The 57,316-nt window shown below is 61.5% G+C and carries 52 protein-coding genes and 1 tRNA gene (2 of these 53 cut by a window edge); 30 read left to right on the forward strand and 23 right to left on the reverse strand.

Annotated elements, in window-relative coordinates:
* Together mltB and hrcA are read right to left on the reverse strand one after the other, a co-directional pair.
* A protein-coding gene (gene mltB / locus DFP86_RS02765) for a lytic murein transglycosylase B (protein WP_133678481.1) crosses the window boundary here: on the reverse strand, positions 1-194 show its start. It extends 814 nt beyond the left edge of the window; the window shows 194 of its 1,008 coding nt (coding positions 1-194); the start codon lies at positions 192-194; its stop codon lies off the left edge, out of view.
* 68 nt (positions 195-262) lie between these two features.
* On the reverse strand, positions 263-1,285 hold the full coding sequence (hrcA, locus tag DFP86_RS02770) for a heat-inducible transcriptional repressor HrcA (RefSeq protein WP_133678482.1): 1,023 nt from the start codon (positions 1,283-1,285) through the stop codon (positions 263-265).
* A 301-nt stretch (positions 1,286-1,586) separates the two neighbouring features.
* On the opposite strand from hrcA, the gene recA reads away from it, so the two are divergent.
* The 5 genes from recA to DFP86_RS02795 all read left to right on the forward strand — a co-directional run bounded on the left by recA (position 1,587) and on the right by DFP86_RS02795 (position 8,603).
* Positions 1,587-2,642, forward strand: a complete 1,056-nt coding sequence (gene recA, locus DFP86_RS02775) for a recombinase RecA (RefSeq protein WP_133678483.1) — start codon at positions 1,587-1,589, stop codon at positions 2,640-2,642.
* An 18-nt stretch (positions 2,643-2,660) separates the two neighbouring features.
* Entirely contained in the window at positions 2,661-3,086 is a 426-nt protein-coding gene (recX, locus tag DFP86_RS02780; RefSeq protein ID WP_243729287.1) for a recombination regulator RecX, read from the forward strand.
* Between the two features lie 113 nt (positions 3,087-3,199).
* Positions 3,200-5,833, forward strand: coding sequence for an alanine--tRNA ligase (gene alaS / locus DFP86_RS02785; RefSeq protein ID WP_133678485.1), 2,634 nt, complete (start codon positions 3,200-3,202; stop codon positions 5,831-5,833).
* Positions 5,834-5,983: 150 nt separating this feature from the next.
* Entirely contained in the window at positions 5,984-6,763 is a 780-nt protein-coding gene (locus DFP86_RS02790) for a substrate-binding periplasmic protein (RefSeq protein WP_166642124.1), read from the forward strand.
* A gap of 175 nt (positions 6,764-6,938) precedes the next feature.
* Positions 6,939-8,603, forward strand: coding sequence for a hybrid sensor histidine kinase/response regulator (locus DFP86_RS02795; RefSeq protein WP_166642125.1), 1,665 nt, complete (start codon positions 6,939-6,941; stop codon positions 8,601-8,603).
* Here the strand turns inward: DFP86_RS02795 and DFP86_RS02800 are convergent.
* Positions 8,585-9,343: a sulfite exporter TauE/SafE family protein gene (locus DFP86_RS02800; RefSeq protein WP_133678488.1), complete on the reverse strand. Its 759-nt coding sequence runs from the start codon at positions 9,341-9,343 to the stop codon at positions 8,585-8,587. The genes DFP86_RS02795 and DFP86_RS02800 overlap by 19 nt on opposite strands.
* 110 nt (positions 9,344-9,453) lie before the next feature.
* Between DFP86_RS02800 and DFP86_RS02805 the strand changes: the two genes are divergently transcribed.
* The gene (locus tag DFP86_RS02805) at positions 9,454-10,359 is read left to right on the forward strand and encodes a LysR family transcriptional regulator (protein WP_133678489.1); all 906 of its coding nucleotides are present in this window, start codon (positions 9,454-9,456) and stop codon (positions 10,357-10,359) included.
* On the opposite strand, the gene DFP86_RS02810 is transcribed toward DFP86_RS02805, so the two are convergent.
* Positions 10,360-12,042 (reverse strand): winged helix-turn-helix domain-containing protein, encoded by a 1,683-nt coding sequence (locus tag DFP86_RS02810; protein WP_133678490.1) that lies wholly within the window; start codon positions 12,040-12,042, stop codon positions 10,360-10,362.
* Between the two features lie 396 nt (positions 12,043-12,438).
* On the opposite strand from DFP86_RS02810, the gene DFP86_RS02815 reads away from it, so the two are divergent.
* A complete protein-coding gene (locus DFP86_RS02815) occupies positions 12,439-12,891 on the forward strand; it encodes an RrF2 family transcriptional regulator (RefSeq protein ID WP_133678491.1) in 453 nt (150 codons plus the stop codon).
* 70 nt (positions 12,892-12,961) lie between these two features.
* On the opposite strand, the gene DFP86_RS02820 is transcribed toward DFP86_RS02815, so the two are convergent.
* Both DFP86_RS02820 and DFP86_RS02825 read right to left on the reverse strand, forming a co-directional pair.
* A tRNA-Asn gene (locus DFP86_RS02820) sits at positions 12,962-13,037 on the reverse strand.
* Between the two features lie 73 nt (positions 13,038-13,110).
* On the reverse strand, positions 13,111-16,128 hold the full coding sequence (locus DFP86_RS02825; protein WP_133678492.1) for an Rne/Rng family ribonuclease: 3,018 nt from the start codon (positions 16,126-16,128) through the stop codon (positions 13,111-13,113).
* A gap of 496 nt (positions 16,129-16,624) precedes the next feature.
* Here DFP86_RS02825 and DFP86_RS02830 point away from each other — a divergent pair, with 496 nt between their 5' ends.
* The 8 genes from DFP86_RS02830 (at position 16,625) to DFP86_RS02865 (ending at position 22,597) form a co-directional block, all read left to right on the forward strand.
* Entirely contained in the window at positions 16,625-17,569 is a 945-nt protein-coding gene (locus tag DFP86_RS02830; protein ID WP_133678493.1) for an RluA family pseudouridine synthase, read from the forward strand.
* A complete protein-coding gene (locus tag DFP86_RS02835) occupies positions 17,553-18,212 on the forward strand; it encodes an HAD-IA family hydrolase (RefSeq protein ID WP_133678494.1) in 660 nt (219 codons plus the stop codon). The genes DFP86_RS02830 and DFP86_RS02835 overlap by 17 nt, the downstream gene beginning before the upstream one ends.
* A complete protein-coding gene (locus DFP86_RS02840) occupies positions 18,188-18,577 on the forward strand; it encodes a Rieske (2Fe-2S) protein (RefSeq protein WP_133678495.1) in 390 nt (129 codons plus the stop codon). The genes DFP86_RS02835 and DFP86_RS02840 overlap by 25 nt, the downstream gene beginning before the upstream one ends.
* The gene (locus DFP86_RS02845; protein ID WP_133678496.1) at positions 18,574-19,509 is read left to right on the forward strand and encodes a S49 family peptidase; all 936 of its coding nucleotides are present in this window, start codon (positions 18,574-18,576) and stop codon (positions 19,507-19,509) included. Before DFP86_RS02840 ends, DFP86_RS02845 begins: the two co-directional genes overlap by 4 nt.
* 27 nt (positions 19,510-19,536) lie before the next feature.
* The gene (gene motD, locus DFP86_RS02850) at positions 19,537-20,379 is read left to right on the forward strand and encodes a flagellar motor protein MotD (protein WP_133678497.1); all 843 of its coding nucleotides are present in this window, start codon (positions 19,537-19,539) and stop codon (positions 20,377-20,379) included.
* Positions 20,380-20,409: 30 nt separating this feature from the next.
* Positions 20,410-21,000 (forward strand): malonic semialdehyde reductase, encoded by a 591-nt coding sequence (locus tag DFP86_RS02855; RefSeq protein ID WP_133678498.1) that lies wholly within the window; start codon positions 20,410-20,412, stop codon positions 20,998-21,000.
* Positions 21,001-21,065: 65 nt separating this feature from the next.
* On the forward strand, positions 21,066-22,094 hold the full coding sequence (locus DFP86_RS02860; RefSeq protein ID WP_133678499.1) for a quinone-dependent dihydroorotate dehydrogenase: 1,029 nt from the start codon (positions 21,066-21,068) through the stop codon (positions 22,092-22,094).
* Positions 22,095-22,126: 32 nt separating this feature from the next.
* Positions 22,127-22,597, forward strand: coding sequence for an outer membrane lipoprotein (locus DFP86_RS02865; protein ID WP_133678500.1), 471 nt, complete (start codon positions 22,127-22,129; stop codon positions 22,595-22,597).
* Positions 22,598-22,661: 64 nt separating this feature from the next.
* Here DFP86_RS02865 and DFP86_RS02870 read toward each other — a convergent pair whose 3' ends face one another.
* From DFP86_RS02870 to fur, 3 genes are read right to left on the reverse strand one after another with little or no spacing between them, the layout of a single operon-like run.
* Positions 22,662-23,396 carry an arginyltransferase gene (locus DFP86_RS02870; protein WP_133678501.1) on the reverse strand — a complete coding sequence of 245 codons (735 nt, stop codon included), beginning with the start codon at positions 23,394-23,396 and terminating at the stop codon, positions 22,662-22,664.
* On the reverse strand, positions 23,383-24,084 hold the full coding sequence (aat, locus tag DFP86_RS02875) for a leucyl/phenylalanyl-tRNA--protein transferase (protein WP_133678502.1): 702 nt from the start codon (positions 24,082-24,084) through the stop codon (positions 23,383-23,385). The genes DFP86_RS02870 and aat overlap by 14 nt, the downstream gene beginning before the upstream one ends.
* The gene (gene fur / locus DFP86_RS02880; protein ID WP_133678503.1) at positions 24,084-24,521 is read right to left on the reverse strand and encodes a ferric iron uptake transcriptional regulator; all 438 of its coding nucleotides are present in this window, start codon (positions 24,519-24,521) and stop codon (positions 24,084-24,086) included. Before fur ends, aat begins: the two co-directional genes overlap by 1 nt.
* Before the next feature lie 97 nt (positions 24,522-24,618).
* Between fur and DFP86_RS02885 the strand changes: the two genes are divergently transcribed.
* From DFP86_RS02885 to DFP86_RS02910, 6 genes are all read left to right on the forward strand, one after another.
* Complete coding sequence (locus DFP86_RS02885; RefSeq protein WP_133678504.1) at positions 24,619-24,999, forward strand: outer membrane protein assembly factor BamE; 381 nt, start codon at positions 24,619-24,621, stop codon at positions 24,997-24,999.
* Positions 24,996-25,805 carry a 4-hydroxy-tetrahydrodipicolinate reductase gene (gene dapB / locus DFP86_RS02890; RefSeq protein WP_133678505.1) on the forward strand — a complete coding sequence of 270 codons (810 nt, stop codon included), beginning with the start codon at positions 24,996-24,998 and terminating at the stop codon, positions 25,803-25,805. Before DFP86_RS02885 ends, dapB begins: the two co-directional genes overlap by 4 nt.
* A gap of 13 nt (positions 25,806-25,818) precedes the next feature.
* Positions 25,819-26,796 (forward strand): FecCD family ABC transporter permease, encoded by a 978-nt coding sequence (locus tag DFP86_RS02895; protein WP_133678506.1) that lies wholly within the window; start codon positions 25,819-25,821, stop codon positions 26,794-26,796.
* Positions 26,789-27,571, forward strand: coding sequence for an ABC transporter ATP-binding protein (locus DFP86_RS02900; RefSeq protein ID WP_133678507.1), 783 nt, complete (start codon positions 26,789-26,791; stop codon positions 27,569-27,571). The genes DFP86_RS02895 and DFP86_RS02900 overlap by 8 nt, the downstream gene beginning before the upstream one ends.
* Positions 27,572-27,595: 24 nt before the next feature.
* Positions 27,596-28,714, forward strand: a complete 1,119-nt coding sequence (gene ampH / locus DFP86_RS02905; protein WP_208108199.1) for a D-alanyl-D-alanine-carboxypeptidase/endopeptidase AmpH — start codon at positions 27,596-27,598, stop codon at positions 28,712-28,714.
* A 203-nt stretch (positions 28,715-28,917) separates the two neighbouring features.
* Positions 28,918-29,505 carry a hypothetical protein gene (locus DFP86_RS02910; protein WP_133678509.1) on the forward strand — a complete coding sequence of 196 codons (588 nt, stop codon included), beginning with the start codon at positions 28,918-28,920 and terminating at the stop codon, positions 29,503-29,505.
* 9 nt (positions 29,506-29,514) lie between these two features.
* Here DFP86_RS02910 and DFP86_RS02915 read toward each other — a convergent pair whose 3' ends face one another.
* The 5 genes from DFP86_RS02915 to DFP86_RS02935 all read right to left on the reverse strand — a co-directional run bounded on the left by DFP86_RS02915 (position 29,515) and on the right by DFP86_RS02935 (position 35,401).
* Positions 29,515-31,032 (reverse strand): SpoVR family protein, encoded by a 1,518-nt coding sequence (locus DFP86_RS02915; protein WP_133678510.1) that lies wholly within the window; start codon positions 31,030-31,032, stop codon positions 29,515-29,517.
* 12 nt (positions 31,033-31,044) lie between these two features.
* The gene (locus DFP86_RS02920) at positions 31,045-32,316 is read right to left on the reverse strand and encodes a YeaH/YhbH family protein (protein ID WP_133678511.1); all 1,272 of its coding nucleotides are present in this window, start codon (positions 32,314-32,316) and stop codon (positions 31,045-31,047) included.
* 65 nt (positions 32,317-32,381) lie between these two features.
* Positions 32,382-34,310: a PrkA family serine protein kinase gene (locus DFP86_RS02925; protein WP_133678512.1), complete on the reverse strand. Its 1,929-nt coding sequence runs from the start codon at positions 34,308-34,310 to the stop codon at positions 32,382-32,384.
* Between the two features lie 235 nt (positions 34,311-34,545).
* A complete protein-coding gene (locus DFP86_RS02930; protein ID WP_243729288.1) occupies positions 34,546-34,857 on the reverse strand; it encodes a PilZ domain-containing protein in 312 nt (103 codons plus the stop codon).
* Complete coding sequence (locus DFP86_RS02935) at positions 34,847-35,401, reverse strand: NUDIX domain-containing protein (RefSeq protein WP_133678513.1); 555 nt, start codon at positions 35,399-35,401, stop codon at positions 34,847-34,849. Before DFP86_RS02935 ends, DFP86_RS02930 begins: the two co-directional genes overlap by 11 nt.
* A gap of 315 nt (positions 35,402-35,716) precedes the next feature.
* Between DFP86_RS02935 and DFP86_RS02940 the strand changes: the two genes are divergently transcribed.
* Positions 35,717-37,486: an acyl-CoA dehydrogenase C-terminal domain-containing protein gene (locus tag DFP86_RS02940; RefSeq protein WP_133678514.1), complete on the forward strand. Its 1,770-nt coding sequence runs from the start codon at positions 35,717-35,719 to the stop codon at positions 37,484-37,486.
* Positions 37,487-37,574: 88 nt separating this feature from the next.
* Here DFP86_RS02940 and DFP86_RS02945 read toward each other — a convergent pair whose 3' ends face one another.
* On the reverse strand, positions 37,575-38,243 hold the full coding sequence (locus tag DFP86_RS02945) for a YecA family protein (RefSeq protein ID WP_133678515.1): 669 nt from the start codon (positions 38,241-38,243) through the stop codon (positions 37,575-37,577).
* Positions 38,244-38,429: 186 nt separating this feature from the next.
* On the opposite strand from DFP86_RS02945, the gene DFP86_RS02950 reads away from it, so the two are divergent.
* The 7 genes from DFP86_RS02950 to DFP86_RS02980 all read left to right on the forward strand — a co-directional run bounded on the left by DFP86_RS02950 (position 38,430) and on the right by DFP86_RS02980 (position 47,330).
* Positions 38,430-38,807 (forward strand): MerR family transcriptional regulator, encoded by a 378-nt coding sequence (locus DFP86_RS02950; protein WP_243729289.1) that lies wholly within the window; start codon positions 38,430-38,432, stop codon positions 38,805-38,807.
* A 92-nt stretch (positions 38,808-38,899) separates the two neighbouring features.
* The gene (locus DFP86_RS02955) at positions 38,900-40,036 is read left to right on the forward strand and encodes an isovaleryl-CoA dehydrogenase (RefSeq protein ID WP_133678517.1); all 1,137 of its coding nucleotides are present in this window, start codon (positions 38,900-38,902) and stop codon (positions 40,034-40,036) included.
* An 11-nt stretch (positions 40,037-40,047) separates the two neighbouring features.
* Positions 40,048-41,646, forward strand: coding sequence for a carboxyl transferase domain-containing protein (locus DFP86_RS02960; protein ID WP_133678518.1), 1,599 nt, complete (start codon positions 40,048-40,050; stop codon positions 41,644-41,646).
* 8 nt (positions 41,647-41,654) lie between these two features.
* The gene (locus tag DFP86_RS02965) at positions 41,655-42,461 is read left to right on the forward strand and encodes an enoyl-CoA hydratase/isomerase family protein (RefSeq protein ID WP_133678519.1); all 807 of its coding nucleotides are present in this window, start codon (positions 41,655-41,657) and stop codon (positions 42,459-42,461) included.
* Positions 42,443-44,410 (forward strand): ATP-binding protein, encoded by a 1,968-nt coding sequence (locus DFP86_RS02970; protein WP_133678520.1) that lies wholly within the window; start codon positions 42,443-42,445, stop codon positions 44,408-44,410. The genes DFP86_RS02965 and DFP86_RS02970 overlap by 19 nt, the downstream gene beginning before the upstream one ends.
* A gap of 5 nt (positions 44,411-44,415) precedes the next feature.
* The gene (locus tag DFP86_RS02975; protein ID WP_133678521.1) at positions 44,416-45,327 is read left to right on the forward strand and encodes a hydroxymethylglutaryl-CoA lyase; all 912 of its coding nucleotides are present in this window, start codon (positions 44,416-44,418) and stop codon (positions 45,325-45,327) included.
* A gap of 38 nt (positions 45,328-45,365) precedes the next feature.
* Positions 45,366-47,330 carry an acetoacetate--CoA ligase gene (locus DFP86_RS02980; RefSeq protein WP_133678522.1) on the forward strand — a complete coding sequence of 655 codons (1,965 nt, stop codon included), beginning with the start codon at positions 45,366-45,368 and terminating at the stop codon, positions 47,328-47,330.
* Between the two features lie 48 nt (positions 47,331-47,378).
* Here DFP86_RS02980 and DFP86_RS02985 read toward each other — a convergent pair whose 3' ends face one another.
* From DFP86_RS02985 to DFP86_RS03000, 4 genes are all read right to left on the reverse strand, one after another.
* Complete coding sequence (locus DFP86_RS02985) at positions 47,379-49,016, reverse strand: ArnT family glycosyltransferase (protein WP_133678523.1); 1,638 nt, start codon at positions 49,014-49,016, stop codon at positions 47,379-47,381.
* 104 nt (positions 49,017-49,120) lie between these two features.
* Complete coding sequence (gene rpmE, locus DFP86_RS02990; RefSeq protein ID WP_133678524.1) at positions 49,121-49,339, reverse strand: 50S ribosomal protein L31; 219 nt, start codon at positions 49,337-49,339, stop codon at positions 49,121-49,123.
* Between the two features lie 106 nt (positions 49,340-49,445).
* Positions 49,446-50,819, reverse strand: a complete 1,374-nt coding sequence (gene cysS / locus DFP86_RS02995) for a cysteine--tRNA ligase (RefSeq protein WP_133678525.1) — start codon at positions 50,817-50,819, stop codon at positions 49,446-49,448.
* A gap of 3 nt (positions 50,820-50,822) precedes the next feature.
* A complete protein-coding gene (locus DFP86_RS03000; protein ID WP_133678526.1) occupies positions 50,823-52,508 on the reverse strand; it encodes a glutamine--tRNA ligase/YqeY domain fusion protein in 1,686 nt (561 codons plus the stop codon).
* A 359-nt stretch (positions 52,509-52,867) separates the two neighbouring features.
* Between DFP86_RS03000 and ppk2 the strand changes: the two genes are divergently transcribed.
* Entirely contained in the window at positions 52,868-53,728 is an 861-nt protein-coding gene (gene ppk2, locus DFP86_RS03005; RefSeq protein WP_208108213.1) for a polyphosphate kinase 2, read from the forward strand.
* A gap of 85 nt (positions 53,729-53,813) precedes the next feature.
* On the opposite strand, the gene accD is transcribed toward ppk2, so the two are convergent.
* The 4 genes from accD to DFP86_RS03025 form a co-directional block, all read right to left on the reverse strand.
* A complete protein-coding gene (gene accD / locus DFP86_RS03010) occupies positions 53,814-54,683 on the reverse strand; it encodes an acetyl-CoA carboxylase, carboxyltransferase subunit beta (protein WP_133678528.1) in 870 nt (289 codons plus the stop codon).
* Positions 54,684-54,758: 75 nt separating this feature from the next.
* Positions 54,759-55,547, reverse strand: a complete 789-nt coding sequence (gene trpA / locus DFP86_RS03015) for a tryptophan synthase subunit alpha (protein ID WP_133678529.1) — start codon at positions 55,545-55,547, stop codon at positions 54,759-54,761.
* A gap of 13 nt (positions 55,548-55,560) precedes the next feature.
* On the reverse strand, positions 55,561-56,760 hold the full coding sequence (trpB, locus tag DFP86_RS03020) for a tryptophan synthase subunit beta (protein ID WP_133678530.1): 1,200 nt from the start codon (positions 56,758-56,760) through the stop codon (positions 55,561-55,563).
* A protein-coding gene (locus tag DFP86_RS03025; RefSeq protein WP_133678531.1) for a phosphoribosylanthranilate isomerase crosses the window boundary here: on the reverse strand, positions 56,747-57,316 show its 3' portion. It continues 48 nt past the right edge of the window; only the last 570 of its 618 coding nucleotides appear in the window; the start codon falls outside the window, past its right edge; it ends in the stop codon at positions 56,747-56,749. Before DFP86_RS03025 ends, trpB begins: the two co-directional genes overlap by 14 nt.

Consider the following 57,316-nt stretch of genomic DNA (forward strand, 5'->3'; position numbering starts at 1 on the left):
TCCATGATTTCGATAATGCGCGGCTTAACGTCGACATTGGCGAACACGGCCTCGAGCTCGGGGCGCGAAAACTGGCCGGTCGCCACCTTCTCGTCGATATACCGTTGCACGTCAGGTCGGGCGAGGAAGGCGGCGTCGGCCTGGGCCAACAGCGGCGTGGCGGCGAACAGCGCCGCCAATATCGTTTTTTTCATGACATCCATTCTTTTAAAGCCTGTTTACGATCTTTTGTGGACTGCGCCGGCCTGGCAGCGCATCGCGGTTATTCGCCGTATGACAGCGCATTCGACACCAGTCGGGCGGTGATGTCGACAATCGGAATCACACGTTCGTAGGCCATGCGCGTCGGGCCGATCACGCCAAGCGTGCCGACCACCTGACCGTTGATGCGGTAAGGGGCGGTGACAACGCTGCATTCGTCGAGCGTGATGACGCCGGATTCGTCGCCAATGTATAGGCTGACGCCCTGCGCCCCACGACTTTGATTGAGCAGACCGAGCAACTCCGTCTTGTGCTCGAAGACATCGAACAGCTCGCGCAACCGAGTCATGTTCTCCGACAGATCGCGCACATGCAGCAGATTATTGCCGCCACTGATCATCACCGACTCGGCAGATGACCGTATCGATTGCCGGCCAAAATCGATGGCGGCCGACATCAGCTCGGTGATATCGCGCTTAATGCCGGCCAACTCGGTCTCCAGACGATGGGCAATGCCTATCATCCCCTGCCCGGCGTAGTGCTGGTTGAGGAAATTGCCGGCTTCGACCAGTTCGCCCGGCGCGTAGTCGCGCGCGGTCTGCAACAAGTGGTTCTGCACATCGCCATCGAGCGTGACCAGAATCAACAGTACGCGCCGCTCGGACAGGCGCAGGAACTCCACTTGGCGAAATGCGACGTCCGAGCGTTGCGGCGTCAGCACCACACCGGCGAAATGGGTCAGTTCGGATAACAGGGACGAAGCGGCATGCACCAAGCGCTGCGGACTGTCCGGCTGCAAGCCGGACTCCAGCTCGCGAACCGCGTCGCTCTCCAGCGGCGACACCGTGAGCAGCCGATCGACGAACAGCCGATAGCCGCGCGAGGTCGGGATACGGCCAGCCGAAGTGTGCGGCGCAGCGACCAGCCCCATGGCTTCGAGGTCGGACAGCATATTGCGGATGGACGCCGAGGACAGGTCGAGGCCGCTGGCCATGGCCAGCGTGCGCGAGCCGACCGGCTGGCCGTCCGCGATGTAAAGCTCGACCAGGGTCTTGAGCAGACGTTCCGAACGTTGATTGAGCATGCTTTGCATTCTGGCACAACCCTCCGCGCAACAACAGTACCGCCCTCGCCAAGCCGGCGCCGCAGTGATTTTGTACAATATCAAGTGACAACGCCGTTTTGATTATGTACACTATCAATTGTGCCGGACAAGTCAGTTGCCGAAAGGGAAAAAAGCTTACCGGTTGAATAGTTATGTGGAGACGACACTGAAATTGGCAAGTCCTCGCCAGATTCATTTGTCTACCCTCCTCATTATGCGATAATCCGGCCCTTAAGAGCCTGTACAGGCTCGAACGACATTCACACATATTGGAGATAGCATGGCGGAGCGTACCGAAGACAAGAGCCGCGCCCTGGCGGCCGCCCTTGCGCAGATCGAAAAGCAGTTCGGCAAAGGGTCGATCATGCGCATGAGCGACAACCAGATCACGGAGAATCTGCAGGTGATCTCCACCGGTTCGCTGGGCTTGGATCTGGCGCTTGGCGTCGGCGGCCTGCCGCGCGGCCGGGTCGTCGAGATTTACGGGCCGGAGTCCTCCGGTAAGACAACGCTGTGCTTGCAGGTGGTGGCCGAGGCACAGAAGCTCGGCGGCACATGCGCCTATATCGATGCCGAAAACGCGCTCGATCCGGTCTATGCCCAGAAGCTCGGCGTCAAGGTCGAAGATCTGCTGATCTCTCAGCCGGACACCGGCGAACAGGCGCTGGAAATCTGCGACATGCTGGTGCGTTCCAGCGGCGTCGACGTCATCGTGGTCGACTCGGTGGCCGCGCTGGTGCCGAAGGCGGAAATCGAAGGCGAAATGGGCGACTCGCACGTCGGCCTGCAGGCCCGGCTGATGTCGCAGGCGCTGCGCAAGCTGACCGGTAACATCAAGCGCACCAACACCCTGGTGATCTTCATCAACCAGATCCGCATGAAGATCGGCGTGATGTTCGGCAATCCAGAAACCACCACCGGCGGTAACGCGCTCAAATTCTACGCCTCGGTGCGCCTGGACATTCGCCGGATCGGCAGCATCAAGAAAGGCGAGGAAGTCGTCGGTAACGAGACCCGCGTCAAAGTCGTCAAGAACAAGGTGTCCCCGCCGTTCAGGCAAGCCGAGTTCGACATCCTTTACGGCGAGGGCATCTCGCGCGAAGGGGAAATCATCGAGATGGGCGTGCAGCACGGCTTCATCGAGAAGTCCGGCGCCTGGTACAGCCATAACGGCCAGAAGATCGGTCAGGGCAAGGACAATGTGCGCGAATTCCTCAAGGAAAATTCGGCCATTGCCAAGGAAGTGGAGCGCAAGGTGCGTGAAACCGTCGGCGTAAACGTCGCCATCACGGAAGACGGCGGCGATCCGGAAACGCTGGAAGACAGCGTTCTCTAAGGCATGGAAAAAAGCTTGATGGCGCGAGCCATCGACTTGTTGTCGCGGCGCGAATATTCGCGCCGCGAACTCACTCAACGACTACGCCCGCACGCCCAGTCGCCCGAAGAGCTTGCTCAGGTGCTCGACCAGTTGGCCGAGCGCACCTGGCAATCAGATCAGCGATTCGCCGAGCAGTTCTCCCGCAGCCGGGCCGGCAAATACGGCAGCCTGCGTCTACGCCAACACCTGCGCGAAAAAGGGGTCAGCGGCGAATTGATCGACGAAGCGCTGTCGAGCCAGGACGATCTGGCCACCGCCCGCGCCGTCTGGCAGCGCAAGTTCGGCACCCTCCCCGACTCCCCGCAAGATAAGGCGCGCCAAGCGCGCTTTCTCGCCGCGCGAGGTTTTCCGCCGGAAATCATCCGTAAAATTCTCGCCGGTCGCCTCGACGACAACGAATAAACCGACGCGCGGCTTGCCAGCAAGCCCCGGCCTTGCGAAACTATGGCCATTACATTCAAGGCAAATATGGCGGACAAATACCGCACTAGCCCAAGCCTAATACAGACAGATCTATGAAAACAGCTGAAATTCGCCAGAAATTTCTGGACTTCTTTGCTTCCAAAGGTCACCAGGTGGTGTCCTCCAGCTCGCTGGTGCCGGGCAACGACCCGACGCTGCTTTTCACCAATGCCGGCATGAATCAGTTCAAGGACGTGTTCCTCGGCTTCGAAAAACGTCCATACAACCGGGCGACTTCTTCGCAAAAGTGCGTGCGGGCAGGCGGCAAGCACAACGATTTGGAAAACGTCGGCTACACCGCCCGCCACCACACTTTCTTCGAAATGCTGGGCAACTTCAGCTTCGGCGACTATTTCAAGCGCGATGCGATCCACTTCGCCTGGGAGTTCCTGACCAGCCCGCAATGGCTGGCCATCCCCAAGGACAAGCTGATGGTCACCGTCTACGCCAGCGATGACGAAGCGTTCGAAATCTGGGCACGCGAAATCGGCGTACCGGAACAAAAGATCGTCCGCATCGGCGACAACAAAGGCGCGCCCTACGCTTCCGACAACTTCTGGCAGATGGGCGACACCGGCCCGTGCGGCCCGTGTACCGAGATTTTCTACGACCACGGCGATCATATCTGGGGCGGCCCTCCGGGAAGCCCGGAAGAAGATGGCGACCGCTTTATCGAAATCTGGAATTGCGTGTTCATGCAATTCAACCGCGATGAAAGCGGCACCATGCACCCGCTGCCGAAACCCTCCGTCGACACCGGTATGGGGCTGGAGCGTATTTCCGCCGTGATGCAGCATGTGCACGCCAACTACGAAATCGACCTGTTCCAGAATTTGATTGCCGCCGCCGCGCGCGAAACCGGCGTGCCGTTCAGTCAAGAGACGCCCTCGCTCAAGGTCATCGCCGACCACATCCGCGCGGTATCTTTTCTGATCGCCGACGGCGTACTGCCGTCCAACGACGGTCGTGGCTACGTACTGCGCCGTATCATCAGACGCGCCATTCGCCACGGTTACAAACTGGGTCAAAAAGGCCTGTTCCTGCATCGACTGGTCGCCGACCTGGTCGAACAGATGGGCGCCGCCTTCCCGGAACTCGCCGTGCACCAGGCCGAGATCGAGGATGCGCTGCGCCAGGAGGAGCAACGCTTCGCCGAAACCCTGGATAACGGCATGGCCTTGCTGGAAGAAGCGTTGTCCGGCGGCAAACAGCGCCTGGAAGGCAACACGCTGTTCAAGTTGTATGACACATTCGGCTTCCCGGTCGACCTAACCGCCGACATCTGCCGCGAGCGCGGCATCGAGGCCGACCTCGACGGCTTCGAGCGCGAGATGGAAGCCCAGCGTGCTCGTGCCCGCGCCGCATCCAGCTTCAAGATGGCCGGCAACGTCGACTACAGCGGCGAAGACACACTATTCAACGGCTACGAAAAAGCCAGCGTCGATGCCACGGTACTGGCGCTTTACAAGGGCCAGGAACAGGTCGAGACGCTTGACGCCGGCGACGAAGGTATCGTCGTTCTCGACAAGACGCCGTTCTATGCCGAAGGCGGTGGCCAGATCGGCGACCGGGGAGAGCTCTCGATTGCCGGCGGCGTCGGCGCCTTGTTCGATGTCGTCGACACGCAAAAGATTCAGGCGGCTGTATTCGGCCACAAAGGCCGGCTGGTCAAGGGCTCGCTGAAAGTGGGCGACCAAGTGGCCGCCACCATCGATCTGCACCAGCGGCAGGCCACGGCGCGTAACCACTCGGCGACCCACTTGCTGCACGCCGCGCTGCGCCACGTTCTGGGCAACCATGTCGCCCAGAAGGGCTCGCTGGTCAACGCCGAGCGCACCCGTTTCGACTTCGCCCACACTGAAGCGGTCAGTACCGAACAGATGGTAGAGATCGAGCGCGTGGTTAACCATGTGATTGCCGCCAACTATCCGATCAGCGCGACCACCATGTCCTACGACGACGCCATCCGCGCCGGCGCCATGGCGCTGTTCGGCGAGAAGTACGGCGACGAAGTTCGCGTACTGAAGATGGGCGAGTTCTCCACCGAACTGTGCGGCGGCACCCACGTCGCCCGCACCGGCGATATCGGCCTGTTCAAACTCGTTGCCGAAAGCGGGGTCGCAGCCGGCGTACGCCGCATCGAAGCCCTGACCGGCGAAGGCGCCCTGGCCCATATCCAGGCTCAGGACGCCCTGCTGCGGGATCTGGCGTTGCGGTTGAAGGCCCAGCAAAGCGATGAGATCGTTCAGCGCGTGACGACACTGCAAGACCAGATGAAATCGCTCGACAAGGAACTGGCCCAACTGAAGCAGAAGCTGGCGGCCAATGCCGGTGAAGCGCTGGTCGAACAGGCGCAGGACATCAAGGGCGTCAAAGTTCTGGCAGCGGAACTGCCGGGGGCCGACAGCAACGCGCTGCGCGAAACCCTGGACAAGCTGAAGGACAAGCTGCGCTCGGCTGCCATCGTGCTGGCATCCGTCCAGGACGGCAAGGTGTCGCTGGTGGCCGGCGTTACCGCCGATCTGACCAGCCGACTCAAGGCCGGCGAATTGGTCAACAGCGTCGCACAGCAAGTCGGCGGCAAGGGCGGGGGCCGTCCGGACATGGCCCAGGCAGGCGGTACCGACCCGACACAGCTGCCGCAAGCGCTCGCAGGCGTCGCCAACTGGGTCGCTGCCAAGCTCTGACCGTAGACCGCCCGTACACCAGTACGGGCTTCTTTCACCCCGCGCAGCTGCGAAATGGCCATAGCCGTTTCAGCAGCTGCGGGTAAGAAAACATATAATGTTCTTACGGCCTCGATCGATGATTCACTACCCAGCCGGAAAGAAATGATCATGCGCTTGTTCTGGCGATGTCTGTTGCCGATGCTTCTGCTGCTCAGCCTACCCGTTTGGGCGGATCGCGTGGCAACCAACGAGCTGATGGTGGTCACCGAGGAGTGGGCCCCGTACCAATACACCACCGCCGACGGCGCGGTATCAGGCCCTAACGTCGCAATGGTTCAAGCCATCCTGGCCGAAGCCAAATTTCAAACGCCGATCAAGATCGTCCCCTGGGCCCGCGCCTTCTTCATGGGCAAAAACCGGCCGAATACGCTGATCTTCAGCCTGTCGCGCAGCAAGGAACGCGAGAACCAATTTATCTGGATCGGCGAACTGATGCGACGCGACGACTGGTTCTATCGCGCCACCGGGCACGATAGCATCGCGCCGACCAAGCTTAGCGCTATCAAGTCTTGCTGCACTGTCTGCGTCGTACGCAAGGACATCGTCGAAGACGACCTGCAAAAACTCGGCTTCCAACCAGATCGGCATTACATCACCGCCGACAGTTTCGCCGACTGCATGCGACTGGTACAAACAGGCACCGTGCCCTTGCTGGTCAACTCGCCGGCGGGCCTGGCTCAGGAATTGAAACAGCAGCGCGACAACCGGGCCGGCTTCCAAAAGGTGATGCCCTTGCCTGGCGCGGGCCAGGAACCACTCTACCTGGCGGCCAGCATCGGCACATCGGCGACCACGGTTGCCCGCCTGCAAGCGGCAATCAAAACCCTGCAGCAAAACGGCACACTGGAACAAACCCGGCGCCTCTTCTTGGAACACAGCAAGCCGTAATTCGCCATCCGCCTCTCCCCCTAGCGGCCTTGTATGACACGGCCGCTACGTCTTTTTCCCCCTCCCCAGTGCAAACTTGCCATTTTAAACCTATTATGTGCATCATTTTAAATATTTTCTTATTGGCAGTTATGCCGAATGCGGCTCAATCGGTTCGAACGGAACAGGAATGCTCATGGGAAACACCAGTGACTATCAATCCGCACAACTCACCGTGCTGCAGGAAATCGTCTCTCCGGCCCCGCTGGTGGCGCTGTTACTTTTATTACTCGCCTCGGTAGGCGGTGTCGGCCTACGACTATGGCGCACACAACGGCGACGCCAAGCACAAGCCGAACGAGAGGCGTCGGCTTCGAAATCCAGCCTGCAGGCATTGATCAGTCACGAGGTACGCACGCCGCTCACCGCCATTGCCCGGCTAATCGAACTGTCGCTCGAAGACAAGGCGGACGAAAGCAGTCGCCGCGCGCTACAGCGCGCGGCATGGCATGCAACGACCTCGTTGCAGGTATTGTTGGACGACTTGATCACGCAAAGTCGGCTAGACCACAACCAGCTCAATCTGCACCCGGTGCCCTGCGAGCTGGCGGGCTTTCTCGAGGAAATCCGCCAGATCTACCGCCCCATCGTCGAGAGCCGACAACTGGCATTGCAGTTCGAGACCCATCTACAAGTGCCGGTGGTCATCATCGATCCGCTGCGTTTTCGTCAGATTTTGCAGAACCTGCTGGCCAATGCGGTCAAGTATACCCACGAGGGTGGTATTTCCCTTTACGTGGCAACCGAAGCGGCCCAAGCCGGCCAATGCCGGATACACGTCGAGTTGCGCGATAGCGGCATCGGTATGCCCCCCGCTTTGCGCGCGGAATTGGATCAGCCGTTCCAACCCGCTGGGGAAAGCCGGCGCCAGCAATATGGCGGACACGGGCTGGGGCTTTTTCTCTGCCGCCAACTGATCCGGAAGATGCGGGGTGAAATGCGGGTAGACAGCCAGCCGGGCGATGGCACCACCATCCAACTGAATTTCACCGTGGCGGTCGGCAAGCTGGATGAGCGAGTCCCCTGCACCGTGCCGACCGAATGCCTAACCGGGTTGAACATTCTGCTGGTCGAGGACGAGTTGGCAAACCGCACGCTGCTAGAACGCGACCTGGCCCAACTGGGCATTAGCGTCACCTCGTGCGCGGATGGCGTGGAAGCTTTACGCTTATGGATCAAACAGCCGTTCGACGTCGTATTGGTCGACTGGCATCTTCCGGGCATGAACGGCCCGGCGATGGCACGGATCATCCGCCGCATCGAACGCCGCCGCGCCAGCGCGCATCAAACCATCATCGGCATGACCACCGGCAGCGCACAGATCCGCACCGGCGTACTGTTCGATGCAGGACTAGAAAAGCCCGTACTGCCGCAAGTACTGACACAGACTTTACGACGCTGCCTGCCCGATCCTTCCAACCGGGAACCGCTGAATCTGCAGGTGCTGCGGAAATTGATCCGCGGCGATGCAGTGTTCGGCCGGCAATTCCTGGGCGCCGCCCGCGAGAGCGTGCAAGCCGATCTGCTTGTGCTATGCAAAGGCTATGCCGCACCGGACACCACCCTGCTGGCGGAAACGCTGCACCACCTGCAAGGTGTCACCCGGCTGATGTGCAACGACCTGATCACGGCTCGCTGCATTGCACTGGAAAAAGCGGTACTGGAACAGGACAGCGCTCGTATCAAGGCGCTACTCCCGCACGTCAAACAGGACCTGCGCACTGTCTGCCTAGCCCTGCAGACCTGCCCGCATGCCTTGTCGGAAACATCCCCTGCCGAACCTCAGACCAACAAATCGTAACCCAGCTTGAGGATCAGCCCCCCCGTCAAGCAGAGGAATAATTTGCGCACGAAGACGGTGCCTTGCCGAATGGCCAACCAGCTTCCCGCCACGGCGCCTAGAATATTGCAAACCCCCATCGGGAGTGCATAGCGATATAACACATGCTGCGCCGGAATGAAAAATACCAAGGCGGCGATATTGGTCGCCAGGTTGACCAGCTTGGCCGATGCCGAGGCATGAATGAAATCGAAGCCGTAATAGCGGATAAACAGAAAAATCAGGAAGCTACCCGTGCCAGGCCCAAACAACCCATCGTAAAATCCGATCCCGGCGCCGAACAACAGCGCCATGGCTTTTTCGCGCGTACCAATGTCGCGCGGCACATGCAAGGCGCCAAAGTCCTTCTTCTGCAGGGTATACCATCCGATGAGCAGCATCAGCACCAGCACCAGGGGGCGAAGCAGGTTTTTCGGTACCAGCGAAACGGCAGCGGCGCCGACAAAGGCCATGGCGAAAGCGGCGCAAGCCGCGGGCAAGATCACCGCCCAAGGCAAACGTACGCGCTTTAGATAACTTCGGGCGGCAAACGAGGTTCCCAGCGCCGACACCAGTTTGTTGCTGCCAAGCAAATTGACCGGTAACTCGCGCGGCAGCAAAGTAAAGATCGCGGGAATCTGCACCAGCCCCCCGCCGCCAACGGCGGAATCGATCAGGCCGGCACTAAAGGCAAACAAGCACAACAAAGACAACGTCAACATGGCGCACTCCAAAGCAATGCCGACAGCTTAGCGTGTTCCACCCCCTTCATGTTGCAACTTCATATTGCAAAAAATGCAATAATATAAAATTCTTCAGCGAGAGGCGCGGCATGAAATCGCTCTGGAACATCAAGGCATTCTGTATGGTGGTAGAGCGCAAAAGCTTCGTGATCGCCGCGCGCGCGTTGGGGGTATCCCCCAGCGCAGTCACCCGTGCGGTGCAAGCGTTGGAAAATGAACTCAACACCCTACTGCTGGCCCGTTCGTCGCGCCAATTCAGCCTGACGCCCGCCGGGGAACTGTACTTCGAATCGGCACGACAAATCCTGCACATCCAAGATGCGGCCGACGAAGAGCTATCGCGCTTGCGCGCCACGCCGCGAGGCTGGCTGCGTCTGGCCGCACCGCAGATTCTTTCGTGCCGCATCCTACCGGAGGTGCTGACAGAACTGACCTTGCACTACCCGGAGTTGCGCTTCGACATCCGCTACAGCGACACCACGCTGGACCCCGTACAGGAGCAATTGGATTTGGTCATTCGGGGTGCATTTCCCATAGACAGCGAGCTGATCGGGTACCCGCTCTGGCATTACCGTCGACACCTATATGCCAGCCCAGGCTATTTGACACGCCACGGCCAGCCAGCAAACCCGGAGGCGCTAAACGAGCATGTCATCCTGATGCACACCGCGCCGCGCATCCTGCGCGCGTGGAATTTCGTCGGCAATGGGCGAGAAATTACCCTCAACATGCGGGCCAGCCACCGACTCGACAACGGCTTGGCTCTCTTGGCCGCGGTAGAGGCAGGCCTGGGTATTGCGCGCCTGTCCGACTGGCTGGCCGAGCCGCTGGTGGCACAGGGGCGCCTCTGCCGGGTATGCGGCGAGTTTCGCCTGGTCTCCGCGCGCGGCGAAGATCCGCAGATGCATGCGGTCGCGGCACAACGCCGTCTGCCGGCCCGCACCCGACTACTGATCGACACCTTGATCGCCCACCGCCCGATACGGCCGAATTGATCAGACCCAACAAGTCTCCGGCGACTGACTAGCCAAAAATGCCGCCATACGCGGCAGCCCCTTGACCAGCGGCCACCACACACAGCGCTGCTCGCGCGCCAGCCGGATCAAGGAACCGGCCCGAATTTCCTCGCCCAAGCCCAGTGCCAGACAGGCCAGTAGCCCCGGACAGCAGTAGCGAGTCCTGGCCTCTCCCAGCCAACGAGACAGTAATTCAGACGCCTCACCCGGTTGTTGGCATATCGCGCCAACCCACTGCTGCATGATGGCTTCCGGCAAATTGTCGGGGGCCGCCTGGATGGCGCTGCCCGCATGCAGATGCGCCTGGTCGTGGCAACCCAATTCGGCCATCACCAAAGCGTGCACAGCCTGGAATAATGGCGCCGGCTGCCCCTGCTCCAGCTGCTCCAGCGCGAAGTCATGCGCCTCCTCATACCGCCCCATGACATACAGCACCCACAACTTCAACAGCCACGCCGGCGCCAGCCCCGCATCGCGCGCCAGGCTAGCTTGCAGCATATCGAGCGCGCCGTCGTACTCGCTACGCGCGATATGATGCAGCGCGTGGTAGCAACAAACCTCCGCCGATGCACCGGGCTGGCCTTGCGCTTGGTGCAGCAAGCTGATGGCCACGGATTCGTTATCGCCGGATAGCCGCGTCAGCCAAGCCATCACGCTCAGCGCGGTGGCATGGTTGGGCGCCAAGCTGAGCGCCTTCTCGAGCGACCGCCGCGCATCGCTGAAAGCGCGCACCGGCCAGACAGCGCCTTGCATGGCCAGCGCCAGCGATGTTTCGGCCATGGCAACCAGCGAGGGGACATGCAATGGATCCTGCATCAGGCCCATCTGCAGATACTGCTGCGCCATGCTCAAGTCGCCATGCTCTCGTCGGCGCAGACTACGCCTTGCCATCACATGGGACACCATCACCTCGCCATCGGCCGGCCTGACCGGTTCGCTGCTCGGCTGCGGCAGCCGCGATAAAATACGCTCGGCAATCGCGTCCATCTGCTGGCTCCACATCTCGTTCGTGCCGGGCTGGAATGTCTCGCGAAACAGCAGGCTTTGTCCAAGCGCATCGACAAGTTCAATGGTCAAAAGACGCTGGTCGCCGTCCTGACAGAATTCGCCGGTCAGGTAGCAATCGAGCTCCAGTTGCCGACACAGCACCAACAAGTCATCCGGCAAACTCTGCCAGCGCGTCAATACGGCGGGAACCATCGATATGCCCGCATGCAGGCGACTGCTAATCGCATCCATCAGTCGCGCGTGCAGCAATTGCGCCTCATTGCGCTCCCCATCGCAAAACGGCAGGATGGCAAGCTTGCACCCCTGGGCCTGGTTACGTTGCCGCTGCACCGGCGTCACCGCCTTACAAAAACGATATCCTTTGCCGTACACGGTTTCGATGAACCGGTTGTTTTTGGATTCTCGCAGCAGACGGCGTAGCGAATAGATGCAGCGCGTCAGCGATTCGTCGCCGACCAGATTGTCGCCCCAGACCTTATCGATGATGAAATTCTTGTGCACCAAATTGCCCTTGCTCTCCAGCAAGGTGATCAAGACCTGCAATTCTTTGGGCGGAATAGAAACATCCTGGCCATGGAAGCTCATCGCACCATTCGCATGCAGTACAAAATCGTCGAATAAATAATCATGAGTCAATACATGATCCCTGTTCATCGTTCACTTCCACCCAAGAATAAAGATTTTGATCGGATCTGCTCTGCCTTCTGCCAGAACATTCATCTAGGGCAATAATGAAGAGATTGGTAAGAATCACATATCGGATGACTCTGAAAGCCATGGTCACGACTGTCAGAATGGCAATGGGCCCGAAACATGGCACAGGTAGATAATGCCGGGCACAATTCGTCTGGACGACCGTCGTTTGAAGGACGGCGTGGTTATATACCTGAAAAGCCCATCCAACCCGTCAATGCTTGGCCATTCATATTTGACGTCTCGTCTGGTAAATAATCATCAAACAACACTGCAATAGTGCGTTCATGATTGAAGATATGACGCAACCATTGAGGAACATAGGTAAAATCAGATGTCGACTTGACGGAAATTCCTATGAATCTGACTCGATTCAGTGACTATGCGTTACGCGTGTTGATTTACAGCGCCACCGATCCAACTCGGTTGTTCACCATCGCCGAAATTGCCAGTGGCTACGGTATATCGGAGAACCACTTAATGAAGGTGGTCCATCGCTTGGCAGTGCTCGGCTTGTTGGAAACGGTTCGAGGCAAAAATGGCGGCCTGCGCCTGGCGCGACCAGCTTCGCAGATCAATCTGGGCGAGATCTTGCGCCAGACCGAGCAAGGACAACCGCTAGTAGAGTGCTTTGAAGGCGGCACAGGCCAGTGCCGCATCGCACCGGTCTGCCAACTGAAGCCGATGCTGCAAGAGGCTGAAGAGGCTTTTTACGCAGTGCTCGACCGCTATACGTTGGCGGATATGCTCGGCAATCGTTCTGCGATCATCCGCTTACTGCCGATCGAACAGCGCGCATCGCACAACTAACGCCCCACCTGTGGGATTAAAACCCCGAAAAGCAAAAATCCCAGTCTTTCGACTGGGATTTTGTATTGGGTGGCTCCCCGAGCAGGGCTCGAACCTGCGACCTGCGGATTAACAGTCCGTCGCTCTACCAACTGAGCTATCAGGGAATTGCCTGAGAGACGCGTATCTTACTGACCCACATCCCTCATGTCAAGCCCCTTTTGATCGGGGCCTGCCGTTTTACTGCTGATCGGGGCGCGTCTCCACCTGTTGCAATGGCGCGGCTTCCGACGAGGCCGGCGCAGTCTGACGCAGCGCGTCACGACGGCGCAAACGACTGGCCGAATCATCTTCCGGTTGCTCTACGACCGCCGGGGCACTGGCGGCCCGGGTGTTGACCATGACCAGTTGACCAAGATCGACCGGTGTAGGCTCGGCTGCCTCGTGCGTCGCCTCGACCGCGGCGACAACGGGCTCGATCGCAACCACCGCTTCGGAGGCGACAATCGCCTCGACCCGTGTCGACGGCATAAACGCCACCTCCGACTTAGGCTCGACCACCGATTCGGCAACAACCTGCTCGGCGACTACCGGCTCGGCTACGACCGGTGCGGCTACGACCGGCTCGGCAACGATCGGTGCGGCAATGACCGGCTCGGCAACGACCGGTGCGGCAACGACCGGTGCGGCAACGACCGGTGCGGCAATGACCGGCTCGGCAACGACCGGTGCGGCAATGACCGGCTCGGCAACGACCGGTGCGGCGACAACCGGCTCGGCCACGACTTCCGGAACCGGACTCAGGGGCAATGGCTTCTCATGCGAAACCGCCTCTTCCCGCACCTCGGCAGCGGCATCTTCTGCAGCCGATTCGGTGCTCGCGCTCGGTTCGGAGGACTGCTCGGCACTTTGCTCGGCGTTATCGCGACGACGGCCACGACTACGACGGCGACGGCCGCGTTCGGCGCGCTCTCCGGACTCCGCCGTCTCGGCGGCTGCTTGATTCACGCCATCGACCTCGACAGGCTTAACAGTTTCGATCTGCTCCTCGTCCACCGGCAACGGCTGACGGCGACGCGACGGCACATCCTGCTGACGCGGCTGACGCTCTGCGCGCGGCGGCGCGTCGTTCACGGCCTCCTCGCGGTTTTCGCGAGGCTCGCGCTCGCGCCGCGCACGCGGCTCGCTACGCTCCTGCCCTTGACGCTCATTGCGCTCCGGACGTTCGGTGCGCTCCTGCCGTTCGTTACGTTCCGGACGCTCAGTGCGTTCCTGCCGTTCGTTGCGCTCCGTACGTTCGCCGCGATCGGAACGTTCGTTGCGATCCTGACGCTCGGCACGCTCCTGGCGCCCCGGTCGGCCCTCTACCTGCTGCGGCCCACTGCGACGACGGTTGCCATCCTCACCCGATTGCGCGCGACGGTCATCGCGAGCCGGTTGCTCGCGGCGGCCCTGTGCGGCTGCGGGACGACGATCGCCGCCACGACGCGGCGGACGCTGTGCTTCGCGCACCTGCGGCGATTTTTTGGCCGGAGCGGCCGGCGCAGCTTCCTCGCTGGCCAGCAAGCCCTTGAACCAGCCACCCAAACGAGCCAGCAGACCCGGTTCGGCGGCGATGGCGCGTTCGCTCGTGCGTGCGGCGGACTGCGGCGCCGGCTGCTGCGGCGTAATGCCCTTGACGGCCGCTTCTTGGCGTTCGACCTTCGGTTTTTCTTGGCCGAAGTTGGTGACAATGTCTTCTTCCTGGACTTCGACGCGGCTATAGCTCGGCGCATCGCCCAGTTCGGTCAGGTCGTCGTGACGCAGACGAACGATCTTGTAATGCGGCGTTTCCAGGTAGATGTTCGGGATCAACACCACGCTGACGTCCAGGCGCTCTTCGATCATGTGGATCTCGGCGCGCTTCTCGTTCAGCAGGAACGTAGCGACGTCCACCGGCACTTGGGCATGCACGGCACCGGTGTTTTCCTTCATCGCCTCTTCTTGGATGATGCGGAGGATGTGCAGGGCCGAGGATTCGGTGCCGCGGATAAAGCCGATACCATGGCAACGCGGGCACGGCTGATGGCTAGTTTCGCCCAGCGACGGTTGCAAGCGCTGACGAGACAGCTCAAGCAGGCCGAAGCGCGACAGTTTGCCCATCTGAACACGAGCGCGGTCATGCTTGAGCACTTCGCGCAGGCGGTTTTCGACATCGCGCTGGTTCTTGGCGCTTTCCATATCGATGAAATCGATGACGATCAACCCGCCCAGGTCGCGCAAACGCAATTGGCGAGCGATTTCTTCGGCGGCTTCGAGGTTGGTCTTGAACGCGGTTTCCTCGATGTCGGCACCCTTGGTGGCGCGCGCCGAGTTCACGTCGACCGATACCAGCGCCTCGGTGTGATCGATGACGATGGCGCCGCCCGACGGCAGCTGCACACTGCGAGAAAAAGCGGTTTCGATCTGGTGTTCGATCTGGAAACGGGAGAACAGCGGCACCTGATCCTTATACAACTTCACACGGCTCAGGGTATTGGGCATGACGTGGCTGATGAACTGGCGGGCCTGGTCATGAATTTCGTCGGTATCGATCAGGATTTCGCCAATATCGGCGTGGTAGTAGTCGCGAATGGCGCGAATCACCAGGCTGCTTTCCTGCAAGATCAGGAACGGCGCGCTCTGAGCCCCGGCGGCGCCCTCGATGGCACGCCACAATTGCAGCAGGTAGCCCATGTCCCATTGCAGCTCTTCGAAGCTGCGGCCGATACCGGCGGTACGGGCGATCAGACTCATGCCCTGAGGCGCTTCCAGTTGGCCGAGCAGATCCTTCAACTCCTGGCGCTCTTCACCCTCGATGCGGCGGGAAACGCCGCCACCGCGCGGATTATTGGGCATCAACACCAAATAGCGGCCGGCCAGACTGATATAGGTGGTCAGCGCCGCGCCCTTGTTGCCGCGTTCGTCCTTCTCCACCTGGACGATGACTTCCATGCCTTCGCGCAGCACATCCTGGATGCGCGGACGACCGCCATCGTAGTTCTGGAAATAGGCGCGGGAGACTTCCTTGAAAGGCAGGAAACCATGGCGTTCGGTGCCATAATCGACAAAGCAGGCTTCCAGCGAGGGCTCGATTCGAGTAATCACGCCCTTGTAGACGTTCCCTTTGCGTTGCTCCTTGCCGACCGTTTCGATATCGAGATCGATGAGCTTCTGCCCATCGACAATCGCAACGCGCAGCTCTTCAGCTTGCGTTGCGTTAAATAACATCCGTTTCATTTTATTTTCCTTGCGCGGCACTCACGCAAGGCACAGCAAGTATTTGACGGCCCAGTGGCTAAAATGGGCGCTTTCCGAAAGAAGTGTTTGTATAAAGAACAAAGTAAATCAATATATCAAGCCGACTTCCTGAAGTACGTCACACGGACGATGCATAGTTTTCTATCGCGCGCCGATCCGTCCTGCGTGGACCTTTCGACGGCATGCCGCCCGTGCCGGGTCAAACTTTGCTATGGCAACCCCTGACTGGCTTATGCATCAGGAGATGGAATACTGGTGAGTGCGCTATGTGTCCAAATGCATTACCATCGCTGCTTTTCGGTGAGCGAGTTAACCTCGGCTGCATGTGCAGATAGCGGCGTCAGGTCAGGGCCATCGCCCTGCCGGCCGGATCGCTGCACAGCAGCAGCGTCTTTGAGCGGACACCGCTCGCGACCTTGCTCTGCAGGTTTCGCCGTGACCATTTTTTTGGTCAAGCGCAGGAAGTATAAGCAAAATGACTGATATTCGCAAAGATTCCGTTTCCTTCCATCAAGTCGGCGAAGAAGCGGCTGGACAACGGATCGACAACTACTTGGTACGCCTGCTTAAAGGGGTGCCGAAAAGCCATATCTACCGCATTCTCCGCTCCGGCGAAGTACGCGTGAATAAGGGGCGCGCCGACGCCTCGCGCCGCCTAGAGGCCGGCGACACCTTGCGCATTCCACCGATTCGCTTGGCCGAGCGCGGCGAGAGCGTGGTACCGGGCGCCACCTTCCCCGTCGTCTACGAGGACGACGCCATGCTGGTCATCGACAAACCCGCCGGCGTGGCCGTGCACGGTGGCAGCGGCGTCTCGTTCGGCGTCATCGAACAATTGCGCCGCGGACACCCGGAATACCGTTACCTGGAGCTGGTACACCGGCTCGACCGCGAGACTTCCGGACTCTTGATGCTGGCCAAGAAGCGTTCTGCGCTGGTCAAATTGCACGATATGATGCGCGAGAACGTGCCCGATAAGCGCTACCTGGCGCTAGGCGTCGGCCACTGGAACGCACAGACCAAGCACGTCAAGCTGCCGCTCTACAAATTCACCACGGCCGACGGCGAACGCATGGTCAAGGTCGCGGAAGATGGCCTCACCGCCCACACGATCTTCAATATCGAGCGACGCTTTCGCGACTTCACCCTGGTCGAAGCCCGGCTGCGCACCGGCCGCACGCATCAGATCCGCGTGCACATGGCCGCCAATGGCTGCCCGATCGCCGGCGACGAGAAGTACGGCGACTTCGCACTCAACAAGACCCTGGCCAAGCGCGGGCTGAAACGCATGTTCTTGCACGCCTGGCGCCTGAGCCTGCCTCACCCGCTGACCGGTGCGCCGCTGGAACTGTCGGCGACGCTGCCACCCGAACTGCAACGTTTCCTGGACATATTGCAAAACGATGAGCCAAACGTTTGATTTGATCGTCTTCGATTGGGACGGCACGCTGATGGACTCCACCGCGCACATCGCGCGCGCCATTCAAGAAGCCTGCGCCGAACTCGGCCTGACGGTACCGGATGCGCGCCAGGCGCGCGCGGTCATCGGGCTAAGCCTGGCCGAGGCGCTGTCGGCCGCCTGCCCCGACCTGCCCTCCTCGCGCTACCCGGAGATGATCGCCGCCTATCGCAAGCACTTCTTCGTCGGCGACGAAGAGATCGACCTGTTCGAAGGCGTACCCGAGGCATTGAGCGAGCTGTCGGGCGGCCGCGCGCTACTCGCGGTCGCCACCGGCAAGAGCCGACGCGGCCTGGAACGCGCGCTCGCGGCCACCAACCTGGTGCCGGTATTCGCCGCCACGCGCACCCAGGATGACTGCCCGTCCAAACCGCACCCGGCCATGCTGCTGGAACTGATGGCGCAACTGGGCGCCGAACCCGCACGCACGCTGATGATCGGCGACACCACCCACGATCTGCTGATGGCCGAAGCCGCCGGCACGCATGCCGCCGGGGTTCTGAGCGGCGCGCATTCGCGCGACGAATTGGCGAGCTGCCCCAACCTTGGCCTGTTCGAAGACTTCGGAGCGCTCTACGCATGGCTGAAGACCCGAACTGCCTGATCTGCGCATCGGATGCCGTGCTCGAGCGGGGCACGGCTTTTCGTTTCGAGATTCCGGCAGAACCGCGCAACCTGCCGGCCTTCGTCATCCGCTACCAAGGCAAGGTGTACGGCTACATCAACGCCTGCCGTCACATGCCGGTGCAACTGGACTGGCGCGAGGGCGAAGTTTTCGACCTGAGCGGCCATTTTCTGATCTGCAGCTTGCACGGCGCACGCTATCTGCCCGACAGTGGCTTGTGCATCGGCGGCCCATGCAGGGGACAGCGGCTTTTGCCACTTACAACCAAAGAGGCGAACGGGATGATATATTATGTCAAACCAATCACAGCCCCCGTCCGCCCCAACCCGGAGTCCACTGAGTGAGCGATCAAAACTGGGAACGCACCTTGCTTGAACAATTGGCCGGCGCCGCGCTGGTCGAACAGCGGCGCGCCCGCCGCTGGAAAATCTTCTTCCGCCTCTCCTGGCTGTTACTATTCGCCGCCATCGCCGCCTCCATTTTCTGGCGTGGCGAGGACAAATCGGTCTCGCGCCTGACCGGCACCGGTCACGCCGCTATTTTGCGACTGGATGGCGAAATCAGCAGCGAGAACGACACCGCCGAGAAAATGATCCAGGGACTCGCCGACGCCTACGCCGACAAGGGCACGCGCGGCATCATCCTGCGCGCCAACAGCCCTGGCGGCAGCCCGGTACTGTCCGGCATGGTCTACGACGAGATCCGTCGCCAGAAAAAACTGCATCCGAGCATTCCGGTCGTCGTCGTCGTCGAGGAGATGTGCGCCTCGGGTTGCTACTATATTGCCAGTGCGGCCGATAAGATCTTCGTCGACAAAGCCAGCGTCGTCGGCTCGATCGGCGTACTGTCCGATGGTTTCGGTTTCACCGGCCTGATGGATAAGCTCGGCATCGACCGACGGCTGAAGACCTCCGGCGAGAACAAGGCCATGGGGGATCCCTTCTCTCCGGTCAATCCGAAGCAGGAGGTCGTCCGCCAGCAATTGCTCGACGACATCCACGCCCAATTCATCAAGGCGGTACGCGATGGCCGAGGCGCGCGACTGAAGGAAACGCCCGACATGTTCAGCGGCCTGATCTGGCTTGGAGAGAAGAGCATCCCGCTCGGCCTGGCCGATGGCTACGGCACCGTGGCATCGGTGGCGCTGAGCGAATTGAAGACCGATCAGACCGAGGATTTCACGCCGACCGACGATCTGGGCAGCCGTGTGGCACGCCGTTTCGGGGTAGCGTTCGGCACCGGACTCAAGAGCTTGTTCGACCCCCGGTTGTTCTGAGGACACGCATCAAAAAAGGAAAGCGCTATGGCCCGCAAACTGCCCGACGATCACGATAACCACGAACGCTGGCTGGTTTCCTATGCCGACTTCATTACCCTGCTGTTTGCCTTCTTCGTGGTGATGTATGCGATCTCCTCGCTCAACGAAGGTAAATATCGCGTGCTGTCCACTTCGCTGGTCAACGCTTTCCGCTCCGGCACCAACATCTCGATGAGCAACACCCCGCCCAGCGGCTCTGCGAATACCTTGATACAGGTACCGGAAACCAAGCCGATCGCCAAGGCGGTGCAAAGCAACGCCCTGCTTCGGGAGCAGGCCAAGCTCGGCAGCCTGGCGGCCGATATGCGTCGCGTGCTGGAGCCGCTGGTCAAGGGCGGCCAGGTGAAAATCTCTCAGACGACCAAGGGTATCGAGATCGAAATCAAGGACAGTGCGCTGTTTCAAACAGGACAGGCCCAACCTTCGACCAGTTCGATCCAGGTCATGACACAGCTCGCCGCGCTGTTGACCCGGGTAGACAACTCGGTGAGCGTCGAGGGTTTCACCGACAATGTGCCGATCAAGACCGCCAACTTCCCATCCAACTGGGAGTTGTCCGCCGCACGGGCGGGTAGCGTCGTGCGCCTGTTCCAGGAAAACGGCGTGATGCCGCAACGCTTGGTGGCCGTCGGCCGTGCCGAGAACATGCCGGTGGCCGATAACGGCAGCAGCGATGGCCGAGCGCGCAACCGCCGCGTCTCGATCACGGTGTTGACCAATGACGTTTCGTCGACGCCGGGACAGTCGCTGCCGGTCGAACAGATGAAAGCACTACAGGACTTCGCGGCAGCCTCGGCCCCACAGGCGACGACGCCGACTGCGCAATAAGACAACCTCGCGGACAACGGGAGACCCCGCATGACGACCCCCATCGGAAAATCGGCCCTGGATCAGCTGTTTTACAATGCGCGCACGCACAGCCACTGGCAAAAGCGCCCGGTTCCGGAAGCCTTGCTGCACCAATTGTTCGAGCTGCTCAAGCAGTGCCCGACTAGCGCAAATTGCTCTCCGGCCCGCTTTATCTTCATCACCAGCAGCGAGGCCAAGGCCCGGCTATTGCCATGCTTGGCCGAGGGTAATCTGGAGAAAACCCAAGAGGCACCGATCACCGTCATCGTCGGCATGGATCTGGCCTTCCATCAGCATCTGCCGCGTCTATTCCCCCATGCCGACGCGCAAAGCTGGTTCAACGGCCACGACGAATTGATCCGCTCGACCGCATTCCGCAACAGTTCGCTGCAAGGCGCCTATCTGATCATGGCCGCGCGCTCGCTGGGTCTGGATTGTGGACCGATGTCCGGCTTCGATGCCGCGCTGATCGACGCCGAGTTTTTCCCGCAGAGCAGCGTACGCACCAACTTCCTGATCAACCTCGGCTACGGCGAAGCAAGTCGACTCTACGGCCGCTCGCCGCGTTTCGAGTTCAACGAAGTCTGCCAGATCCTGTAAAATCGCCTGCGCTTCCCATTCCCATGCCCGGCGCACGCCGGGCATTTTGCTGGAGAAAAACCGCGATGCTCTACCCGCTGTTGCGTCCGCTGCTATTCAAGCTCGACCCGGAAAAGGCGCATGAACTCACACTGCGCTCGCTCGACCTGACACACCGTCTGCACCTGATGCGACTGGCCACGCCGGCCACGATCGCGGCACCGGTCACGGCCATGGGCATCCAGTTCGCCAACCCCGTCGGCTTGGCCGCCGGGTTGGACAAGAACGGCGCCCACATCGACGCCCTATTCGACCTGGGCTTCGGCTTCATCGAAATCGGCACGGTCACCCCCCGCGCCCAGAGCGGCAACGACAAACCGCGCATGTTCCGCGTGGTCGAACATCAGGGCATCATCAACCGCATGGGATTCAACAATCTCGGCGTCGATGCGCTGGTCGAGAACGTCCGCCACCGCCGCAACCGGGGCGTGCTGGGCATCAACATCGGCAAGAACGCCGCCACGCCGATCGAGCGTGCGGCCGACGACTACCTTGCCTGCATGGACAAGGTGTATCAGCATGCGGACTACATCGCAGTCAACATCTCCTCGCCCAACACCAAAAACTTGCGCCAGCTGCAGCAGGGCGACGAACTGTCCTCGCTACTCAACGCATTGAAAACCCGCCAGCAGATGCTGGCCGACCGCCATGGACGCTACGTGCCGCTGGCGGTCAAGATCGCGCCAGACCTCGACGCGTCGCAGATCGCCCAGATAGCGCGCCAGTTGGTCGAGCATCGAATCGATGGCGTGATCGCCGGCAATACCACGCTGTCCCGCGAGGAAATCGCCGGTCATCGCCACGCCGCCGAGGCGGGCGGCCTGTCTGGCAAGCCGCTGACGGCTAGGTCGACCGCGCTGATCCAGCAATTAGCGATGGAACTCGACGGCGCTTTGCCTATCATAGGCGTAGGAGGTATTTTGTGCGGACGCGATGCCACAGATAAAATCGCCGCAGGCGCCACGCTGGTGCAACTGTATAGTGGACTGGTTTATCGCGGTCCCGAATTGGTCGCGGAGTCCGTTCGGGCGATCGCGACGCGCACTCACCCCTAGCTTGACTGAATTCGTTTAAAGGGAGTTTGAACATGAATAAAAAAGCAATGACCCTGGCGCTGAGCGCCCTGCTCAGCGCCGGCATGCTGACCGGCTGTGCCAGCGACTCGGCAACGGTCTACTCGCAAAACCAGATGCGCCAAGCGCAAACCGTGCAATTGGGTACCGTGATCTCGGTGCAGCGCGTCAAGCGCGAAGGCAACGATAACGGATTGCTGACCTTGGGCGGCGCGGCACTGGGCGGCTTGGCCGGCCACAATCTCGGCAACGGCAGCAACGCCAATGCCGCCGGCGCCATCGTCGGCGCACTGGCTGGCGGCTTCGGCGCCCAGGCGGCGCAGAAGAGCTTGGGCACCAAGGATGCGCTGCAAATCACCGTCAGGCTCGACAGCGGACGTCTGATTTCCATCGTGCAGGACATCGACGTCCAGCTAGTGCCCAAGCAGCGCGTACAAGTACTGTCCGGTGGCGGCACCGACCGCGTCACGCCGGCTAGCGAGTGATACGGTCCTGACCGCAGGACACCCCCACAGCAACAACGCCCCGGAATGGGGCGTTGTTGCTTCGTCACGGCCGCGTTGGATCGAAAGACACCCAGCGTCCGCCGCTTAGCCTCTCCAACGGACGGTAGCCCGATTTGTAGGCCATCTTGCGGCTTTCGCCGATCCAATAGCCAAGATACAGATGGCGCAAGCCCAACTGGCGCGCAAGATCGATTTGCCACAACACGTTGTAAACACCGTAGCTGGCATGCGCGTCGTCGGGTTCGTAATAGGTGTACACAGCCGACAAACCGTCGTCCAGGCGATCGATCAAACTGACCATCTTCAGCGTTTCGCCGTCGCGGAACTCGGCCAACCAACTCTCGACGCCGCTTTTCAGAATGAACTCCGCATACTGCGCCGGATCGTCCTCGGACATGCCGCCACCATGGTGGCGCGCCGCCTGGTAACGGCGGTAGAGCGCATAGTGTTCGGCGGAATACTTGAGCGGCAACAAACGCACCGACAGGTGGCCATGGCGCTTCCAAGCGCGGCGCTGGCTGCGGTCCGGCGCAAAATCGTGCACCAATACCCGAACCGGCACGCAGGATTGGCATAGATCGCAATACGGACGGTAGGTATGCAGTCCGCTACGACGAAAACCCAACTGCACCAGTTGGCTATAGACGCGGCGGTCGATGGACTCGGCGGGGATGGCCACCTGCGAACGCGCCTCGCGCCCCGGCAAGTAGCTGCAGGCATAGGGCGCGGTCGCGTAGAAATGAATGGCCACAAACTGGCCGGCGTCACGATGGCTCATTGCGGTAACGATAATCCCACAGGTTGATCGGCTGCGATCTGGCGATCTGCTCTTTCAGAGTAGCAAGAAACTCGTCGCGCGGGATCAAACCTGCACCTAGGCTTGCCAAGTGCGGGGTGTACATCTGGCAATCGATCATACCGCAACCATGCGCCGCCAAATGACGTACCAAGTGGACGAACGCCAGCTTCGACGCATCTCGGCAGCGGGAAAACATCGATTCGCCGAAGAACATGCCGCCAAGCGATACGCCATACAAACCGCCGACCAATTCGCCGTCGATCCAGGTCTCGCAGGAGTGGGCGTAACCCGCCTCATGCAACCGGCAATAGGCGTCGACCATCTCAGGCACGATCCAGGTACCGCGCTGATCGCGCCGAGGCGCGCCGCAGGCCTGCATCACCTGCCGGAAAGCCGTGTCGACGTGGATTTCATAACGGGTATTGCGCAAGGTCTTGACCAGCGAGCGGCTGACCTTGAGGCAATCGGGAAACAACACCATGCGCGGCGCCGGACTCCACCAAAGAATCGGCTCGTCCGGACCGTACCAGGGGAAAATACCTTGCGAGTAGGCGGCGAGAAGCCGGGAGATCGACAGATCGCCGCCAGCGGCCAGCAGGCCGGGCGGGTCGTCCAGCGCGGATTCAGACGGCGGGAAGACCGGCGCGCGCCCAAGCCAGGGAAGCATCAGCGCTCCTGCCCGGCTCCATGCTTGCCCAGGCACTCAGGGCATTCGCCATACATATACAGCGCGTGCTCCATGATGCGGAAGCCATGCTCGCCGGCGATCCGATCCTGCAGCGCCTCGATTTCAGGGTCGAAGAACTCGACCACACGGCCGCATTGCACGCATACCATGTGATCGTGGTGGCCGCCCTGGTTCAATTCGTATACCGCCTTGCCGGTTTCGAAATGGTGGCGCACCAGGATGCCGGCCTGTTCGAACTGGGTCAGCACGCGATAAATGGTGGCCAGGCCGATGTCGATATTTTCCGCCAACAAACGGCGATACACATCTTCCGCCGACATGTGGCGCAATCCGGTGGTCTCGAACAGATCCAGGATTTTCAGCCTGGGCCCGGTGGCTTTCAGCCCGATATCTTTGAGGTGACTGGCTTTGCTCATCGTGATATAAAGTGGCATCAGATTTGGGCCATCATAATGCCTTTTGGCTGGTTTGCCTAATTCATCCCGAATTTTTCGCTACTCGTTGTGGAGTCTCATGCGCGCCCTGACCCTCGTCGCCGTCATAGCCCTTTCAGGCTGCACCTATCTCAACCCCGCGAACTGGCACCCCTATCACATGGAAATCCAACAGGGGAACCTGATCACCCAGGACGATGTCGCCCGCCTGAAGCTCGGCATGACCCGCTCGCAGGTGCGTTTCGTGCTCGGCACGCCGCTGGTCGCCGACAGCTTCCACGCCAACCGTTGGGACTACAAATACCAGTTGTTCCAGAACGGCACGAAGGTCGCCGACAAGCTGTTGACGGTCACCTTCTCCGGCGACACGCTGAACAAGATCGACGGCGACGCCATGCCGCCTGAGGTGCCAGTCGTGCCGTTGAACGCTTCCGCGCCAGCCGCGGCGACCAAGCCATGAAGCCGCTCAACGTCGTGATCGTCGGCGCCGGCGGGCGCATGGGCAAAAGCCTGATCGAAACGGTACTCGACCAGCCACAAGCCTTCCGCCTGCATGCGGCGCTCGACCGGCCCGAATCGCCCGAACAAGGGCGCGATGCCGGACTGACGCTCGGCCGGGAGTGCGGCGTGGCCATCAGTCACGATGTCGCGGCGGCGCTCGAAGGCGCCGACGTACTGATCGACTTCACCCGCCCCGAGGCCACGCTGGATTATCTGCAAGCCTGCGTCGCGCACGGCGTCAACATGGTGATCGGCACCACCGGCTTCGACGCGGCGGGCAAGCACGCCATCGAACAGGCAGCCGAACGCGTCGGCATCGTCTTCGCCCCCAATTTCAGCGTCGGCGTCAACCTGACCTTCAAACTGCTCGATATCGCCGCCCGGGTGTTGTCCGAGGGCTACGACATCGAAATCGTCGAGGCCCATCACCGCCATAAGGTCGATGCGCCGTCCGGTACCGCGCTACGCATGGGCGAGGTGGTCGCCGACGCACTCGGACGCGATCTCGCGGCTTGCGCCGTCTACGGTCGCGAAGGCGTTACCGGCGCGCGCGATCCGTCCACCATCGGCTTCGCCACCCTGCGCGGCGGCGACATCGTCGGCGACCATACCGTGCTGTTCGCCGGTATCGGCGAACGTGTCGAGATCACCCACAAGGCATCCAGCCGCGCCACTTTCGCTCAGGGCGCCGTGCGTGCCGCCGGCTGGCTGGCACGACATCGCCACGGACTCTTCAGCATGCAGGACGTCCTGGATCTCCACTAAGCCGAGCTGTCAGATGCGCCTGTTCACGCTGGTTCTGCTACTGTCCGTCGCCATTGCGCTAACGGCAGGCGCCGCACTCGTCCTCGCCCCAGGCAGTCACCCGAGCGTCGGCTTGGCGCTGTTCGTTTCCCCAACCGAGGTGGAACGTCAACTCCTGTGGCAACTGCGCCTACCGCGCCAGGTTCTGTCTTTCTTCGCCGGCGCACTCTTGGCCTCAGCCGGCGGCGCCATCCAGGCTCGCTTCAGAAACTCCCTGGCCGAGCCGGGTCTGATCGGCATCAGCGGCGGCGCCGCGCTCTCCGCGGCGCTGGCACTGCAGTTCGGCCTGCCGGTTACCTGGGTGTCGCTGCTCGCCTTCGCCGGCGGTCTGGGCGCATTGGGCCTCACCTGCCTGATCAGCCGGCAGTCGGTCGACAACGATCGACTGATTCTCGCCGGCATCGCCGTCAATGCCATTTTCGGCAGCCTACTGACCTTACTGATCACAACCCTGCCCGATGGGTCGCTACGCACTATCACATTCTGGTTGATGGGCAGCTTCGCCAACGCCGACTGGCCGCAAGCGCGGTTGTTCCTGCTTGCGGCCCCTTGGCTTGTCTGGTTGCTGTTTCGCGAGTGGCGCCTGCTCAACCTCCTGCAGTTGGGGCCGGAGACGGCGTTCCACCAGGGCTTCGATCCGCGCCGCGGCGGCGCACGTGTGGTACTGTTCGCGGCCATGGCCGTCGCACTGGTGGTTTCCCACTGCGGCATGGTCGGCTTCATTGGCCTGATGGCACCCCATCTGGCGCGCCAACTGGTCGGTAGCCACGCGCGCCGCCTACAGATCGCCGCGCCACTGATCGGCGGCTGGTTGGCCCTACTGGCCGACTGGCTGGCCCAAAGCCTGCTGTACCCGGCAGAGCTGCCAGTCGGCGTCATCACCAGCCTCGCCGGCGCCCCCTTCTTCCTGTGGCTGCTGCGACAAAGCGGTCGACGGAGTCGTCATGCTTGAGGCCAGCCACCTGACGCTTCGGCACGATGGGCTCACCTTGCTCGACGACCTGTCGCTCACGGCCGCCTGTGGCGAACTCACCCTGATCATCGGGCCGAACGGTGCCGGCAAAAGCACACTGCTATCCCTGCTGTCCGGCCTGAGGATGCCGGCGAGCGGCCAAATCCGGCTATGCGGCCACGACCCGTATCGGCTGGGCGCCAGGGAGTTGGCGCGCCTGCGCGCCGTCGTCGAACAGGCACCCGGTTGGCAGCCGGGGTTCAGCGCGGCAGAGCTGGTCATGATGGGCGGCTACCTACCTGCCGGTCGCCAGGCCGATTGGCGCGATGCGATGCGGCTGATGCGCTGCGACGCACTTGCCGAGCGGCGCTTGGAAACGCTTTCAGGCGGCGAGCGCCAACGGGTTCACCTGGCACGGGCGCTACTACAACTGCTGTGCTCGGATGCGACTCAGCGCTTGCTGCTGCTCGACGAACCGACCGCCGCACTGGATTTCGGGCTGGCGGATGCCCTCATGGCACAACTGCGCGAACTCGCGCAAACCCATCGCATCGGTATCGTCGCGGTGGTACACGATTTGAATCTGGCCGGCCGCCATGCCGACCGGATACTACTGATGAAAAACGGCTGCGGTGCAGCCTTCGGCACACCGAGCGAGGTCATGCGCAAAGAGCGGCTGGAGGCCATCTACGGCGTCCGGCTAGCCGAGCTGATCAGCCAAGACGAACAACTGCGCGCTTTCGTTCCGCTCTCCGGAACCGACGAGCGCGATTAATACCACCCAATTCGAGGATTTCAATTGCGAACACGCCAACTCATCCGCTTGGGGCTGAGCCTTGGGCTTCTCCCCGTACTCGGGCAGGCCGCTTCGGTCGCAGATACAACCAAACTGATCGACCAATACGCCCGACAGTTGCAACAGGCCGGCCAGCCCGTCGGCCTCACCGTCGTGGTGGTCGATGGCAACCAGACCTGGCAACGCTATTTGGGCGAGACCCGCTACGGCAACCGTACACCGCCGCAGCCGGACACGCTGATCCGTATCGCCTCGATCAGTAAATTGTTTACCGGCGAAGTGCTGGTGACGCTGGCTGCCGAACGCCGGCTCACTCTCGACGACCCGCTACAAAAGTATGCACCGGCCGGTGTGGTCGTGCCGCAAGGCGGCAAGGGACAGATCATCCGCCTGGTCAACCTGGCGACCCACACCAGCGGTCTGCCGCGCGAAATGCCCGGCCAGCGGCCAGCCGATGCCCCGGTCTTCTCTTGGCCGACCGAAGGGCAGCGCTGGCAATGGATGGCGAACGGGCGCCTCAATGCCGTGCCGGGCTCGCGTGCGGCCTACTCGAACCTGGCCTTCGATTTTCTGGCCGACGCCTTGGCTCGCGCGGGCGGTAAGCCTTACCCGGTGCTGCTGCGAGAAAAGATCACCGCACCGCTGGGCATGACCAGCACCACCTTCTCGCCGACGGCTGCGCAATGCGCTCGGTTGATGCAAGGCATCGATGCCAGCCCTTGCACCGACTCCCAACCCGCCGACGGCAGCGGCGGCATCTATTCCACGCCGCACGACATGGCACTTTGGCTGCAGTCGCAGCTGCGTGCGAAGAGCATCGTGGCGCAACGCGCCCAGCAACTGGTTTATCGCCGCAAGGATTTGCGCGCCATCAACGGCATGGATCACGCCGGTCAGGCGGATGCTTTGGGACTCGGCTGGGTCTACATGGAAGCGCGCGACGGCCAACCGGCCATGCTGCAGAAAACCGGCGGCGGCGGCGGATTCCTGACCTATGTCGCCATCAACCCACAGCACCGGGTCGGCGTGTTTGTCGCCATGACTCGCAGTCGCCACGTGTCGCCGCGCGGCATGATCAACCAAGCCAATAAACTGGTTGCCGCACTATCCCAACAGCATTAAACGCCCTTATTCAGAATGCATGCCTAACCGGGTCCTGTGCGGCCCGGTATAACGACAAGGGCGTCATAATGAAAAAGGAACGTTAGCGGATGAAAATATTCAATGTTGCTATCGCCGGCTGGCCGGCGCGACATCGCCATGGCTGCTTCTGCAGGCTGGGCACCCTGAATCTATACTGACTGACCGACCTACGGGAGAGCCACATGCGCCGCTTTTACCTGCTGATCGTCAGTCTGCTCGTCATCTCGTCAAGCCAGGCCGCGCTGGCCGACGAAGCTCACCAACCACGCTGCGATGCACGGCAGCTGGACATTCGCCTATTGGCCGTACAAACCCCGGGCATGATGCATGAACGCTGGCTGTTCGGGGTCATCAATCGCGGCAAGCATCCTTGCTACCTGGCGGCGCAAGCGCCCTGGCTATCGGGCGAAGGCGCGGACGGCGTCGGTGGCTTCGCCGTGGCGCACCTAAAGCGGACCGATTGGCAGGCACTGCCGGCCAATGGAAATCGGCCGCTGATGGCGGCCGATAGAATTGTCTGGTTTTCGGTGGATCTGACGCATGCCGAAGCGCCCGACTTCGACCGCTTGCACATTCGCTTAGCGGGGCTGGGCCAGCGCACCTTCACGCTGCCGATGTCCGGCAATCGCAGTGAAATCCGGCGCATCTCGCCATTGGAGCAAGATGTCAGCCGCTGGCTCGGCGGCGTCGATAGCGTTTGCAGCGGCGATGCCGGTTGGCATGGCGCCAACTGGGCGGTCAATTTGAACCACACCGTCCACTGCGACTAGTGCCATGCCTCAGGCGATCTGAAACTCCTGCGGCAACGCCTTGGCTTCGAAGGTCTGGCAGACATGCCCCCCTTCGTCCACGCTCTCCAGCCGAACGTCGAAGCCCCACAGTCGCGCCACGTGCTTTAACACCTCCTCGGTGCTGCTTTCTTCCAGAGGGCGGCGCTGATACATGCTGTGGCGCAGGGTCAAACTGCGGTCGCCACGCACGTTGACCGACCAGACCTGGATGTTCGGTTCGCGCGAGCCCAGGTTGTACTGCTCGGACAACTTCTGCCGCACGGCTTGGTACCCCTCCTCGTCGTGGATCGAAGTGATTTCCAGCTTATCGTCCAGATCGTTGTCGCGAATGCTGAACAAGCGGAAATTACGGATCAAGTTCGGCGACATGTACTGCGAGATGAAGCTCTCGTCCTTGAAATTGCGCATGGCGAAGTCCAGCACCTCGCGCCAATCGTGGCCGGCGATATCCGGAAACCAGGCGCGATCCTCGTCGGAGGGCTGTTCGCAGATACGGCGGATATCCTGGAACATGGCAAAGCCGAGCGCATAGGGGTTGATGCCGCGGTACCACTTGGCGGTGACCGGCGGCTGGTAGATCACGTTGGTGTGCGATTGCAAGAACTCCAGCATCGCGCCATCGGTGACCAATCCCTTGTCGAACAGCCGATTCATGATGGTGTAGTGCCAAAACGTCGCCCACCCCTCGTTCATCACCTGGGTCTGACGTTGCGGATAGAAGTACTGCGCCACCTTGCGCACGATGCGCACGATTTCACGCTGCCACGGCTCCAACAACGGAGCCGATTTCTCGATGAAATACAGCAGGTTTTCCTGCGGCTCGACCGGGAACCGTTGACTCGCCTTGTCGCTGTCGTCGCGGTCGCGGCGCGGAATCGTGCGCCACAGGTCGTTGACCTGCATCTGCAGGTAATGCTCGCGTTCCTCCTGGCGCGCCTGCTCCTTGGCCAGCGAAAGCTTCTGAGGACGCTTGTAACGGTCGACGCCATAGCTCATCAGCGCATGGCACGAGTCGAGCAGACTCTCCACGGCATCGATACCGTAGCGCTCTTCGCAGCGGGCGATATAGCTCTTGGCGAAGACCAGGTAGTCGACGATGGCCGAGGCATCGGTCCAGGTTTTGAACAGGTAGTTGCACTTGAAGAACGAATTGTGGCCATAGGCGGCATGGGCGATCACCAGCGCCTGCATGGTCATCGAATTCTCTTCCATCAAGTAGGCGATGCAGGGATTCGAATTGATGACAATCTCGTAGGCGAGCCCCATCTGGCCGCGTTTGTAGCTTTTCTCGGTCGACACGAAGTGCTTGCCGAACGACCAGTGATGGTAATTGACCGGCATGCCCACCGACGAGTAGGCATCCATCATCTGCTCGGCGGTGATGACTTCCAACTGAACCGGATAGACATCCAGGCCGAATTCGCCCACGGCGATGGCGCGAATCTCGCGGTCGTATTCGTCAATCAGATCGAAGGTCCACTCTGAGCCAGTTGAAATCGGCGTCATGGCGCATCTCCTTCAGTGAGTGGCGGGTTGGCGCTTGAACAACTCGCGGAATACCGGATAGATATCCGCCGCGGTGTTGATCTTCTGCATGGCGAAGTGGCGGTTGCGCTCCTTGACGTTCAGGTATTCATACCACAGGTTCTGCGGCTCGCCGTCGGTGATCTCGATATAGGCGTAATACTGGCAATACGGCAACAGTTGCTCTTCCAGAATGCGCGCGCAATTGGCCGAATCGCTGTCCCAGTTGTCGCCGTCCGAAGCCTGTGCGGCGTAGATATTCCAATCGCTGGTCGAATAGCGTTTCTGAATCACCTCGCGCATCAGATTGAGCGCCGAAGACACCACGGTACCGCCCGACTCGCGCGAGTGGAAAAAGTCGTGCTCGTCGACCTCGACCGCACTGGTGTGGTGGCGGATGAACACCACCTCGATCTTTTCGTAATTGCGCTGCAGGAACATGTACAACAGGATGAAGAAGCGCTTGGCCATATCCTTCTTGGCCTCGTCCATGGAGCCCGACACATCCATCAGGCAGAACATCACCGCCTGGCTGGTCGGCGTCGGCAGCTTGACCCGGTTGTTGTAACGCAGATCGAACGGATCGATGAATGGAATGCTGGCCAGCCGCTCGCGTAGCGAATGGATCTTCGCGCGCCGTTCGCGCACCTCGACCGTCGCATCGTCGTCGGATTCGATCAGCGCATCGAGCTCTTCCTCTGCGTCGTTGAGCTGCGACAATGTCGGCGCCGCCATCGCCACACGCCGCGCCAGCGCACCGCGCAGAGAACGCACGATGCTGATGTTGGTCGGCGTGCCGTCGTTGGTATAGCCGGCGCGCACCGACTTGAGTTCTTCGATCCCCATGAGTTGGGTCTTGATCAGGTTCGGCAGCGCCAAGTCGTCGAAGAACACATTCATGAACTCCTCGTGCGACAGCTCGAAGGCAAAATCGTCCTCGCCGGAACCATCCTTGCTGGCACGACCGCCTCCGCCGCCCGCGCCGCCGCCTTGCGGCCGATCGATGCGGTCGCCGCGGATATAGTCTTCGTTGCCCGGGTGCACGTTCTCCCACACCCCTCCCTGGCCGTGGTGGAACTGGGGCTCGGAGATGTCCTTTACCGGAATCGACACCTTCTCGCCGCTATCGATATCGGTAATGCTGCGCCCCTTGATGGCGCGCGACACGGCCTCCTTGATTTGCGCCTTGAAACGGCGCAGGAATCGCTCGCGGTTGACCGCGGACTTGTTCTTGCCGTTGAGACGACGATCGATGAGATGAGCCATGGCGACCTCGCTTGGGGCGCCCGCCACGGGCGCCCCGCTTCAGGGTGGTGGGAGCCGTTGTGCCTTCATGAGGACTTGCGCACGCGCAAATACCATTCGCACAACAGCCGCACCTGCTTGGCGGTATACCCCTTCTCGACCATGCGATTGACAAAATCCTCGTGCTTCTTGGCGTCCTCGGCACTGGCCTTGGCGTTGAACGAAATGACCGGCAAGAGCTCCTCGGTGTTGGAGAACATCTTCTTCTCGATCACCGTGCGCAGTTTCTCGTAACTGGTCCAAGTCGGATTTTTGCCGCCATTGCTCGCCCGGGCACGCAACACGAAGTTGACGATCTCGTTGCGGAAATCCTTCGGATTGGAAATCCCCGCCGGCTTCTCGATCTTTTCCAGTTCGGCATTGAGCGAGTTTCGATCGAAAATTTCGCCGGTATCCTGGTCGCGATATTCCTGATCCTGAATCCAGTAGTCGGCGAAGGTCACATAACGGTCGAAGATGTTCTGCCCATACTCCGAATAGCTTTCCAGGTACGCGGTCTGAATCTCCTTGCCGATGAACTCGACGTATTTCGGCGCCATGTACTCCTTGATGAACGACATGTAGCGCTGCTCGGTCTCGGCCGGGAACTGCTCGCGTTCGACCTGCTGCTCCAGCACGTACAGCAAGTGCACCGGATTGGCCGCCACTTCGGAATGATCGAAGTTGAACACCTTGGACAGAATCTTGTAGGCGAAGCGCGTCGACAGCCCGCTCATGCCCTCGTCCACGCCGGCGAAATCCCGGTACTCCTGCAACGACTTGGCCTTCGGATCGGTGTCTTTCAGATTATCGCCGTCATACACCTGCATCTTGCTGTAGATGCTGGAATTCTCCGGCTCTTTCAATCTCGAGAGCACCGCGAACTGCGCCATCATCTTCAGCGTGCCCGGGGCGCACGGCGCGCGGCCCAGCGACGAATTGACGATCAATTTGTCGTAAATGCGGATCTCGTCCTTCACGCGCAGGCAGTAAGGCACCTTGACGATGTAAATCCGGTCGAGGAAAGCCTCGTTGTTCTTGTTGTTGCGGAACTGTTTCCATTCGGACTCGTTCGAGTGCGCGAGGATGATGCCGTCGAATGGAATGGCGCCGAAGCCCTCGGTGCCCTTGAAGTTGCCTTCCTGCGTCGCGGTCAAGAGCGGATGCAGCACCTTGATCGGCGCCTTGAACATTTCCACGAATTCCAACAAGCCCTGGTTGGCCAGGCACAGCCCGCCGGAGTAGCTATAGGCATCCGGGTCGTCCTGGGCATATTTCTCCAACTTGCGGATATCCACTTTGCCGACCAGCGACGAGATGTCCTGGTTGTTCTCGTCGCCGGGCTCGGTCTTGGCCACCGCGATCTGGCGCAGCACCGACGGATAGCGTTTGACCACGCGGAACTGGCCGATGTCGCCGTTGAACTCATGCAGCCGCTTGACCGCCCACGGGCTGGGAATCGGTTTCAGATAACGGCGCGGGATATCGTACTGTTCCTCCAGAATCGGGCCGTCCTCATCGTAATTGAACAGACCGAGCGGCGACTCGTTGACCGGCGAGCCCTTCAGGCAATAGAACGGCACCAGTTCGGTCAGCTCCTTCAGCTTTTCCGCGATCGACGATTTGCCGCCGCCCACCGGTCCCAGTAGATAGAGGATCTGTTTCTTTTCTTCCAGCCCCTGCGCGGCATGGCGGAAATAGGCCACCACTTGCTCGATGACCTCTTCCATACCGTAAAAATCGCGGAAGGCCGGATAGACCTTGATGATTTTGTTGCTGAAAATACGTGACAGGCGCGAATCGTGGCGGGTGTCGACCAGTTCGGGTTCTCCGATCGCCATCAACATGCGTTCCGAGGCCGTGGCATAGGCCGCGGGGTCACGCTTGCACAATTCGAGATATTCCTGGATGGTGAACTCTTCTTCGCGTGTCCGATCATAGCGCGTCGCGTACTGACTGAAGATATCCGGGTGCATGGCTCTCTCCTGGCAAATTGCAGGGAAACGCAGGACTGCTCATTCGCACCCGGCGCCCCTTGCACAATTTAGAGTGACTGCAGCAAATTCCGTTCTGTTTTTTTAGGGTATAGCACAATGACAGGCTGGTGACGCAAGCCGGAAAGCCCGATAAATCCGTCTTTTCAGACGACAAGTGTCGCGACGGCAGGAAAAATACTGAAGAAACAAAAACAAACGGCAACAAAAAAAATCGTCAACGGCGCGTGAGAATCTTCGCGCCGATCTCGTACAACCGGTGCCGCTCCAACTCGTTGCAACGACGCACCTCCACTTCGGCTTCGAACGGCCGGCCGGGCACGCTGCCCACCGCCGGCGTCAACACCAGCACCATCAGATGCTCGCCGTACTGCGGCACATAGGAAGTATGCAGTGCAATACCGTCGACCGAAATATCGGCACACTCGCCATAGTGGGTTTCACCGGTATGCAAGGACTTGATGCGTGCCTTGCAGCGCATCGAGACGCGGCGCGAGCCGCGTCGATTGTGATAGGAATCAAACGGCACCGGGCATTCTCCCTTCAAGATGAGCCTGCAGCCAATACAGGCCGACCAGACTCTTGCTGTCGCAGATTGCTCCGTTCAAGGTGCGGGCGATCACCTCGGCCAAAGGGAGGGTCACCACTTCGAGAAACTCGCCATGATCGAGTTGACGCGCCGACTGGGTCAGCCCGCGCGCCAGGAAATAATGAATCTGCTCGTCCGCATAGCCGATACATGGATGCGCCGTGCCGAGAAAAGTCCACTCGCTGGCGGAATAGCCGGTCTCCTCCCAGAGCTCCCGCTGCGCGCAGGCTTCGCGCGTTTCGTCCGGATCGAGCTTGCCGGCCGGAATCTCCAAGAACTCACGCCCGGCCGGGTAACGGTATTGCCGCTCCATCACCAACTGCCGGTCGTCGGTCAGCGCCAACACCGCCACCGCCCCGGGATGACGGATATATTCGCGCCACCCCTCGCTACCATCCGGCAGTTGAATCCGATCGCGTCGCACCTTGAGGAAGCCCCCCTCGAACACCAGTTGCGAATCAATCGTCTTCTCGGTCAAATCCACGGCAACCCTTTCAAACCACGAAGAAAAACCAGCAGGGACAAACGAGGCTCATTGTACCGAGGCCAGCCGCCGGAAAACACAAAATATTGAGTCCATTCTAGTACATGATCTCCAGATGTGCCGAAACCCTGCATACAAGACGGCCCGCACTCAGTGCAAAAATACAACGCCACCCGCATGCACGCCCCCCTCCCCAATGTCATATAACACTTGTCAAAGCGGACGAAATAAATTAAACAAACGTTTGAATCAATTTGGCGCGCAAAAAGAGCGATGAAGCCGCGCGCCCAACCACAGCCAGACCTGGAGAAACCGATGCCTGCCTATCACGCCCCGCTGCGCGATTTTGACTTTGTATTAAACGAATTGTTCAACGTACAGCAGACCCTGAAGACCCTGCCGGGCTACGAAGACATGGACAGCGAAACACTGGCCTCCTACCTGGAAGCCGCGGCCACCTTCTGCGAGAACGAGCTGCAGCCGCTCAATCGCCTGGGCGACGAACAGGGCTGCCAGTTCGATCCGACCGACCACAGCGTCACCACTCCGGAAGGCTTCGCCGCCGCTTATCGCCAATATTGCGAACTCGGCTTCCCGGCGCTCGACTGCGACCCGCAGTATGGCGGCCTCGGCATGCCCAAGATCCTCGCCTTCCCGGCCATGGAAATGCTCTGCTCATCCAACGTCGCCTGGTCGATGTACCCCGGCCTGTCGCATGGCGCCTACGCCGCTATTCACGCTCACGGCACTGCCGAGCAGAAAAACCACTACCTGCCGAAGTTGGTCGACGGCAGCTACACCGGCACCATGTGCCTGACCGAGCCGCATTGCGGCACCGACCTGGGGCTACTCAAGACCAAGGCGGAACCCAACGGCGACGGTAGTTTCGCCATTACCGGCACCAAGATCTTCATCTCGGCGGGCGAGCACGATATGGCCGACAACATCGTCCATCTGGTGCTGGCACGCCTGCCGGACGCGCCCAAGGATGTAAAGGGCATCTCGCTGTTCATCGTGCCTAAGTACCATGACGACGGCAGCCGCAACGAAGTATTCTGCGGCAGCCTGGAGCACAAAATGGGCATCCGCGCCAATGCCACCGCCGTGCTCAACTTCGAGGGCGCCCGCGGCTACCTGCTGGGCGAGCCCAACAAGGGCCTCTCCTGTATGTTCACCATGATGAACGCCGCGCGCCTGGGCTGCGGCATGCAGGGCCTGGGATTGGGCGAAGCCTCCTATCAGGGTGCACTGGCCTACGCCAAGGAGCGGCTGCAGATGCGCGCGCTCAACGGTGCCAAGGCGCCGGATAAAGCCGCCGACCCGATCATCGTGCATCCGGACGTGCGCCGCATGCTGCTGAGCCAAAAAGCCTATACCGAAGCCGGTCGCGCGCTGACCACCTTCCTGGCGCTACAGTTGGACATCGAGGAAAAGCACCCCGATGCCGAAGCACGCAAAACCGCAGCCGACCTGGTGGCACTGTTGACGCCGGTCGCCAAGGCCTTCATGACCGACAACGGCTTTGCCGGCACCAATATGGGTATGCAAGTGCTCGGCGGTCACGGCTACATCCGCGAATGGGGTATGGAACAATTGGTGCGCGACTGCCGCATCGCCCAGATCTACGAAGGCACCAACGGCATCCAGGCACTGGATCTCTTGGCGCGCAAAGTGCTGGCCGATCAAGGTCAGAAGCTGCGCCAGTTCTCCAGTCTGATCCAGCAGTTCTGCAAAGAGGCGCAAGCGCGCGCCGAGCTGGCCGAATTCGTCGGCCCGTTGACGCAGTTGATGAAGGATGTCGGCGAGGTCAGCGTCAAGATCGGCATGGCCGCCATGCAGGACAAGGACGAAGTCGGCGCCGCCGCCACCGACTATCTGCGGCTGATCGGCCATCTGACCTATGCTTGGCTATGGGCGCGCATGGCCGCCGTCTCGCTGGATCATGAAGACGACTTCCACAAAGGCAAGATCGCCACCGCCCGCTTCTACTTCGCTAAGCTGCTGCCGGAAACCCAGGGATTGTTGGCTCAGTTGAAGAACGGCGCCAAGCCGCTGATGAAGGATGCGGATCTGGCACTGCTGTAAGATCGTGCGTTGCTTCGCGAACGCACGCTACGCGTGGCGAACAATAAAAAACCCCGCCATTTTGGCGGGGTTTTTTATTGTCGGGGAATCAGTCGTCCTTACCGCAGCAAGCCTTGTACTTCTTGCCGCTGCCGCACGGGCAGGGATCGTTGCGGCCAACCTTGTCGCCTTCGCGCCGTACCGTGGACGGCGCATTGGCCTTGGCATGCCAATAGCTGAACACCGACTGTACGGCGTCCGGCAACTGCTCCTTGAAATCGTCCAGCTCCTCGGGACTGAAATCCACCAAGTCGTCGCCATCGTCCTCTTCGAACATGCCGCCCAACGCCATGACCGGCAGCAAGAGCTCTTCGAAGCCTTCGTCGTCGGCCTTGTCGAACCAGTCGGTCGGCACGCTGTCGAGCGCATACAGATAGGCATTGCACCATGGCCAGTAGTCCGCCTCGTCCGACTCCTCCTCGGCATACAGGATCAGGTCTAGCGGTTCGCCCGCAGCGAGCGCGTCGCCGGTGGCGCGGTACAGCTTCTCAAGCAGGGCCAGCAGCTCGACCTTGTCGGCCTCGCTGGCGAAATCCGGCGCATCGCCCAACACCTCGGACCACCAGAACGAAGTCTGGATCTCGTCCGGCCCGCTGGTCAGCGCGGCGAAGAAACCCTGCACCTCGTCCGGGCGCATGGTGCTGCCCGCGGCGGACAAGGGATTGAGCAGATGTTCCAAGCGGGACAAGTCTTTGTCGTCGAATACGGTTGCGCTCATGATGCGTCCTCTTGAAGGGTTGGGGCGAATTGTAGCCAATAACCGCGCCAAGCGCGTCACATTCGTTAAAATTCTTTTTGTCGCCGAACCACGGCGTCGTCCGGATTGCAAAATTTGCGCTTTGCCGCCCATTAATTAAGATAAAACGCTACAATCGCGACCTCGGGGGGAACAAGAAGAAACATCATGGAACAAGACACCTACAGCATTTCCGAACTGGCTCGCGACCTAGACGTCACCGCGCGCACTATCCGCTTCTACGAAGAGCAAGGGCTGATCGAACCGGAACGCCGCGGTCTGCAGCGCATCTTCAACCGGCGCGACCGGGCTCGGCTGAAGCTGATCTTGCGCGGCAAACGCATCGGCTTGTCCCTGGCCGAAATCCACGAGATCCTCGACCTCTACCAACGCGCCCGCGACGAGGCGCAGCAATCGCATCTGCTGTTGCAGCTCCTGGCCGAACGCCGCCAGCAACTGGAACGGCAACGCCAGGACATCGACGAAGTACTGAAGGAAATCGACACCCTCTCGGCGCACTGCCGCGAAGTGATCGCCAAGCTCTAAACCGCCCTCCCATTACGGCGTTTTCCTCGTCTCATTATTGACGTTTACGTAAACGTAATGGATGATAAAAAAAACACCACGGGAGAAGCCAGATGGATCAACAGAGCCTGGACATGCTGCGCGACAGCGTGCGCCACTTCGCCGCACAAGAAATCGCGCCGCGCGCCGCCGATATCGACAAGCACAACCTCTTTCCGCCCGATCTGTGGCGCAAACTGGGCGATATGGGCCTCTTGGGCATCACGGTCGGCGAAGCGTATGGCGGTAGCGACATGGGCTATCTGGCGCAAATCGTCGCCATGGAGGAGATCAGCCGTGCCTCGGCCTCGGTCGGCCTTTCCTACGGCGCGCATGCCAACCTATGCGTCAACCAGATTTTCCGTAACGGCAGCGAAGCGCAAAAACGGCACTTTCTGCCCAAGCTCATCAACGGCGAGCACATCGGCGCCTTGGCCATGTCCGAGCCCAACGCCGGCTCCGACGTCGTCAGCATGCAGCTCAAGGCGCGCGAGGATGGCGATCATTTCGTCCTCAACGGCGCCAAGATGTGGATCACCAATGGCGGCGACGCCGACGTCCTGGTGATCTACGCCAAAACCAGCGAGCGCGACATCACCGCCTTCCTGGTAGAAAAGGATATGCCGGGTTTTTCCGCCGGCAGCAAGCTCGACAAGCTCGGTATGCGCGGCTCGAACACCTACCCGCTGTACTTCGACGATTGCCGCGTGCCGCGCGCCAATGTACTGGGCGAAGTGGGCCAAGGCGTCAAGGTGCTGATGAGCGGCCTCGACTACGAGCGCGCGGTACTGGCCGCAGGTCCGGTCGGCATCATGCAGGCCTGCCTCGATCTGGCCCTACCCTACCTGAAGGAACGCAAGCAGTTCGGTCGCGCGATCGGTGACTTCCAACTCATGCAAGGCAAACTGGCGGATATGTATGTCGCCCTATCCGCCACCCGCGCCTATGTCTACTCGGTGGGCCAAGCACTCGATGCCGGACGCGAAGGCAGGGTCGTGCGCAAGGACGCCGCCGGCGCCATTCTGTTCGCCGCGGAAAAAGCCACGCAGATGGCGTTGGAGACCATCCAGTGCCTGGGCGGCAACGGCTATATCAACGACTTCCCGGCAGGTCGGTTGCTACGCGATGCCAAGTTGTACGAGATCGGCGCCGGCACGAGCGAAATCCGCCGCTGGCTGATCGGCCGGGAATTGATGGCGGAACAAGACTGACGGAGCGCGATATGTCGATTCTCGAAACCCTGCTCGCGCCGCAGTCGGCCGACTTTCAAGCCAATGCCCAAGCCATGCGCCTCTTGGTCGACGACTTGCGTGCAACGCTCGCCCAGGTCGCCCAAGGCGGCGGGCACGCGGCGGCGGCCAAACACGTTGCGCGCGGCAAGATGCTGGTACGCGAACGCATCGATCATCTGCTGGACGTCGATTCGCCGTTTCTGGAGCTGTCGCCCTTGGCGGCATGGGGCATGTACCGCAACGAAGCGCCGGCGGCCGGCATGGTCTGCGGCATCGGCCGGGTCAGCGGCGTGGAGTGCATGATCGTGGCCAACGACGCCACGGTCAAAGGCGGCACCTATTATCCGATGACGGTCAAAAAGCACCTGCGTGCGCAGGAGATCGCGCTGGAGAACCGGCTACCCTGCCTCTACCTGGTCGATTCCGGCGGCGCTTTCCTGCCCTTGCAGGACGAGGTGTTTCCAGACCGCGACCACTTCGGCCGCATCTTCTATAACCAGGCCAATCTATCGGCCGCCGGCATCAGCCAGATCGCCGTGGTGATGGGATCCTGCACCGCCGGCGGCGCCTACGTGCCGGCCATGAGCGACGAAACCATCATCGTTCGCGAGCAAGGCACCATCTTCCTGGGCGGCCCGCCGCTGGTACGCGCCGCCACCGGCGAAATCGTCAGCGCGGAGGAACTGGGCGGTGCCGACGTGCATACCCGGCAATCCGGCGTTGCCGATCATCTGGCGGAAAACGACGGCCACGCCCTGGCGCTGGCGCGGCGAGCGGTCGCCGGGCTCAACTGGCGCAAGCAGGGGGTACTCGACCGCATCGCGCCGCGCGCACCGCGCCGGCCGGTCGACGAACTCTACGGCGTCATTCCCTGCGACAGCAAAAAACCGTTCGATGTGCGCGAGATCATTCTGCGCTTGGTCGACGATTCCGATTTCGACGAATTCAAGCAGAACTACGGCACCACCCTGGTCACCGGCTTCGCCCGCCTCGACGGCTACCGCGTCGGCATCATCGCCAATAACGGGATCTTGTTCTCCGAATCGGCGCTCAAAGGAACGCACTTCATCGAACTATGCTGCCAACGCGGCATCCCGCTGATCTTCCTGCAGAACATCACCGGCTTCATGGTCGGGCGCAAAGTGGAGAACGCCGGCATCGCCCGCGATGGCGCCAAATTGGTCAACGCCGTTGCCTGCGCGCGCGTGCCCAAGTTCACCGTACTGATCGGCGGCAGCTTCGGCGCCGGCAACTACGGCATGTGCGGTCGCGCCTTCGGTCCACGCTTTTTGTGGATGTGGCCCAACAGCCGCATCTCGGTCATGGGCGGCGAACAGGCTGCGGGGGTTCTGGCACAAGTCAAACGCGATCAGTTGGGCGACAACTGGTCCGATGAGGAGGAAGCCGCCTTCAAAGCGCCGATTCGCGAGCAATACGAGAAGCAGGGCCACCCCTACTATGCCAGCGCCCGCTTGTGGGACGACGGCGTCATCGACCCGGCGCAAACGCGCGACGTCCTGGCGTTGGCCCTGTCGGCCAGTCTGAACGCCGGCATCGACGACACGCGCTTTGGCGTCTTCCGCATGTGAGAACCAACATGAGCGACACCCTGACCTTGGAAGTAAATGGCGACCAGGCCTGGATCTGGCTGGCACGGCCGGAGGTGCACAATGCCTTCAACCCGCAACTGATCCACGAACTCACCGAAACCTTGACCGCGCTGCAGGCGCGCGTCGATGTGCGCGTCATCGTCTTGGCATCGCGCGGCAAGAGCTTTTGCGCCGGTGCCGACCTCAACTGGATGCAAGCCGCCGGCGAGCTGGACGACGTTGCCAACCTGGCCGATGCCCAACGCCTAGCCCAGCTGTTCCGCACGCTGTACCGCTCGGCCAAACCGGTGATCGCACGCATCCAGGGCGCGGCGCTTGGCGGCGGCATGGGTTTGGTGGCGGCCTGCGATATCGCCGTCTGCACCCCGGCGGCACGCTTCGCGCTCTCCGAAGTGCGTCTCGGACTGATCCCCGCGGTCATCGGCCCCTATGTGGCCGAGGCCATCGGCCTGCGTCAGACACGACGCTACACGCTGACCGCAGAAACCATCGACGCTGCCCACGCGCTCAAGCTCGGCCTGGTACACGAGATGGTCGACGACAGCGAGCTGGACGCCTGTGTCGCCCAGCTCGCCGGCCACATCGCGCGCGGCGGCCCGCATGCGCTCGATCAGGCCAAAGCATTGCTGCGCGCGCTGGCCGGCGGACCGGGCGACGATGCGGTGCTGGATGACTGCGCACGGCGCATTGCCCAACTGCGACAAGGGCCAGAAGCACACGAGGGCCTGAGCGCCTTTCTCGATAAACGCGCGCCCCATTGGCAAGGAGGCCAGGCATGTTCCGAAAAATCCTGATCGCCAACCGTGGCGAAATTGCCTGCCGCGTGATCAAGAGCGCGCGCGAAATGGGTATCGCCACCGTGGCGGTGCATGTCGCGGCCGACGCCGCCGCGCCGTTCGTACAACAGGCGGATGAGGCATGGCGGCTCGCCTCCGACAGTTATCTGGACATCGACGGTATCCTGGCCATCGCACAGACCAGCGGCGCCGATGCCATCCATCCCGGCTACGGCTTTTTATCGGAAAACGCCGGCTTCGCGCGCGCTTGCAACGCAGCCGGCATCGTCTTCATCGGTCCGCACGAAATGGCGCTGGCCACCATGGGCTCCAAGTCGGCGGCCAAGGCACTACTCGGCGAGCGCGGCATTCCGCTCGTCCCCGGTTACCACGGCGACGACCAGAACCCGGTACGGCTGGCCGCCGAGGCCGATCGGATCGGCTACCCGGTATTGATCAAAGCCAGTGCCGGCGGCGGCGGCAAAGGCATGCGCATCGTCACGCACGGCGAGGCGTTCACCGCGCAACTTGCCGCCTGCCAGCGCGAAGCCGCTGCCAGCTTCGGCGACGACCGGGTGCTGATCGAGAAATACCTGCAAGCGCCGCGCCATATCGAAATCCAAGTGTTCGCCGACAGCCACGGCCAGTGCGTCTACCTGTTCGAGCGCGATTGCTCGGTACAACGCCGCCACCAGAAAGTCCTGGAAGAAGCCCCTGCCCCCGGCCTGTCGGCCGACATGCGCCGTGCCATGGGCGAGACCGCCTGCCTCGTCGCACGCGCGGTCGATTACCTGGGTGCCGGTACGGTCGAATTCATCGTCGATGGCGACAGCGGCGCCTACTACTTCATGGAAATGAACACCCGGCTGCAAGTCGAGCATCCGGTCACAGAGATGGTCACAGGCCAAGATCTGGTGGCTTGGCAGATTCGCGTCGCACAAGGCGAAGCGCTGCCGCTGACGCAAGCACAACTGATGCTGCGCGGCCATGCCATCGAGGCACGGCTGTATGCCGAAGATCCACAGTCGGGCTTCTTGCCTTCTTGCGGAAAACTGACCCACCTGCGCCCCCCCACGCCATGCGACTGGTTGCGCATCGACAGCGGCGTAGCTTGCGGCGACACCATCACGCCGCTGTTCGACCCGATGCTGGCCAAGCTGATCGTCTGGGGCTCGACCCGCGACGAAGCATTGGCGCGTATGGCGCGCGCGTTGGCCGACTACCAAGTTGCCGGCGTCACCACCAACTTCAGCTTCCTGCGCAAGATCATTACCCATCCGGCATTTTCTAGCGGTATAGTGGACACGGGTTTCATCGAGCGCCATCAAGCGGAACTCTTGCCGCCCGTCGCCGTGCCAGCACCGCCGGCACTGGCGCTACTGGCCTTGGCGGACACGCTGGCCGCGCAGCGCAACGACGACAGTCCATGGGGCGGCTCACTACCCGGTTGGCGGCTCGCAGGCGGTATGGCACGCCACCGCTGGCAATACCGCAGCTGCGAGGAAACGCTGACCGTGACCGTATGCCGCCAAGGCGGTGAATGCCGCATCGAGGTCGGCGACCGAACCTGGCGTATCGAAGAGGCCCAATGGCGCGACCCGCAACTGACGGCTCGCCTCGACGGCCGGCGCTTTGCCGCCACAGTGCTGCGCCGCGCACGCAGCCGCACGCTGTTCTGGCAAGGCGAAACCCTGGTGCTGGAGCACGTCGACCCGCTGGCGGACAACATGGCGCATCATCACAGCGCCGGTCACCTGCGTGCGCCAATGCCGGGCCGCGTGGTGGCGCTATGCGCCGATATCGGCGCCAGCGTGAAAAAGGGCGAGGCGCTGCTGATCATGGAGGCGATGAAAATGGAACACACGCTGTTCGCCCCGGCAGACGGCCAGGTCAGCGCTTACTACTTCGAACCCGGCGCACAGGTCGAAGAAGGCGTCGACTTGTTGGATTTCGAGGCACAGGACTGAATACGATGAGCGACCTGGTCAGAATTGTCGAAGTCGGCCCGCGCGATGGCCTGCAAAACGAAGCGCGCAGGCTGTCGGTCGAGCAGCGAGTGGACTTGATCGGCCGCCTGGCCGCGGCCGGCCTCTCCGAGATCGAAGCCGGCGCCATGGTGTCGCCGAAGCGCGTGCCGCAGATGGCCGAATCGGATGCCGTGCTGGCGCGCCTGGCGCACGATGGCCGGCACCGTTACCCGGTGCTGGTTCCCAACCTCCAGGGGCTGGATACCGCACTTGCGGCCGGCGCGCGCGACATCGCCGTCTTCGGCGCGGCCAGCGAAACCTTCAGTCAACGCAATATCCAGTGCAGCATCGCCGAGAGCCTGCGGCACTTCGAAGCGGTGGTCGAGCAGGCCCGCGCGCACGGCATCCGCGTGCGCGGCTATGTCTCCTGCGTCGCCGGCTGCCCATACGAAGGCGCCATTGCGCCGGGCAAGGTGGCCGACGTGGCACACGCGCTCTACCTGATGGGCTGCGAGGAGATCTCGCTGGGCGATACCATCGGCGTCGGTACGCCAGGGAGCATCTTGGCCATGCTGGACGCCGTCGACCGCCGCGTGCCGATGCGGCTCGTCGCCGGCCACTACCACGATACTCGCGGCATGGCGCTAGCCAATATTTATGCTTCGCTCGAAGCCGGCGTGCGTTGTTTCGATGCCTCGATCGGCGGTTTAGGCGGCTGTCCCTACGCCGATGGCGCCTCGGGCAATGTCGCCACCGAAGAGGTGGCCTACTTACTGGCCGGGCTGGGCTATCAGACCGGCATCGACCTCGAAGCGCTCGCACGAACCGCCTGGTGGATCAGCGGACTGTTGGGTGGCGAACCGCGCAGCAAACTTGCGCTGGCCATGAAAAAGCACAACGAGGACGCCGCGGTCTAAAACGCGCCGTCCCTTCCATTCCAGGCAAAGGAGCCTGCATGAACGAACAACCCGATTTGCCGTTGTGGGAGCCCAGCGCCGCCCGGTTGGCCGGTACGCATCTAACCGCCTTCACCCGGCTGGCCGAAACCCGCTGGAACCGGCGTTTCCCCGACTATGGCGGGTTATGGCAATACAGCGTCGACCATTCGGCATCGTTCTGGTCGTTACTCTGGGACTACTGCGGCGTCATCGGCAGCAAGGGCGACAACGTACTCGTCAACGGCGACAGCATGCAATCGGCGCGTTTCTTCCCTCATGCCCGGCTCAATTACGCGGAAAACCTGCTGCGTCGGCGCGACGATGCGCCGGCGGTCCTGTTCTGGGGCGAAGACAAGATCAAACGGCAATGGTCGTGGCGCGAGCTCTACGACATGGTCTCGCGTTTGCAGCAGGCGCTACGCGCCGAGGGGGTGAAAAAGGGCGACCGCGTGGCCGGATGGATGCCGAACCTACCGGAAACGCTGGCCGCGATGCTTGCCACCGCCAGCCTGGGTGCCATCTGGACCAGTTGCTCGCCAGACTTCGGCGTCGACGGCGCACTCGACCGTTTCGGCCAGACCGAGCCTTGCGTACTGTTCTGCGCCGATGGTTATTGGTACAACGGCAAGGCCTTCGACTATCGCGACAAACTAGCGCACTTGGCTGGCGAACTGACTGGCCTGACCCGCATTGTGGTCGTCCCCTACCTCGATCAGGCCAACGCCGTGGCACGAGCACTGCCAGGCGGCATCGCGTTGGACGATCTGATCGCGCCCTACCCGGCATGCGACATTCCATTCGAGCAGAGCGGCTTCAACCATCCGCTATTCATCCTGTACTCCAGCGGCACCACCGGCAAACCGAAGTGCATCGTTCACGGCGCCGGCGGCACCTTGCTGCAGCACATGAAAGAGCATCAACTGCACGGCGATATCCACAAGCAGGATCGGCTGTTCTATTTCACCACCTGCGGCTGGATGATGTGGAACTGGCAAATGAGTGCGCTCGCCAGCGGCGCCACTTTGCTGCTGTACGACGGTTCGCCGTTCGCCGCCGACGGCGACATCCTGTGGCAATACGCCGAATCGGCCGGCGCCACGCATCTGGGCGTATCGGCCAAATTCATCGATAGCACGCGCAAACTCGGCCTCACGCCGCGCGAGCATCACCATTTCCCACAGCTGCGCGCGCTGTTTTCCACCGGCTCGCCGCTGATGCCGGAGAGCTTCGGCTGGGTCTACCAGGCGGTTAAAAGCGACCTCAACCTGGCCTCGATCTCCGGCGGTACCGACATCGTCTCCTGCTTTGCGCTCGGTTCGGCCAACCTGCCGGTCTACCCCGGCGAACTGCAATGTCGCGGGCTCGGCATGGCGGTGGACGTCTTCGACCCGCACGGCGCACCGCTGATCGGCGAAAAAGGCGAACTGGTCTGCACTCGTCCCTTCCCATCGATGCCGATCGGCTTCTGGCGCGATGAGGATGGCAGCGCCATGCGCCGCGCCTACTTCAACCGATTCCCCAATATCTGGGCGCATGGCGATTTCGCCGAAATCACCGCGCATAACGGTCTGATCATCCACGGCCGTTCGGATGCCGTGCTCAACCCCGGCGGCGTGCGCATCGGTACGGCGGAGATCTATCGTCAGGTCGAGGCATTCGAGGAAATCGAAGAGGCATTGGCGGTCGGCCAACAGTGGCAGGACGACGAACGTGTGATCCTGTTCGTGCGCATGGCGCGTGGTGTGGTGCTCGACGATGCGTTGATCGCACGCATCAAGGAGCGTATCAAGCATGGTGCGAGTCCCCGCCACGTACCGACGCATATCGTCGCCGTGGCGGACATTCCCCGCACAGCCAACGGCAAGATCGCCGAACTGGCGGTTAAAAACGTGTTGCACCAACAACCGGTACGCAATCTCGGCGCGTTGGCCAATCCGGAATCGCTACGGCTGTTCGAGGACATCGCGCAGCTCAAACGCTAACTCGCGTCGAGTCGCTCGGAGGGATGGTGCGTTGCTTCGCGAACGCACCTACCTGTCGTTTTTCCGGCGTTCCAATACGAAGATCTCGTCGTCCTCGCGCGGGCGGCTGCCTTGCCATAGCACCTGCCAGTCCGGATCGGGCCGCTCGCTGCGCGGACGCGTCACTAGACGCAGCGGACAATTGGCCGCCGGATCGGTGCGTAACTCGATGCCGGCGTAGTACTGCCAACTGAGTCGCCCCATCCAATCGCTGGCCTCGGCCGAAATGCAACCGCCGGCTGCGGGCTGTTGCCGCACCATGTCGTCGACCACCGGTCGATAACTCTTCAGCGCGTCGAGCCAGGGTAGCCATAGCGTGCCCGCCAAGCCCCAGAACAGTGTGATGCCGGCGACCCAATTGGTGACCGCCTGACGGCCGCGCAGATTACGCCGCGTCAACGCCCAGACCCAGACCAGCGTGGCGAACAACGCGCACAATGCCATCGGCACCGATACATGCGGCACATAGTAGGGACTGAAATAATGCGCCCGACCAGCCAAGCGCGCCGGCCAGCCGAAATTCATCGCCGCCCAGCCGAACCAGATCAGCAGACCAAAGAAACCGAAGGTCATCAACCCGAACCAGTTAAGCGCGGCAGCCGCGCCACGACGCAACGAATCCAGCTCGATGGCCGCCATCAGCGCCAACGGCAGCAACAGCGGCATGGTGTTCTTGGTGGCCTGCACGCCGGATAAGGTCAGCAGCACGATGAACACGCCGAAGAACAGCCCCGGCAATTGCATCATCGGCTGATCCAACTGGCGCCGCCGGTACAGGCTCCAGCCCGCCAGCGGCCAGGCTGGCCAGGCATACCATAGCGACGTTTTGAAGTAATAGCCGAAATCGTGGAAAAAATCCGGGCGGGCAAAGCCGGCCATTTCTCCCAAGGCATGATCGCGCCACCATAGCGCGAACAGGTCGGGATAGTAGCGGAGGAACGCCACCGGCCAGACCAACATCAGCGGTAGGCCGAATAGCAAGGCCATGGTCACCGTCGTGGCGTAACGCTTATTGCGCCAAGCGGGGAAGACCGGCAGCAGCAGCACCACGGCCCACAGCAATGACACGTCGAGCAGGCTGGAGGCCAGGAACAGTACCGTGCTGCCCAACCCTAGCAAGGCGCCGGACAGCGCCGGCAAACGCAGGCACAGCGCCAGTGCGTAGAAGGCGGCGGCGAAGCCTGCGAACCCGGCGGCGCTACTGGTCATCTGGTGCCCGGTGTCGATGAGTCCGATGCATCCGATGAGAATCAATACCGCGCTACGGCCGTGCCGGCGCCCAATCAGTTCGCGCCCGGCCCCGCCGACGCAGCACAGGGCAATGGCCATGAAAAACGGTGTGGCCAGCCGGGCAGCATCGTGCGCAGCCAATAACCATGGCGACAACCACCGGACAAACACACTGGCGACCCAGTAATACAACGGTGGATTTTCCAGCCATGGCGAGCCCTGGATGGTCGGCACCAGCCAATGGCCGTGCTTGAGCATGTCCAGCACCACGGCCAGGACATACGGCTCGTCCGGCTTCCATGGATCGTGACCGAGAATGCTCGGCCACAGCCAGATAAACGCCAACAGCAACAACACCCAGGGCTTCTCGGTCGGGCGTGGCAGATTGTTCCGATTGTCGGGGGAGAAAGTCAGCATGCGAAAAGGCGGATGGCTGCGTGGGACGCTAGCTTAGCACGTTGGACGAAAAATAAAAAAGGCAGCCATGAATGGCTGCCTTTCTTCCTACTTCGTTCGCGGAATTAGCCGCGCTTGAAGAAGTTGCCGAACTTTTGGTTGAACTTGTCAACGCGGCCGGCGGTGTCGACGATCTTCTGCTTACCGGTATAGAACGGGTGGCAGTTGGAGCAAACTTCGATGTGGAAGTTTTCTTTGCCCATCGTGGACTTGGTCACGAAGCTGTTACCGCAAGAGCAGGTCACGGCGACGTCTTGATAATTCGGGTGGATATCGGTTTTCATTCGGTTCCCTTTACTCGGGTACAGGGGTTTTGCCTGTACTACATGACGAAACGGTGGATTATCCGCCGATTGCGCCAGCTTGGCAAGCACATGAGCCGACTTCGCGTCAACTGCGACGCCAAGTCGTGCCGCCGGCGCCATCCTCCAGCACCACCCCGGCCGCGGCCAACTCATCGCGCACCCGGTCGGACTCCGCCCAATCCTTGCGCGCCCGCGCCAGCCGGCGAGCCTCGATGCGGGCTTCGATCTCTTCGACCGACAGCCCGGCGGCATCGCCCTGCCCACCCTGCAAGAAGGCCTGCGGCTCGCGTTGCAACAATCCGAGCACGGCGGCCAGCGACTTGAGCCGACCCGCCAGCGCCGACGACTGGGTCTTGTGAACTTCGCCCGCCAACTCGAACAACACCGCCATCGCTTCGACAGTGTTGAAATCGTCGTCCATCGCCGCCTTGAAGCGCACGGCGTATTCGTCATGCCACTCGAGCCGCACATCGGTCGGCGGTACGCTCTTCAGCGCGGTATACAGGCGTGTCAACGCGGCGCGCGCGTCGTCCAGATGGGCATCGGAATAGTTGAGCGGGCTACGGTAATGGGCACGCAAAATAAAGAAGCGCACCACCTCCGGGTCGTACTTGGCCAACACCTCGCGGATGGTAAAGAAGTTGCCCAGCGATTTGGACATCTTCTCGTCATCGACGCGAATGAAACCGTTATGCATCCAGTAGTTGACGAACGTATGCCCGTGCGCCCCCTCGGACTGGGCGATTTCGTTCTCGTGATGCGGGAACTGCAGGTCGGCGCCACCGCCATGGATGTCGAAATGCTCGCCCAGCAGATGCTCGCTCATCACCGAACACTCGATATGCCAACCCGGCCGCCCGGCGCCCCAGGGCGAATCCCACGAGGGCTCGCCCGGCTTGGCGGCCTTCCACAATACGAAGTCCATCGGGTCGCGCTTATGCGGGTCGACCTCGACGCGCTCGCCGGCGCGTAGATCGTCCAGGCTCTTGCCCGACAACTTGCCGTAGCCGTCGAACGCATGCACCGCATAGTACACGTCGCCATTCTCGGCGGCGTAGGCATGACCATTGCCGATCAGGGTTTCGATCATGCGAATCATGCCGGGCACGAAGGCCGTGGCACGCGGCTCGTGATCCGGTCGCTCGACACCGAGCGCGCCGCTATCCTCGTTCATCGCATCGATGAAGCGTTGCGTCAATTCGCCGATACTCTCGCCGTTCTCGGCGGCGCGACGGATGATCTTATCGTCGATATCGGTGATGTTACGTACGTAGTTGACTTGATAGCCGCTGGCACGCAGCCAGCGCGCCACCATATCGAACACCACCATTACGCGCGCATGGCCCAGGTGGCAGAAGTCGTACACGGTCATGCCGCATACGTACATACGCACCTTGTTGGCCTCGATCGGCGTAAAGACTTCTTTCTGGCGGGTCAGCGTATTGTGGAGTTTCAGCATCGCTTACTTGCTCCAGGTGTCGCGCAGGCCGACCGCGCGATTGAACACGGCTTTCTTGCCAGGCTGGTGGTCGTAGCGGTCGGCCACGAAGTAGCCGAGACGCTCGAACTGATAGCGGGCTTCAGGCGCGGCGTCGAGCGCTGTGGCCTCCAGGTAGCCGGTAATCACTCGCAGCGAATCCGGGTTCAGGAACTGACGGAAGTCGACATACTCGCCATCCTCGCCGCGCACGGCATCGGGGCGCGGTTCGGAGAACAAACGGTCGTACAGGCGCACCTCGGCCGGAATGGCATGGCGCGCGCTAACCCAGTGGATCACGCCCTTGACCTTGCGGCCTTCCGGGTTCTTGCCCAGCGTGTCGTGATCGATCGAGCACTTGAGTTCGATCACTTGCCCCGCGGCATCCTTGACCACCTCGTCGCACTTGATCACGTAGGAATAGCGCAAGCGCACTTCGCCGCCGGGCGTCAGGCGCTGCCAGCCCTTAGGTGGCGCGTCGGAAAAGTCGTCGCGTTCAACCCAGATCTCGCGCGCAATCGGCACTTCGCGCTCGCCGAACTCCGGATGATGCGGATGATACGGCGCACTCCGCGAGGCGCTCAGACCTTCGGTGTAGTTGGTCAGCGTCACCTTGATCGGATCCAGCACCGCCATAATGCGCGACGCCTCGCTTTCGAGCGATTCGCGCACCGCGCCTTCCAGCACGCTCATGTCGATGATATTGGCGCTCTTGGAGATACCGATACGCTGGGCGAACAGGCGGATACCGGCCGGGCTGTAACCACGGCGGCGCATGCCCTCGACTGTCGGCATGCGCGGGTCGTCCCAACCGTCGACCAGGCCTTCGGTCACCAGCGCGTTGAGTTTGCGCTTGGAGGTCAAGGTGGAGAGCATCTCCAGACGCGAGAATTCGTATTGACGCGGATGGCACGGCACGTCGAGGTGATCCAGCACCCAGTCGTACAGCGGGCGATGGTCTTCGAACTCCAGCGTGCACAGCGAGTGGGTAATACCCTCGAGCGCGTCGGAAATACAGTGGGTGTAGTCGTACATCGGATAAATGCACCACTTATCGCCGGTGCGGTGATGATGCACGCGGCGGATGCGGTAGATCACCGGATCGCGCAGATTGACGTTGCCCGACGCCATATCGATCTTAAGGCGCAAGGTACGGCTGCCATCCGGGAACTCGCCGTTCTTCATACGCGTGAACAGGTCGAGGTTTTCCGCCACGGTGCGGTTACGGTACGGGCTGTCGCGACCGGGTTGGGTCAGGCTGCCGCGATATTCGCGCATTTCTTCCGGCGTCAGTTCGCACACATAGGCATGGCCAGAGCCAATCAGCGCCACGGCGTAGCCGTACAGGGCATCGAAATAGTCGGAGGCATAGCGCACCTCGCCATCCCAATGGAAGCCGAGCCAGCGGATGCTGTCCTGAATCGAGCGCACATACTCGTCGGACTCTTTCTCCGGATTGGTATCGTCCATGCGCAGATGGCAGTTGCCCTGGTAATCGTCCGCCAGGCCGAAGTTCAGACAGATCGACTTGGCATGGCCGATGTGCAGATAGCCGTTCGGTTCCGGCGGGAATCGGGTCACGATCGAGGTATGTCTGCCGGCGGCAAGATCCTCGTCGATGATGGAGCGGATGAAGTTGCTGACGACAGGCGTGGTGTTTTCCGTGCTCATTATCTGTTCAGTTGTCAGGTTAATGCGTAATTGGCCGATTGTACCTGATTTGCGTGGACATGATCAGGCTCATGTTTTATGACAAAAAGGCTATCGACCTACAAATACCAACGCAGTAGCATGGTGTTGTCCACTCCAACTGCAGGGGTATTGCCATGACCAATGACAAACCGTTGACCGACACGACCGTCCCCACCGCAGATACCCCCGCGCCGGACACCCCCGCCGCCGCGCAAGCCGAGCCCGCCAAGCCCCCCCGTGCCGCCAAGCCGCCCCGACAGCGCTCCGAGCGGTCGGAGCGGGCCGCCGCCGCACGCGCTCAGGCCGCCAAGGAAATCGAGGCCATCAGCCAGGCCCCGATGGCGTTGCAGATTGCCCGCGCGCCGCGCGGCTCATCGGAAGACAGCACCACCGCGCCGCTGCCGCCCAACTACCCTTACAAGACCCGCATGCGTCGCCCCGAATACGAGCGCATCAAGGCCGACTTGCAGATCGAACTGCTCAAGGTACAGAACTGGGTAAAAGAGTCCGGCCAACGCATCGTCATCCTGTTCGAGGGACGCGACGCGGCCGGCAAGGGCGGTACCATCAAGCGCTTCATGGAACATCTCAACCCACGTAGCGCCCGCGTGGTGGCACTGGAAAAACCGACCGAGGTCGAGCGCGGCCAATGGTATTTCCAGCGTTATATCCAACACCTGCCGACGGCAGGCGAAATGGTGTTCTTCGACCGATCCTGGTACAACCGCACCGGGGTCGAACGGGTAATGAGCTTCTGCACCCCCAACGAATACCTGGAGTTCCTGCGCCAGGCGCCGGAATTCGAGCGCATGCTGGTCAACAGCGGCATTCGGCTATTCAAGTACTGGTTCTCGGTCAGCCGCGAAGAACAACTGCGGCGCTTCATCTCGCGCCGCGACGACCCGCTAAAACACTGGAAACTATCGCCGATCGACATTCAGTCGTTGGACAAGTGGGATGAATACACCTCGGCAAAGAAGGCGATGTTCTTTCACACCGACACCGCCGACGCCCCCTGGACCGTGATCAAAGCCGACGACAAGAAACGCGCCCGGCTCAACTGTATCCGCCACTTCCTCTGGCACCTGCCCTACCCCGACAAAAACACCCGGGTCGTGTACGAACCCGACTCGCTCTTGACCGGCCCGGCCTCGCACGTACTGGGCGAACAGGACGAGCAAATCATCGACCGCTTCTGACGGAAAAACGAAAAAAAGGGGGTCCGGTCTTTCTTGTTGCATGCTTCAAGCAACAAGAAAGACCGGACCCCCTTTTTTCAAAAGTTTACGCCACCGAAGGTTCGCGCATCAGCAAAGTCAGCAAATCGGCCACGCGCTGCTTCATCTCGCGCCGATCGACGATCTGGTCGATTGCGCCCTTCTGCATCAGGAACTCCGAGCGCTGGAAGCCTTCCGGCAATGTCTGGCGCACGGTTTGCTCGATGACGCGCGGGCCGGCGAAGCCGATCAGCGCGCCCGGCTCGGCCAGCACCACGTCGCCGAGGAAGGCAAACGATGCCGACACACCGCCCATGGTCGGGTCGGTCAAAATGGAGATGAACGGCAGGCGTGCCTGGGTCAACAGATCGAGCGCCGCGCTGGTCTTGGCCATCTGCATCAGCGAGTTCAGGCCCTCCTGCATGCGCGCACCGCCGGAAGCCGAGACGCAGATGAACGGTGCACGCGCCTCGACCGCAGCTTCCACGCCGCGCACGAATCGCTCGCCGACCACCGAACCCATGGAACCGCCGATGAACTTGAACTCGAATGCCGCGGCAACGGCCGGCACAGACAGGATGCTACCCTGAACGACCACCAGCGCGTCATCCTCGGCGGTATCGGCCTGGGCAACGCTCAGGCGATCCACATAGCGCTTGCTATCCTTGAATTTCAGCACATCGACCGGCTTGACCTCGCTGCCGACATCGCGGCGGCCCTCTGCGTCGAGCAGCATGTCGATGCGAGCACGGGCACGCAACGGGTGATGATGCCCGCACTTCGGGCAGACCTGCAAATTGGATTCCAGATCGGTGTAATACAGGACGGCTTCGCACGCGGAGCACTTGCTCCACAAACCTTCCGGCACCGCCGACGGTCGATCCGCGCGGCCTTCGCGCTTGATCTTCGGCGGCAGGAGCTTGTTCAACCAGCTCATGCAGACTCCTTGGACAATTCGGCCCGGCGGTGCCGGGCCGTCACGTCGGGCCTTGTTCGCTCCAGAGCAAAGGCTCTAGCGAATGGCCGATTTCAATTCGGCCACCAGGCGTGCGAGCCGCTGCTTGGCGGCTTGCGGCTCGGCGGCCTCGATTTCCTGCACCAGCCGACTGCCGACGACAATCGCGTCGGCGCTGCTTGCCAGCGCACGGGCAGTTTCAGCATCACGAATGCCGAAACCCACCCCGATAGGGACGGGAATTGATTCCCTAAGGGCCGCAATTTTACCCGTAACTTCAGCAATGTCCAGATGACCGGCGCCAGTTACGCCTTTTAACGACACATAATAGACATATCCGCGTGCCAGTCGACCGATGCGGGCAACCCGCTCGGGCGGCGTGGTCGGCGCCACCAGAAAGATCGGATCGAGCCCGGCTGCGTTGAGGGCGCCAGTCAGCTCCTCCGCCTCTTCCGGCGGGCAGTCCACCGTCAGTACGCCATCGACGCCGCTCGCGGCGGCACGTTCGGCGAAACGCTGGAAACCCATCGCGCACACCGGGTTCAGATAGCCCATCAGCACGACCGGCGTATGGCTATTCTCCAGCCGGAACGCGGCCACCATTTCCAGCACTTGGGCCAAGCTGACATGATGCTTGAGTGCGCGCTCGGAAGCGCGCTGAATCACCGGACCATCGGCCATGGGATCGGAAAACGGCACGCCCAGCTCGATGATATCGGCGCCGCCGTCCACCAGACCGAGCATCAGATCGACGGTCAGCTTCGGATTGGGATCCCCGGCGGTGATGAATGGAATCAGCGCCTTTTGCCCGCCAAGCCGGTTGAAACACTCTGCAATACGCGACATGCGCCCCTCCCGATTACAGGCTGATGCCGGACAGGCCGGCGATGGTATTGATGTCCTTGTCGCCGCGGCCGGACAGATTGACCAGGATCACCTGGTCGCGATCCATGGACGGCGCGGCCTTGGCGGCCCAGGCCAGCGCGTGGCTCGACTCCAGCGCAGGAATGATGCCCTCTAGTCGGCAACAGTCGTGGAACGCGCGCAAAGCCTCGTCGTCATCGATAGCGGTATATTCGGCGCGGCCACTGTCCTTCAGATAACAGTGCTCCGGCCCGACACCCGGATAATCCAAGCCGGCCGACACCGAATGGGTCTCGATGATCTGGCCGTCGGCATCCTGCATCAGATAACCGCGAAAACCGTGCAAAACCCCGGGCGTGCCGGCAGAGAGCGGCGCCGCGTGGCGCACGCCATCGAGCCCCTCGCCTCCCGCCTCGACGCCGACGATACGCACCCCAGGCACATCGATGTAGGGATGGAATAGCCCAATGGCGTTGGAACCGCCGCCGACGCAGGCCACCACCACATCCGGCTGGCGGCCGATCATCTCCGGCATCTGCACCTTGCACTCCTCGCCGATCACCCGCTGAAAATCGCGCACCAACATCGGATACGGGTGCGGGCCGGCGGCGGTGCCGAGGATGTAGAACGTCGAGTCGACGTTGGTCACCCAGTCGCGCATGGCCTCGTTAAGCGCATCTTTCAGCGTGCGCGAACCGGATTCGACCGGCACCACGGTGGCGCCCAACAGCTTCATGCGATAAACATTGGGCGATTGGCGCTTGATGTCCTCGGATCCCATATAGACCACGCACGCCATGCCGTAGCGCGCCGCGACGGTGGCCGAGGCCACGCCGTGCTGGCCGGCGCCGGTTTCGGCGATCACGCGCTTCTTGCCCATGCGGCGCGCCAACAGCGCCTGGCCGATGGTGTTGTTCACCTTGTGGGCGCCGGTATGGTTCAGATCCTCCCGCTTGAGGTAGATCTGGGCACCACCAAGCGCCTCCGACCATCGGCGCGCATGGTAGATCGGCGACGGCCGACCGACATAGTGCGCCAACTCTTGGCGATACTCGGCCCAGAAGGCCGGATCGGCCTTGGCTCGCGCATATTCCGCCTTGAGTTCCTCAAGTGCCGCCATCAACGTCTCGGCGACATAGATGCCGCCGTAGGTTCCGAAATGGCCCCCGGCATCCGGAAGATCATATTGATCCATATTTCGCTCCTTGTATGAATGCCGCCATTCGGCCGGCATCCTTGATCCCCTTTGAAACTTCCACGCCGCTCGACACGTCCACCGCGGCGGGACGCACGCGGTGCACGGCATCGGCGACATTATGCTCATCCAGTCCGCCCGACAGGACCAACGGCACCGGCAGATCCGCCGGCAGCAAAGACCAGTCGAAACGCGTGCCGGTGCCACCGTGCACGCCATCGACGAAGGCGTCGACCAACAGTCCGCGCGCATCGGCGTATTCGCCGGCGACGGCCGCCAGGTCCACCCCCGGGCGCATCCGTACCGCCTTCAGATACGGCCGTTGGAACGAGCGACAAAAAGCTGGCGTCTCGTCGCCGTGAAACTGCAGCACGTCGATCGGCAGCGCCGCGACAACGCGTTCGACTTCCTCGCGCGCCGGATCGACGAACAGCGCCACCACACTGACGAAGGGAGGCAACGCCGCCACCACCGCGTGCGCCGCATCGAGCGTCACATGGCGCGGGCTCTTATCGTAGAACACCAGGCCGATGGCGTCGGCTCCCAACCGGGCCGC

The sequence above is a fragment of the Paludibacterium purpuratum genome (genome assembly GCF_004363805.1).
Lineage (GTDB): Bacteria > Pseudomonadota > Gammaproteobacteria > Burkholderiales > Chromobacteriaceae > Paludibacterium > Paludibacterium purpuratum.

Coding starts and splice junctions, on each gene's coding strand:
- hrcA (WP_133678482.1), bottom strand. CDS start 1,285: ATGCTCAATCAACGTTCGGAACGTCTGCTCAAGACCCTGGTCGAGCTT.
- recA (WP_133678483.1), top strand. CDS start 1,587: ATGGCGGAGCGTACCGAAGACAAGAGCCGCGCCCTGGCGGCCGCCCTT.
- recX (WP_243729287.1), top strand. CDS start 2,661: ATGGCGCGAGCCATCGACTTGTTGTCGCGGCGCGAATATTCGCGCCGC.
- alaS (WP_133678485.1), top strand. CDS start 3,200: ATGAAAACAGCTGAAATTCGCCAGAAATTTCTGGACTTCTTTGCTTCC.
- DFP86_RS02790 (WP_166642124.1), top strand. CDS start 5,984: ATGCGCTTGTTCTGGCGATGTCTGTTGCCGATGCTTCTGCTGCTCAGC.
- DFP86_RS02795 (WP_166642125.1), top strand. CDS start 6,939: ATGGGAAACACCAGTGACTATCAATCCGCACAACTCACCGTGCTGCAG.
- DFP86_RS02800 (WP_133678488.1), bottom strand. CDS start 9,343: ATGTTGACGTTGTCTTTGTTGTGCTTGTTTGCCTTTAGTGCCGGCCTG.
- DFP86_RS02805 (WP_133678489.1), top strand. CDS start 9,454: ATGAAATCGCTCTGGAACATCAAGGCATTCTGTATGGTGGTAGAGCGC.
- DFP86_RS02810 (WP_133678490.1), bottom strand. CDS start 12,042: ATGAACAGGGATCATGTATTGACTCATGATTATTTATTCGACGATTTT.
- DFP86_RS02815 (WP_133678491.1), top strand. CDS start 12,439: ATGAATCTGACTCGATTCAGTGACTATGCGTTACGCGTGTTGATTTAC.
- DFP86_RS02825 (WP_133678492.1), bottom strand. CDS start 16,128: ATGAAACGGATGTTATTTAACGCAACGCAAGCTGAAGAGCTGCGCGTT.
- DFP86_RS02830 (WP_133678493.1), top strand. CDS start 16,625: ATGACTGATATTCGCAAAGATTCCGTTTCCTTCCATCAAGTCGGCGAA.
- DFP86_RS02835 (WP_133678494.1), top strand. CDS start 17,553: ATGAGCCAAACGTTTGATTTGATCGTCTTCGATTGGGACGGCACGCTG.
- DFP86_RS02840 (WP_133678495.1), top strand. CDS start 18,188: ATGGCTGAAGACCCGAACTGCCTGATCTGCGCATCGGATGCCGTGCTC.
- motD (WP_133678497.1), top strand. CDS start 19,537: ATGGCCCGCAAACTGCCCGACGATCACGATAACCACGAACGCTGGCTG.
- DFP86_RS02855 (WP_133678498.1), top strand. CDS start 20,410: ATGACGACCCCCATCGGAAAATCGGCCCTGGATCAGCTGTTTTACAAT.
- DFP86_RS02860 (WP_133678499.1), top strand. CDS start 21,066: ATGCTCTACCCGCTGTTGCGTCCGCTGCTATTCAAGCTCGACCCGGAA.
- DFP86_RS02865 (WP_133678500.1), top strand. CDS start 22,127: ATGAATAAAAAAGCAATGACCCTGGCGCTGAGCGCCCTGCTCAGCGCC.
- DFP86_RS02870 (WP_133678501.1), bottom strand. CDS start 23,396: ATGAGCCATCGTGACGCCGGCCAGTTTGTGGCCATTCATTTCTACGCG.
- aat (WP_133678502.1), bottom strand. CDS start 24,084: ATGCTTCCCTGGCTTGGGCGCGCGCCGGTCTTCCCGCCGTCTGAATCC.
- fur (WP_133678503.1), bottom strand. CDS start 24,521: ATGAGCAAAGCCAGTCACCTCAAAGATATCGGGCTGAAAGCCACCGGG.
- DFP86_RS02885 (WP_133678504.1), top strand. CDS start 24,619: ATGCGCGCCCTGACCCTCGTCGCCGTCATAGCCCTTTCAGGCTGCACC.
- dapB (WP_133678505.1), top strand. CDS start 24,996: ATGAAGCCGCTCAACGTCGTGATCGTCGGCGCCGGCGGGCGCATGGGC.
- DFP86_RS02895 (WP_133678506.1), top strand. CDS start 25,819: ATGCGCCTGTTCACGCTGGTTCTGCTACTGTCCGTCGCCATTGCGCTA.
- DFP86_RS02900 (WP_133678507.1), top strand. CDS start 26,789: ATGCTTGAGGCCAGCCACCTGACGCTTCGGCACGATGGGCTCACCTTG.
- DFP86_RS02910 (WP_133678509.1), top strand. CDS start 28,918: ATGCGCCGCTTTTACCTGCTGATCGTCAGTCTGCTCGTCATCTCGTCA.
- DFP86_RS02915 (WP_133678510.1), bottom strand. CDS start 31,032: ATGACGCCGATTTCAACTGGCTCAGAGTGGACCTTCGATCTGATTGAC.
- DFP86_RS02920 (WP_133678511.1), bottom strand. CDS start 32,316: ATGGCTCATCTCATCGATCGTCGTCTCAACGGCAAGAACAAGTCCGCG.
- DFP86_RS02925 (WP_133678512.1), bottom strand. CDS start 34,310: ATGCACCCGGATATCTTCAGTCAGTACGCGACGCGCTATGATCGGACA.
- DFP86_RS02940 (WP_133678514.1), top strand. CDS start 35,717: ATGCCTGCCTATCACGCCCCGCTGCGCGATTTTGACTTTGTATTAAAC.
- DFP86_RS02945 (WP_133678515.1), bottom strand. CDS start 38,243: ATGAGCGCAACCGTATTCGACGACAAAGACTTGTCCCGCTTGGAACAT.
- DFP86_RS02950 (WP_243729289.1), top strand. CDS start 38,430: ATGGAACAAGACACCTACAGCATTTCCGAACTGGCTCGCGACCTAGAC.
- DFP86_RS02955 (WP_133678517.1), top strand. CDS start 38,900: ATGGATCAACAGAGCCTGGACATGCTGCGCGACAGCGTGCGCCACTTC.
- DFP86_RS02960 (WP_133678518.1), top strand. CDS start 40,048: ATGTCGATTCTCGAAACCCTGCTCGCGCCGCAGTCGGCCGACTTTCAA.
- DFP86_RS02965 (WP_133678519.1), top strand. CDS start 41,655: ATGAGCGACACCCTGACCTTGGAAGTAAATGGCGACCAGGCCTGGATC.
- DFP86_RS02970 (WP_133678520.1), top strand. CDS start 42,443: ATGTTCCGAAAAATCCTGATCGCCAACCGTGGCGAAATTGCCTGCCGC.
- DFP86_RS02975 (WP_133678521.1), top strand. CDS start 44,416: ATGAGCGACCTGGTCAGAATTGTCGAAGTCGGCCCGCGCGATGGCCTG.
- DFP86_RS02980 (WP_133678522.1), top strand. CDS start 45,366: ATGAACGAACAACCCGATTTGCCGTTGTGGGAGCCCAGCGCCGCCCGG.
- DFP86_RS02985 (WP_133678523.1), bottom strand. CDS start 49,016: ATGCTGACTTTCTCCCCCGACAATCGGAACAATCTGCCACGCCCGACC.
- rpmE (WP_133678524.1), bottom strand. CDS start 49,339: ATGAAAACCGATATCCACCCGAATTATCAAGACGTCGCCGTGACCTGC.
- cysS (WP_133678525.1), bottom strand. CDS start 50,819: ATGCTGAAACTCCACAATACGCTGACCCGCCAGAAAGAAGTCTTTACG.
- DFP86_RS03000 (WP_133678526.1), bottom strand. CDS start 52,508: ATGAGCACGGAAAACACCACGCCTGTCGTCAGCAACTTCATCCGCTCC.
- ppk2 (WP_208108213.1), top strand. CDS start 52,868: ATGGCGTTGCAGATTGCCCGCGCGCCGCGCGGCTCATCGGAAGACAGC.
- accD (WP_133678528.1), bottom strand. CDS start 54,683: ATGAGCTGGTTGAACAAGCTCCTGCCGCCGAAGATCAAGCGCGAAGGC.
- trpA (WP_133678529.1), bottom strand. CDS start 55,547: ATGTCGCGTATTGCAGAGTGTTTCAACCGGCTTGGCGGGCAAAAGGCG.
- trpB (WP_133678530.1), bottom strand. CDS start 56,760: ATGGATCAATATGATCTTCCGGATGCCGGGGGCCATTTCGGAACCTAC.